Below are 54,294 nucleotides of genomic sequence, written 5' to 3' on the forward strand. Positions count from 1 at the left end.
GGATTAGCTCAGCTGGGAGAGCATCTGCCTTACAAGCAGAGGGTCGGCGGTTCGATCCCGTCATCCTCCACCATAATTTTATTATGTAAACCTATGCCGGGGTAGCTCAATTGGTAGAGCAACTGACTTGTAATCAGTAGGTTGGGGGTTCAAGTCCTCTCGCCGGCACTTTTTTTAAAAAAATTAATATGGAGGGGTAGCGAAGTGGCTAAACGCGGCGGACTGTAAATCCGCTCCCTCCGGGTTCGGCGGTTCGAATCCGTCCCCCTCCACCATTATATTTTTAAAAAAGTTGGTCATACTAGATATTATCACATCATTATTGGGCTATAGCCAAGCGGTAAGGCATCGCACTTTGACTGCGACATGCGTTGGTTCAAATCCAGCTAGCCCAGCCAGAGAGCCATTAGCTCAGTCGGTAGAGCATCTGACTTTTAATCAGAGGGTCGAAGGTTCGAGTCCTTCATGGCTCATTCTTATATTTAAACCCTAGATTTCCACTTTCTTGGGTTTTTAATTATGAAAATGCGGAAGTAGTTCAGTGGTAGAACACCACCTTGCCAAGGTGGGGGTCGCGGGTTCGAATCCCGTCTTCCGCTCCAAATTTAATGGGGTCTTAGCTCAGCTGGGAGAGCGCCTGCTTTGCACGCAGGAGGTCAGGGGTTCGATCCCCCTAGACTCCACCATCACACTACATATAAAACTTTGCCTTGAATCTTACTGATTCTAGGCTTTTTTTATGGAATAAAATATATAGCTCTATGAAGGACAAAACTCGCCAAGAAAGCTGGTGAAATGTCCTTCATCGCGTCCATGCACATCTAAATCCTACAGGAAAATAAGAAAAGTATGGTTGGTTCTGACAGTTTTCCGACTTCATCGGATTATTTGTTCTATAGAGTTCTCCTATGAGACACTTCCAATAGGATATATGCCCGTAATGTCCCATAGAGCCTTTCTATGGGACACTTTCAATAGGGATATACGTCGTAATGTCCCATAGAGCCCTTCTATGGGACACTTTCAACAGGGATATACGTCATAATGTTCCATAGAGCCCTTCTATGAGACACTTTCAAGATGAAATATGCCCGTAATGTCCCATAGAGCCTTTCTATAGGACTCTTCCTATAGGATTTTCCCTCGTAATGTCCAATAGAACTATTTAATGAGACACATCCCAAAGATTTACCCTCCTAAATGTCCCATAATGGTCTTCAATCGAGAAATTCTCTTTTTATACTTCTTCTTTTCCAGTAACAAAAAAACTAATTAAACGTTTGATTAGTTTTGGTGTTTTACGGTTGTTCAACATTCCAATTATCAACTTAATTGAAATGACGACAACCACGCATATATATACATAATTTTGTCGAGTTGAGTCATTCCACTGAAAGCGGTTAAAATAGTACATATAAAAGGGTAGGAGGAATTTTAATATGGGAAAAAAACTTTCAATTATTGGGATGCCAATGGACTTAGGACAAATGCGCCGAGGTGTAGATATGGGGCCAAGCGCAATCCGTTATGCAGGCATTAATGAAAGACTAAAGCCATTATTTGATGAAATCCACGATCTAGGAGATATTCCAATCGGGAGACCGGAAGTCGTTGTTGATAAAGAATCAAATTTGCGGAATCTCGATCTAGTCGCAGAAAAAACATCCATGCTTGCAGAAAAAGTAGATGAGGCAATCCAATCCGGTTCATTCCCACTTGTACTTGGTGGTGACCACAGCATTGCGATTGGAACCTTAGCGGGTGTTGCGAAGCACTATAATAACCTAGGGGTCATTTGGTATGATGCCCATGGTGATTTAAATACAGCAGATACAAGCCCAACAGGAAACATACATGGCATGCCTTTAGCTGCCAGCATTGGATTAGGGCATCCGAAATTAACGGAGCTAGGCGGTTACTTCCCAAAGGTTAAGCCTGAGAACGTAGTTATTATTGGGGCTAGATCCCTTGATGAAGGTGAAAGAATCCTCATAAAAGAAACTGGAATAAAAGTTTACACGATGCACGAAGTCGACCGTTTAGGTATGGCACACATCATGGAAGAAACGATTGCCTACCTGAAAGAAAGAACAGATGGCGTTCATCTTTCATTAGACCTGGATGGATTAGATCCAAGTGAATGCCCAGGTGTTGGAACACCGGTTATGGGTGGTATCAGTTACCGTGAAAGCCATTTGGCTATGGAAATGCTAGAAGAGGCAAAAATTATTACCTCCGCAGAATTTGTAGAAGTAAACCCTATTTTAGATGAAAAAAATAAAACAGCACAAATCGCGGTTGGTCTTATGGGTTCATTATTCGGAGAAAAGTTACTATAAAAAACAAAGCAGTTGCATTCCCGGCCAATGCAGCTGCTTTATTTTTTCAATAATAGAGTATATTCATTTAGTAAGGAATCAAGCCTCCTGCTCGCTTCAAGCACTTGGTGATGGGCAAACGAGTTTACAGACGCAAGTCGTACCATATCCATCCGGCAGCGTTCAATTTCCGCTAATAGTTCCTCTCCCACGTAAAACATGACCTCTTTCCTATGTATTATTACTTTTATCCCCAGCAGGAAAATCTTTAAACTTGTATTTGAGCCTTTTTGGTAAATTTTTGTTAATATTATAGGTATGGAGAAGTTTTTTCGTTTAAAACGAAACTTTTTTGCTAACGATTCGTATGAACGTATAGCGTATTGGAGCTGAGAAACGTTAATGGAAGCTATTGTTAAAAAGAGAATAAAGCAAGTAATAAAAGGCGATCAGGATGCATTTGGGGAGATCGTTGAAATCTATAAAAACAGTGTCTATCAGCTGTGTTTCCGGATGTTTGGAAATAAGCATGAGGCCGAAGATGTGGCACAGGAGGCGTTTATTCGTGCCTATGTGAATATAAAGTCGTTTAACCAAGAGTTGAAATTTTCCACCTGGCTTTTTCGGATTGCCACCAATTTATGTATCGATCGAATGCGTAAAAAGAAACCTGATTATTACTTAGATGCAGAGGTGGCCGGAACGGAAGGGTTAACGATGTATTCCCAGATTCCTTCCAATACTCCGTTGCCAGAAAAAGAGCTGGAAAGCTTAGAGTTGCAGGAAACCGTACAGAAGGAAATATTAAAACTGCCAGAAAAATATCGGTCTGCGATCGTTTTGAAATATGTAGAAGAATTATCATTAAATGAAATTAGTGAAATTCTTGATCTTCCTCTAGGGACAGTTAAAACAAGAATTCACCGAGGACGGGAAGCTTTAAGACAACAATTACGTTATGTTTGATAAGAGGTGAAACAAAAAATGTGTCCAGAACATATCATCGATCTCATGCACGAGTATTTAGACGAGGAAATTGACCAAGAAAAAGAACGTATCTTAAGAGAGCACTTTCAAAGCTGTAAAGAGTGTGAGGCTATATTTAATGAACTAAAAAAGACAGTAGCCTTCGTTAAAAGTATATCAAATATGCAGGCACCGGCAGATTTCACGGCCAATGTCCTTGCGCGTCTGCCTAAAGAGAAAAAGAAGGTTTGGATGGGGCGCTGGGTTAGAAACCACCCAATGCTCGCCGCAGCCTCACTATTCCTTATTTTAATGGTGGGAAGCTTATTTTCCACCTGGAATCAGGACCGGGAATTCTCGGTATCGAAGCAAAAAAACCTGGTGGTTAAAAATAATACTGTTATTGTCCCTAAAGGTGAGGTCGTCAAAGGCGATGTTATCGTTCGGAATGGGACTTTGAAAATTGAAGGGGAAGTCCAGGGGGACGTTACCGTCATAAATGGCGAAAAGTACCTGGCATCTGCCGGACATGTGACAGGACAAATTGATGAAGTGAACGAAGTGTTCGATTGGATTTGGTATCATATGAAAAGAACGGTCCAGGAGACCGTCGAAATCTTTGACAAGTCTGAAACCGAATAAAAAAACAAATCACTCGTTTATGAGTGATTTGTTTTTTTAAAGAGATACATATAATAAGTACAAGCTTGTTTTGTGCTATAATAATGAAGTTGTATCCAAATATATACGTTTTTAAGAAAATTACGGAGGAAAAACAATGCCGTTTGCCGATTTTACTATATGGAAGTATTTAGCTAGTATTGTTGATATTCTCCTCGTATGGTATGTCATATACAAACTGATTAACATTATAAGAGGAACCAAAGCGGTTCAGTTACTTAAAGGGATTTTTGTCATTCTTCTTGTAAAAGTAGTCAGTGATTTTTTTGGCTTATCCACTTTAAGCTGGATGATGCAGCAAGTCATAACATACGGGTTTCTTGCGATTATTATCATTTTTCAGCCGGAACTCCGCAGAGCCCTTGAGCAATTGGGAAGGGGAAAATTTTTCTCGAGAAGTTCAAGTCCTGATGATGATGATCAGGAAAAAGCTGTTCAGGCGATTATTAAAGCAACTGACTACATGGCCAAGCGCCGCATTGGGGCTTTAATCTCGATTGAAAGAGAAACAGGTATGGGTGATTACATAGAAACAGGTATTCAGTTAAATTCGAAGATTTCTTCAGAGCTCTTGATTAACATCTTCATCCCAAATACACCGCTCCACGATGGGGCCGTCATCATCCAACGAAATAATGTTGCAGCAGCGGCATGCTATCTTCCTTTATCGGAAAGCCCATTTATTTCAAAGGAGCTCGGAACGCGGCACCGGGCGGCATTAGGAATCAGTGAAGTAACTGATAGTATTACCGTCGTTGTTTCAGAAGAGACAGGTAGCATCTCACTGACGAAAAATGGTGAACTTCATCGGGACTTAAAGGGAGAAGAATTTAAGGAACTCCTCACGAGTGAATTGATGATACCGAACAAGACTAAACAAGCTTCTTCAGCTCGTTGGAACTGGAGGGGGAAAAATAATGGATAAGCTGATGGATAATCGCTGGTTTATCAAAATTCTCGCATTACTATTAGCCATTTTGCTTTATTCAACTGTTTCGAACAAAGAAAATAAATTAACGGATATTAACGTCCCAAGCAATACGACCTCTGCGACGATTAAAGATATTCCCGTAAATGTCTATTATGATACTGAGAATTTAGTGGTTTCGGGGATTCCAAACACGGTGGCTATCACAATTAAAGGGCCGATTACCCATGTCCAATCCACAAAGGCCTTAAAAAACTTTGAAGTGTATGTGGATTTGACAGACGCTAAAATAGGGAAACAAAAAGTAAAGCTTAAAGTAAAAGATTTATCAGATAAACTAAAGGCCACCATTAATCCTGTTTCTGTTACCGTGAATGTTCAAGAAAAAATCACAAAGGAATTTAAAGTGGAAGCAGAATTTAATGCAAGTCAAGTGGAGGAAGGCTATTCAGCTGGACAGCCGGTTGTCGAACCAAACAAAGTAAAAATCACCGGTGCAAAAAGCGTGATTGATCGAATTGCCTTTGTCAAAGCAACACTAGAGGAAAAATCTAAACTAAAAGAGACGATCACCAAAGAGGCCCGTGTACAGGTTCTTGACAAAGACTTGAATAAATTAGACGCAGTGGTCGCACCAGAAACCGTAAAAGTGACGATACCAATAAAAAATAATAGTAAAATTGTTCCGATTAATATTATTAAAAAAGGAACGCCTCAGGATGGTATTACGATTGATTCCATTGATTTGGATGTGAAGGAAGCAACGATTATTGGACCGGAAGATATTCTTAAAGACACCGAAAGTGTCCGCGTAGAAGTGGATGTCAGTAAAATTACTGAAAACACTACCCTTAATCTTCCAGTGATTATTTCAAATGGGATCACGAAGGTGACACCGCAAATGGTAAAAGCAACGGTCTTGGTGAAAAAGCAAGAGGAAAAAACCGTTTCGGGAATACCGTTAAAAATCCAGGGATTATCTGATTCTTACATAGCGGAGATCAATGACCCTTCCAATCAGATCATCAATCTGATCGTAAACGGACCAAGTTCGATGGTAGATGGATTAAGGCCTGAGGACTTTAATGTATATATTGATTTATCCAATTTGGATGAAGGCAGTCATGAAGTGACGATCCATGTGGATGGCCCTGCCGATGTCAACTGGAAGCCTAATAAAGCGACTGCAAAAATTACAATTACGAAAAATGCCTAATACCTAGCAATAATTGTTGAAGGAGCGATTTTTTAAAATGGGAAAATATTTTGGTACCGATGGGGTACGCGGAGTAGCAAATAGTGAATTGACACCGGAATTGGCCTTTAAATTAGGCCGATTTGGCGGATATGTTTTAACAAAGGATAAAGATCGGCCTAAGGTTTTGATTGGCCGTGATACCCGTATTTCAGGGCATATGCTCGAGGGTGCCCTTGTGGCAGGATTGCTGTCAATTGGAGCGGAGGTCATGCGTCTTGGCGTGATTTCGACTCCAGGGGTAGCTTATTTAACGAAAGCTTTAGGAGCACAAGCCGGGGTCATGATTTCGGCTTCCCATAATCCAGTAGCCGATAACGGGATTAAATTTTTCGGCCCTGATGGTTTTAAGCTTTCTGATGACCAGGAATTTGAAATCGAGGAGCTTATCGATATGCCGGAAGACCAGTTGCCTAGACCTGTAGGTGGTGATTTAGGCTTGGTCATGGATTATTTTGAAGGAGGACAAAAGTACCTTCAATATTTGAAGAATACAGTGGATGAGGATTTCTCCGGAATCCATATTGCACTGGACTGTGCGAACGGTGCGACATCTTCTTTAGCAACTCACCTGTTTGCTGATCTGGATGCAGATTTGTCTACGATGGGGGCTGCACCTAACGGATTAAATATCAATGCCGGTGTCGGTTCAACGCATCCAGAAGCACTCGCAGCCTTAGTGAAGGAAAAAGGGGCCGATGTGGGACTTTCCTTTGATGGTGATGGGGACCGCTTGATTGCGATCGATGAAAAGGGAGAAATCGTCGATGGCGACCAAATCATGTACATTTGCGGCAAATATCTAAAAGAACAAGGACGCTTAAAGCATGGAACAGTTGTATCCACCGTTATGAGTAATCTCGGCTTTTATAAAGCGCTTGAAACACATGGCATTCATAGCGTTCCGACCGCTGTTGGCGACCGTTATGTAGTTGAGGAAATGAAGAAGAGCGGCTTTAATCTTGGCGGGGAACAATCTGGCCACATTATTTTCTTGGACTATAACACAACAGGCGATGGTTTATTATCAGGGCTTCAATTAGTGAATATCATGAAAGCAACCGGGAAGCCATTGTCAGAGCTTGCTGGTGAAATGAAGAAATTCCCGCAAAAGCTTGTAAACGTAAGAGTGACTGACAAACATCATGTGACCGATAATGTAAAGGTTAAAGAGATTATTGAACAGGTTGAAGAAGAAATGGCTGGAAACGGGAGAATTCTTGTTCGGCCGTCCGGAACCGAGCCATTAGTCCGCGTTATGGCCGAGGCTCCAACAAAGGAGCTTTGTGAATCGTATGTTGATCGCATTGTCACAGTCGTAAAAGCAGAAATGGAACTAAAAGAATAGAGATATCGTCTAATATGCATAAGGGAACTTCCGACTCCCTTATGCATATTTTATTATGTAAGGCCTTATGAAAAATGGAAAAAAATATATTTTGTGTAATTAGTTGACGGGTTGCCTCCAATCATGTAGTATTAACTTGCTTTGTTTATTCAAAGTTCCTTTTTATCATTTTTAAAAAGAAAGGTGGGCAGAGGGCGAAACTGTTTTACTAAAGCGCCTGGACTAATCGAGAGACGGTTGATTAGTTGACGAGGAGGAGGTTTATCGAAACTTCGGCGGATACCTCCCGGCTGTGACGCAAGGCCGATAATTCCTACTTTAAAACACTTAGGTAACTTTGTGCACAAAGAGAAGGAAATGCGCATACTAAAAGTAATGTTTAAAAGGGTATAGACAGATACCCGACTAAAACAGAGATAAGGGGGCAAGGTGGGCCTCCAAAACGTTCTTGCCCCCTGTATCAGGGAGGATAAAAAAAATGTGTGGAATTGTTGGTTATATTGGAAATAATGACTCGAAAGAGATTTTACTAAAAGGTTTAGAAAAACTTGAATATAGAGGGTACGACTCAGCGGGTATTGCTGTGAAAAATGAGAACGGAATTCATGTTTTTAAAGAAAAGGGCCGAATTGCTGATTTGCGTGCGATTGTCGATGAGAGCATTTTGGCTAAAATCGGTATTGGACATACTCGATGGGCTACCCACGGGGTACCAAGCAAGGTGAATTCACATCCGCACCAAAGCGCATCTGGACGTTTTACGCTTGTGCATAATGGTGTAATCGAAAACTATGATCTTTTAAAGCGTGAATATCTAACAGACGTAACATTCGTTAGTGAAACAGATACAGAAGTTATTGTTCAGTTGGTTGAACGTTTTGCAAATGAAGGCTTAGAGGTTTTAGAAGCATTCCGCAAAACATTGACTCTTTTACATGGATCTTATGCTTTAGCACTTTTAGATGCTGAAGATAATGAAACCATCTATGTAGCAAAAAATAAAAGCCCATTACTAGTTGGCTTAGGTACAGACTTCAATGTTGTGGCGAGTGATGCCATGGCGATGCTGCAAGTAACGGATCAGTACGTTGAAATAATGGATAAAGAAATTGTTATCGTGACAAAGGATGATGTAACAATTCAAAACCTTAACGGTGAAGTTATTAACCGTGCACCATATAAGGCTGAACTAGATGCCAGCGACATTGAAAAAGGCACGTATCCTCATTACATGCTAAAAGAAATTGATGAGCAGCCGCTTGTGATGCGTAAAATAATTCAAACGTATCAAAATGATCAAGGGGAATTATCGATTGACCAAGAAATCGTGGATGCGTTAAATGCTGCCGACCGCCTTTACATTATTGCGGCAGGTACTTCTTATCATGCCGGACTTGTTGGGAAGCAGTTCATTGAAAAAATGGCGAAAATCCCTGTTGAAGTTCATATCTCTAGTGAATTTGGCTACAACATGCCGCTGCTTTCTGAAAAGCCATTGTTTATCTTCATTTCACAAAGCGGTGAAACAGCTGACAGCCGTGCCGTTCTTGTCAATGTCAAAGAAATGGGTTATCCTGCGTTAACAATCACCAATGTTCCTGGTTCTACGCTTTCTCGTGAGGCAGACTATACATTGCTCCTGCATGCAGGTCCTGAAATTGCGGTTGCGTCTACAAAGGCATATACAGCGCAATTGGCTGTCCTTGCGATTATGGCTGAAGTAACAGCTAAACGCCGCGGTTTAGAAATTGACTTTGACCTTGTTCATGAACTTGGCTTGGTGGCAAACGCAATGGAAGTCCTTTGTGACTCTAAAGAATTGCTTGAAGTAATCACAAGAGAATTCCTATCTGTAACACGCAATGCCTTCTTCATCGGCCGCGGCATCGACTTTTACGTCTGCTTAGAAGGTGCCTTAAAACTGAAAGAAATTTCTTATATTCAAGCAGAAGGATTTGCCGGCGGGGAATTAAAGCACGGTACGATCGCTTTAATCGAAGATGGTACTCCAGTTATTGCCCTTGCAACTCAGGCAAGTGTAAACTTAAGCATCCGCGGTAACGTGAAGGAAGTCGTAGCACGCGGTGCCAACCCATGCATCATTTCGATGAAGGGATTAAATATGGACGAAGACAGCTTCGTCATTCCAGAAGTAAATGAATTATTAACACCACTTATCTCTGTCATACCATTACAAATACTTGCCTACTACGCAGCCTTGCACCGTGATTGCGACGTCGATAAGCCGCGTAATCTTGCCAAGTCTGTAACGGTTGAGTAATTTGTTCTTAAGAATCGGGAAACGTGCTTTATGTACGTTTTCTCGGTTCTTTTTTATTTGGTTAAAACATAATAAAGGGATATGTGTATTAATGGTGAATTATGTAAATTAGGAGGTTGAACTATGACCATTAATTATAATTTTGCTTTTTTATTTCAACTTATTCCCATTATTACGCTTATTTTAGCATGGTATGTTATTGCAATACTTGCCTATCGAATGATGAAAAAACAGCAAGTGAAGCCAAAAGCCTGGAAGGTTCTTTTTTGTGTGCTAGTCGGTCTTTTTTCTTTTTCGATTAATTTTCCGTCAATGTGGAATACGCCGATTAAGATATCCATCCTGCCACTTGGTGTTTGGATTTTGTATGCATTTTTAAAAAGAAAGGAAGGGCGCTGGGAAACTTATAGGCGGTTCGCGTGGCTGGGGTTTTGGGCTAATTATATTTTTCTGGCCTCTGCACTGATGGAGATACCCGTTCAAAATGTTATATATCCTAAAAATGAGCTGTCTACTTATATGTCTAACGTTGAGAATGCATCGATCAGGAGTATCCATCCCTCTGGGAAAAAACGTGTTTTAGATACAGATACTCTGTTAAAAGAATTACATAATATGAGTCAAGAAAAAATTCAGGGTATTCAATGGTATCAAGAACAGGAAATAAGGGATGAGCAATCAACCAAAAAGAATGAACGGTTTCCCTATCAGCTTTTCGGAACAACGTCTAAATGGGGAAGCGGCCTGAAGCCGATTATTTATTTAGAAGCGGATGGAAAGGGAATATTAGTTTCAGCACCTCAAAAGCAGCTTTATTTTCGTTCCAATGAGTCATTGCTGAAAGGAGAGGAATAAACATGCTGAACAAGAGACTCGTCTCGATTGGTTTAGTAGGTGTTGTCATTGTATTGGCGGCAGCAGCCTGGTTTTATTGGTTTAATTTTTCCAAACCTTCCTCCTTTCCTGCGAATGAACAATTGATTGAGAGAATGAATAAGGTTTTTCCAACAGCAGCCGTTAAGAGCATTCAGGATACGGTTCATGTTGATAAGCGGCATGTGTTCGTTCCGTTTGTATCGGAAGAGGGCCGGTATGGGGTGAGTTATTGGGCTTGGAGGGAGCATAAATGGAAGTTGCTTTCTATTGATAATGCCGGGGAGCCGCGTCTTTGGAAGATTAATAGTAATGATCCTTCAACGTTTTACATAGCGTGGAATTCCCACCCGGATGACAAAGTGAGCTATATGAAATTCTATTTTATTCGTGACAGAGGATTTCATGGGTTTGAGGGAGTCGAAACGTATGAACCAAGGATCCAGTTAGAGAAAAAGGTAACACTCACGGATAAGTCCTATGGTGTATTACGACTGCCGGTTGAATGGTCAGCGATTATGAAATCATTGCAGCAAGCAGGAAATCCAAATATTTCCGATGTGCTTATTAATAGTGTGTTACCAAATAATAATGATTTGTTTTTCGGGTTTATTCCATTTGACAAATCAGACCAAGAAGCAGGAATCATGAACTCTGTGAATGGCAGCAGTTATATTAATAGTGATATAAATCTCGATTATATAAGTGTTTTAAGCAAATCTGAAATTGAGGAACCATTAGAACAATAAGGAATGGGTCCCGCAAAATAGGTGTTATAAAAAAACGAGCTTGTTATTTTAATCTAACAAGCTCGTTTTTGGGGATTCTAGTTATTCCTGCTAGCCGCTTTGTCCTTTTCTAATAAAACGATTAAGCCAGGTAATAAAATCCCTCTGATTAAAAAGGTATCCAGCAAAATACCCACCGCGACAATGAAGCCAAAAATAAACAGTAATTGGATGGGCTGTGTCATCAAAACAGCAAAGGTTGCAGCGAGAATAATTCCTGCAGAGGAGATGACCCCGCCTGTGTTAGCGACAGCAATTTCTACTGCTTTTTTAACAGAATGCTTGGCTCGTTCTTCTTGGAACCTTGAAATAAGCATAATATTGTAATCAATGCCGAGCGCTACCAAGAAAACAAAGGCATAAAGAGGTACGCGGTTACTGATGGTGTCAATATCAAAGAAAAGGGTGCTTAAAAACTTGCCCAATCCCAATGCAGCAAAGAACGAGATTAATATCGTTCCCATCATGTAAATCGGCATTTTAACTGATCTTGTTAAGACGATTAACATCGCAAAAATTAGAATCGTTTCCATCAAAACAATGATAATGACATCCTTATTATTAGTAGAACGGTCATCGACTTTCACAGCGGTTTCCCCTGAAAAATAAAGTTTCCCATTAAGGTGACTGTCTCTGGTGATTTGTTTATCGTGGCTTATGATTTTCTCTAAGGCATCCAAGGTTTGTGCAGAATATGGGTTTCCTTGAAACGTTAAACTATATTGAATTACCGTTTTGTCCTTAGCAGATCCAGATAATCGGACATTACTAACACTTGGCTGCCTGGCAAGTGTATTACGTAATGTTTCTTGTTCTTCGGCAGTAATTGGTTTTGATGATTCAAACACGACGGTTGTAGGGGCAAGTTCACCCCTCTCAAATTTATCAGCTAAGATTTCATAGCCCTGGCGGGAAGGCATATCCTTAGGGAACGATTTCAGCGTATCGAACTCATACTTCAAATTAAATAGATTACTAGCAGACAACAGCAGGAAAAGACCAATTACAAAAACGGAAAGTCCGGGCTTCCTTACAACGAAACGACCGATTGTGCCCCAAAGAATATGTTTCTTGGCCGATTGCCCCTCAACACGCGGAATTTTAGGCCAGAAGGATCTCCTGCCGAAAAGAGTAAACAAAGCTGGAACGAGTGTAACGGATGCAATCATGATCACAACCATGGTGGTGGCAAAGGTTGGGGCAAAGCTTTTGACATCTCCTAATTGAGCAAAAAACAATACGAGCATTGCGGCTAAAACAGTTCCCCCGGAAAAGAAGACCGGCATTCCAGTTTCTCTCATTGCCGCTCTCATGGCATCGAACTTGCTTTCATGACGGGTGAGTTCTTCTCGATAACGGGAAAACACAAATAAGGAATAATCGATCATCGCAGCAAATAACAAAATTGACATTATGGAAATGGTTTGATTGCTCAAAGCTAGGCCCGCTTTACCCATTAACCCAAGTAACTGCATTACCACTTCATAGACGAAAGCTGCTGCCAAGAGTGGAATCAAGGCCAATAACGGTGAACGATAAATCACAATCAATAAAATAAGGATTAAACCTACTGTAGATAAAATAAGGACAACATCTGCACGCGAAAAAAGATCAAGAGAATCTGCAGCAATCCCTGCAGGTCCAGTAACATACAGCTTAATATCAGTTGAATCAGCGGCAATTTTTTTTATTTGTGCTAAGGATTGCTTCATATCCTTTGCTTCTAGAGAAGAGTCAAAGGTTAAAGGGATAATGGCCGTCGTCTTGTCGTCTGAAAAGAAACTGGCGGCTGCTTGTGGAGGCAGGGATGCTAACGGGATGATTTGGGAAATCCCGTTAATATTTTCGTTTTCGATTTTAGCTAAAACCTCTGCAAGCTTTGCTGAGGTGATCTGACCGTCTCCAGATTGGAAGACTAATATGGCAGGGGTTCCTTCATTATTAGGAAAATACTGATCCATCTTTTTTTGTGCGATGGCAGATTGGACATCATCAGGAAGGGAATCGATTCTCGATACCTCGTAGTCCTTTGCATTTGGAGCAAACACAGCCAAAACAATGGTGATGACGAACCAGGCAGCAAGGGTGATCCACATTCCTTTTTTGGTCGAAACATAGTCGGTAATAGCTTGTAAGAATAACTTCATGTATTTGCTGTTACCCCTTTCCTTTTTTAGATTTAAAGTGACACATCTGTTACTTTAGTGAAAAAATAAATTGACACTAATGTCACTATTATTATCTTTCAAAGTAACATATGTGTCAATTTATCTCTTTATGAACATTCCGTGGCAAATCATTTCTTTAATGGAACGAACCCAAACAGAATGGGGGATATTAAAACGATTTGGAATAGCGACAGATTGAAAAATATATCCCAAAATGAGCGCTTCCGGTATGGACGGATTTAGTTTCTTTTCTTCCTTCCCAAGCTTAAGGAAGTTCTGTAAACATTGATACATTTCTAAATGAAGCTTGTCTAATTGTTCCTTATTTTCTTTCACTTGTTTGTTAACCATAACTGGAATCTGCTGGCCTATCTTAATCATTTTTTGAATGTCTGAATAACTGAAAATAAGATTTAAAAGAAAGTCAAACTGCGCCTCAAACCCATCTAGTAATTCTATTCCCTTTAACTTGGTAAGAAAATGTTCCATTTCATATAGCATAAAGTCGGTAATTAACTCTTCTCTATTTTCATAGTACTTATAAAGTGCTCCCCGTGATACGTCTAAATCATCAGCAAGAAGACTAAATGTAAATCCCTCATAGCCATGCTTGAGAAGCAGCTTTTCTGTTGCTTGAAATAAATCATCTTTAGAAAATTTGCGTTCACGTGCCATTTTTTCACCTCTAGCCTATTATAAACAATGAAGGAAACAATGGAAAATAACATTTTCTAAATGTGTATATTGACTGTTAATAGATTCCAAATTTATACTAGCATTGAAATATAAATATCTGAAAATTATGTATTATTGGTAAACTGAAGAATGAATGGCAGGGGGGATAATATCATGGATTTTGATGTAATAGTAGTAGGAGCAGGAATAGCTGGTTTAGTAGCAACGGCAGAAATTGCCGATGCAGGTAAAAAAGTGTTGCTTTTAGACCAAGAATCAGAAGCCTCATTGGGGGGACAAGCGTGGTGGTCTTTTGGCGGCTTATTCTTGGTTGATACGCCAGAGCAGCGCCGGATGGGAATAAAAGATTCCAAAGAATTGGCATGGCAGGACTGGTTAGGAACGGCTGGTTTCGACCGGGAAAATGACGAGGATTACTGGGCGCTAAAATGGGCAGAGGCATATGTGGATTTTGCTTCAGGGGAGAAACGATCCTGGCTTTACGACATGGGAGTGCGTTTTTTTCCTGTGGTAGGATGGGCAGAACGTGGCGGATATCTTGCAGATGGACATGGCAATTCAGTCCCACGGTTCCATGTTGTCTGGGGAACAGGCCCCGGCATTGTTGCTCCATTTGAACGAAGGGTTAGGGAACACATGAAAAATGGATTGGTGGAATTCCGCCCTCGTCATCGTGTTGATGGTCTTATTAATAGTAATGGGGCAATTGTTGGTGTGAGTGGCTCTGTTCTTGCTCCGAGCTCCGCTGCCCGCGGAGAGGATAGCAACAGAGACGTTATAGGAGGTTTTGAATATCGTGCACAATCGGTGTTAGTCTCGAGTGGCGGGATAGGCGGAAACCACGATCTTGTTCGTAAAAATTGGCCGAGTCGATTGGGAGAGCCCCCAAAACATATGATTTCTGGCGTACCGGCACACGTGGATGGCCGGATGCTCTCTATTACCGAAGAGGCAGGGGGAAGAATTGTCAATCGGGATCGCATGTGGCACTATACGGAGGGAATCCAAAATTGGAATCCAGTCTGGACCAATCATGGTATTCGAATTCTCCCAGGGCCATCCTCCATTTGGCTGGATGCTCGCGGCCGGCGCTTCTCTGCACCTAATTTCCCAGGCTTCGATACATTGGGTACACTCGATGCCATTCAAAAGACAGGTTACGATTATTCCTGGTTTATTTTGACACAAAAAATTATTGAAAAAGAATTCGCCCTCTCCGGATCAGAGCAAAATCCGGATATAACCGGAAAAAGTATTCGCAAAGTATTGGGAAGAGCTTTACCTGGTGCCCCTGGCCCGGTAAAAGCTTTTATGGACAAGGGCGAGGATTTTATTATTGCGGATAATTTGGCCGATTTGGTAACTGGTATGAATAAACTAACAGGTGATAATCTGTTGGAACTGGCAGAGATCGAGCGGCAAATAAAGGCGCGAGATCGTGAATTGGAAAATACATTTACAAAAGATCTCCAAATAACGGCCATCCGTGGTGCGCGTAATTATCTCGGGGATAAATTAATTCGTGTCGCCACACCTCATAAAATTCTGGATCCAAAGAACGGACCTTTGATTGCGGTCCGCCTGCATATCTTAAGTCGAAAAACATTAGGCGGACTACAAACCGATTTATCCGGAAGGGTCCTAAATGCTGCGGGAGAATCCATCCCGGGATTGTATGCTGCTGGGGAAGCATCAGGCTTTGGCGGTGGCGGAGTACATGGTTACCGTTCCCTGGAAGGTACCTTCGTAGGCGGCTGCTTGTTTTCAGGAAGAGTAGCCGGCCGGGCGATTGCTAAAGAATTGGGATAAAAAAATTAAAACAACTCTTTGGTTGGGTTGTCCAAGGCTTACATCTCTCATTGACATGGGAGATGTTTTGTTGTTTCCATTGTTTCCCTTATATTTGTTACAATCATGAGTATGATAGGCAAAAGGAGAATGAGGATGTTTAAGATTTTTATAATTGAAGATGACAAACAACTGGTCAGCTTGTTGAAAGAGCACTTACATAAATTTGGGTATGAAACAAAATCTGTCGATGATTTTGCAGGTGTCCGTACCCAATTTGAACAATATGATCCACATCTCGTTTTATTGGATGTCAACCTGCCAAAGTTTGATGGCTACTATTGGTGCCGGCAAATCCGCAGTATCTCCACGTGCCCGATTCTGTTTATATCGGCTCGTGAAGGAAAAATGGACCAAGTGATGGCTCTTGAAAATGGGGCGGATGATTATATCACGAAGCCTTTTGACTATGAAATCGTCACCGCCAAAATTAATAGCCAGCTCAGACGGGCATATGGTACCTATGCTAGTTCACAAAATGGACGGACCACCACTGTTGCAGGGCTGACGCTTGATGTTGAACGAATGAGACTTACTTTAGGCGGACAAGAAATTGAGCTAAGCCATACGGAGGCAAAAATTTTGGATGAATTGATGAAAAGGGCAGAGCGGGTGGTCAGCCGTGACCGGCTGTTAGAAAAAATCTGGGACGACCAGGCATTTGTTGATGATAATACTTTAAATGTATATATTACGCGGGTGAGGAAAAAGTTGACTTCTCTAGAGATTACGGAAGCACTTCAAACGATTCGCGGCCAGGGATATCGGCTTCTTCCGAACTGGGAGGATAGATAATGAGGCTTTTTTTCCGCGAGCAAATTCTTCTGATTATTTTTTATCTTCTTCAATTATTGACCATATCGTTCATTTATTGGCTGGATGGGTATCGAAATTTGAAGATAAGTTTATATGCTGCTTTCCTTAGTGGCTGCCTATTGGCAGGGTATCTCTTCATTCGCTACATGACGAATCGCTCCTTTTATCAGCGGTTGGAAAAACCGCTCACATCAATGGAGGACTTTACGGTTAATCTGCAGCCATCGCCCCTGGCTGAAGGCTTACAGCAGCTTCTAAAAAGCCAATTCCTCCATTATAAAACAGATTTACATAGTTATAAGTACAAACTCGAAGGTCATATCCAGTTTATTAATCAATGGGTTCATCAAATGAAGACACCATTGTCCGTTATCCATTTAATGATTCAGGATGAGGATGACCCACGCTTTACAGCAATTGGCGATGAACTCGATCGTCTAAAAAAAGGGCTCGAGATGGTTCTTTATACTGCCCGCCTTGATACATTCGAAAGGGATTTTTATGTTGAGACCCTTGATTTGCAAACGGTTGTCCGAACGGTCACCTCAAGCCAAAAACGATTATTTATCCGAAGCCGGGTCTTCCCATCCTTTCAATTTGAAGAGAGCTTAAGCGTGGCTACTGACGAGAAATGGCTTTCCTTTGTGTTGACACAACTGATAACAAATGCGGTTCGTTATACAGTCGAAGAGGGACGGAAAATTTATTTCCATGGGTATCGCCGTGGAATGGATGTAGTTCTAGAAGTTCGGGATGAGGGAGTGGGGATCCCGTCAAGTGATTTACCACGTATCTTTGACCCCTATTTCACAGGCCAAAATGGCCGCAACTTCCAAGAATCAACGGGAATGGGCCTCTACCTCGTTAAACAAATATGCGAAAAACTAGGCCATCGCATCGAAATAGAATCCACCGTAAAAAAAGGGACAATAGTGCGTATCATAATATAGGTGTCAGGCACCATTTGTGGACATTTGTCTCCCTGTGGTAGACAGTTGTTGTTTTCTTACTAATGTGTAAGGTAACTGTAAGTTAGGGAAATGGGAGAGGGGCGGGTTTCTCGCTACAATAGGGTTATCAATGAAACAGGGAGTGAGATCATGTCCATCTTGGAAGTGAGACATTTAGAAAAGATATATGAGGGGAAAGTTGCCCATAAGGCTTTAGATAATATCAATTTTTCGATTGAAAAAGGGGAATTTGTTGGGATTATGGGTCCTTCAGGGAGCGGGAAAACGACTCTCTTAAACTTAATTGCAACGATTGACCGGCCGACAGCGGGTGAAATATTTATCAACCGGAAAAATCCGCATGTGCTGAATCGAAAAGAAACCGCGCTATTCAGAAGACATGAGCTTGGTTTTGTTTTTCAGCATTTTAACCTGCTGGATACATTAACGGTGGAGGAAAACATTGTCCTGCCTCTAACCCTTGATGGCGTAAGCGTAAGAGAGATGGATAAAAAACTGCAATATGTGACGAAAAAACTAGGGATTGATTCCATTTTAAAAAAGAGAACCTATGAAATCTCCGGAGGGCAAATGCAGCGAACCGCAATTGCGCGCTCCATCATTCACAGCCCATCCCTCATTTTGGCCGATGAACCCACGGGGAATCTAGATTCCAAAGCCTCTAAGGATGTCATGGAGACATTTACAGCTATTAATAAAGAGGAAAAAGCAACAGCTTTAATGGTAACGCACGATCCGTTTGCTGCCAGTTATTGTCACCGCGTCATTTTTATTAAGGACGGAAAGCTCTATAACGAAATCTACCGCGGTGAGAACCGCCAAGCCTTTTTCCAAAAAATTATGGATATGCTTGCATTGTTAGGAGGGGAAAGCCGTGACCTTTCCGCAGTTCGTTTATAGAAATGTCGTCCGTAATAAACGCACCTATGCCGCTTATTTTTTAAGCAGTGCCTTTTCCGTATTGATTTTCTTTGTATACGCGCTTTTCATCTTCCATCCGGATATTAAACAGGGAGTGACGAAAACTGCGGCCATTCAATTAATGACAGCTGCGGAAGTGATTATGTATGTTTTTTCCTTCCTCTTTGTTCTCTATTCTGTCAGCACGTTTCTCAAATCACGGAAACGGGAATTCGGTATTCTCATGATGCATGGGATGACAAGGAACCAATTGAATCTTATGGTGTTTTTAGAAAATATGCTGATTGGTATTGGTGCCATTGTGGTTGGAATTGGTCTGGGGTTAATCACTGGAAAACTATTTTTAATGATTGGGGCGAAGATGATTGGCATCGGTCCGCTGCGATTCTATTTTTCTGAAAAAGCATTGATGCTGACAACCTGTGCCTTTATTATTCTCTTTTTCTGTATTTCGTTATTCACAACGGTACTTGTGAGAGTAAACAAATTAATCGATTTATTCCAAGCGGGAGAGAAGCCTAAAACAGAGCCAAAGGTATCACCGTTCCTATCATTGCTCTCAGCCGTATTGCTTATTGCCAGTTATTATTTGGCTGCCACTACTACACTGCAGACATTAATTATCCGGATGTTTCCGGTAATTGGAATGACCATTGTCGGAACGTATTTCTTTTACACCCAGCTATCCGTGTTCATTACAAAATTACTACAGAAAAACCGCGGACTGTTTTGGAGAAAAACAAATATGATCACGATTTCCTCTCTTCGGTATCGCTTGAAAGATAATGCCAGGATGTTTTTTATGGTGACCATCGTGTCGACCGTAGCTTTTTGTGCCGTTGGGACACTTGCTTCTATGAATGTGATGAATAGGCAAGTGAAACAGGACTATCCGGCAGAAATCAGTTATCTAGCTAATGATGACCAACCCGTTCACCAGCAGAATTTAGTGCAAATTGAGACGGAGCTAAAGGAAAGAAAGCTAGAATATACATCCCATCAAGTTCCGATAAAATATATTGCGGTTGCATTGTCAACCGATCGATTTACACCAAAGGAAATACCAGTTGTTTCCTTCTCTGATTATAAGAAAATAATGACTTCGGCTGGAAGTGTTGTTACGGAAAAGCCGCTTGCAGGAAAAGAAGTGCTAGGAATGCGGACGGGATCCTTTAGTAACCCGGAAGAAGTGACGTATACATTAAAACAAGATCATATTAAGCTTCGTCAAAGCAAGATGTCCAAATATGTTGTTCTTCCGATGCAGTTAATTTTTTCTGAGGGTCTTGTTATTAGTGATGAACTTTTTGAAAAAGTAACTCCGGAAAAGACTAAAATATATACTGGCTTTTACACTAATGACCTTGATAAAACATCCGGCATTGGTGATAATCTCGTCGAGCATGGCATGAAGTTTTATTCTGATAAAGTCCCTTACTCGATGACAGTCAGCGGGACTATTTATGAAAATCAAATGAGTATGTATAAGATGATGCTATTCGTTGCGTTACTGATTGGGGCTGTCTTCTTTATTGCGGCAGGAAGTTTCCTATATTTCCGCTTGTATGCGGATTTGGATTACGACAGACGCCATTATTTAACGATTACGAAGGTTGGCTTAACGGATCAGGAGCTGAACAAAATTGTAACTCGTCAGCTCTCACTGCTTTTCTTTGTTCCTATTTTAATAGCATTCATGCATAGTGTCTTTGCCTTCATGGCCCTGCAAAGCCTTTTTTCCTTATCGATTGCAAGGGAAATTGTCGTTGTCCTAGCAAGTTTCTTAATCGCGCAATTCATTTATTTCTTCTTAATTCGTTTCCGTTATTTACGAAATTTAAAGAAAACCTTGGTTTAGCAAAAACACCGTTCAGATTTCCTGAACGGTGTTTTTGTATTCATTTAATCAAAATTTATAGGTGTGATTTCATGTGGTTTGTCCGGTTGGGGATGAAGGATAAAATCGAGTGAGAAAACGAGAGAAATGTCTTTCATGAAGGGGATGAAGGACAAAACCCAGTAAGAAACAGAGGAAAATGTCTTTCATGAAGGGGATGAAGGACAAAACCCAGTAAGAAACAGAGGAAAATGTCTTTCATGAAGGGGATGAAGGACAAAACCCAGTAAGAAACAGAGGAAAATGTCTTTCATGAAGGGGATGAAGGACAAAACCCAGTAAGAAACAGAGGAAAATGTCTTTCATGAAGGGGATGAAGGACAAAGCCCAGTAAGAAACAGAGGAAAATGTCTTTCATGAAGCGGACGAAGGACAAATCTCAGTAAGAAATCATGTAATTTGTCCTTCATTCATTTTTTACTCAAAAAAAGACCATTGATGGACTCCTACAATTTTAAAGTTCTTATCTAAAATCCTATTTATCCTCTTTTTAGAATTCACCACTGCACACCAATCATAAACCAAATTAGTCGTAATTTTCATCCCCGGAAAAAGAAGCCTCAACTCCTCCACACACCTCAATACCGCAGCTTCAACCATCTCTTCGTGACCACAATCACCACACACACACTTCTGACCACGAACAATAATCGAAAAGGAATTGCACAATTCACAAGTAACACCCTTTCGCATCTGATTATAATGATAAGGTGGCAGCCTTGGATATGGGGGTTCTTCAATATGTAGAGAAATTAATTTGTCAGCTAGCTTCTCATGTTTGCCATTCAATTTTGATGGCGTCATATCCAATTTTCTCATATAGCTATTAACCTTTGTTGGTAAAATAATGGACTCGTGTCGAGGGGCTTGGTATAAGGTAAACTCGGGATTGATATGCACCACCCATGGCTCAATCGGCATATAAACACCAAAATCTTGGAGTAGTTGGCGGAGTAGGGATGAACATCGTTTCAGCTGGATCAGTGGATCCTTTCGTTCAGAGCCATTAAGAGAATAAAACTTTTCGTTTTCATAGTAATATTCACCCTCAAAATTTTTCACTTCGTTCATGAAAATCTTTGGCTGTGCAATAATCATTGAATCAATTTGGAACTTGGTATCGTTGACCTTAAGCAGCAGCCCGTTTAAAATCAAACATTCGCACTTAAGCTTTTCCGACAATGAATTGAATTTCACCTCGCCTTCATAGCCTTTTTTAAGGCTTAAATATTTTTGCTTAGCATCCATAGGTAAGTCCATTCTCGTGTTTAAAATCCCAAGAATAATTAATTCAGCAGGTTTCGTAAGAGGTTTTTTAATCATATGCCACATCCTTTCACAAACATTTTATAAAAAGGTAACAGCACAGATTGTCCAAAAATATGAATGTTTTATAACGATTTAGAAAATTCTTGACACGAGCAAGAGTCAAATGTTATTATTTTCCTCCGTGACAAAAATACAAGGGGGCGAAACCAAAGTTGATCCATTTAAAAGGCATAAGCAAGTCTTATAAAATCGCTAAGCGCCAAACGGGACTCAGGCAGGCGGCAAAAGCCCTTTTCCATCGGGAACACACCGTTGTCGAGGCACTTAAAGACGTCTCATTCACCATAAACCCAGGTGAAATCGTCGGCTATATCGGTCCAAATGGGGCAGGCAAATCAACAACCATCAAAATCATGAGCGGGATATTGGTGCCTGACACCGGGACCTGCACGATAATGGGGTACACTCCTTGGAAGGATAGAACCAAGTATGTAAAAAATATTGGCGTCGTCTTCGGTCAGCGATCACAGCTGTGGTGGGACGTCCCGGTAATAGACTCTTTTGAACTCCTTAAAGATATTTATAAAGTTCCGCAGCAAGAATATAAAACTACCACAGACCTGCTGATCGAAACGCTTGAACTGCAAGAAATCATTCATTCACCCGTCCGTCAATTAAGCCTTGGGCAGCGGATGCGCTGTGAAATTGCGGCTTCCCTCATTCACAATCCAAACATCCTATTTTTAGACGAACCGACCATAGGGCTGGATGCTGTTTCGAAAATTGCCGTCCGCCAATTCATAAAAACAATTAATCAAGAAAAAGGAGTAACCGTGATCCTCACCACCCACGATATGAATGACATTGAGGCGCTTGCAGAAAGGGTAATTCTAATCGGAAAAGGGACCCTTTTGTACGACGGCCAATTAGAAGAATTAAGAAAGAGGTTTGGCACCCAAAAAACTATCACAGCGGAATATAAACAAAGGGCAAATCCGATTCAAATACCTGGAGCATCAGTCCTTTCATGGTCACAGGAGCGCGCTGTATTAAGTGTAGACACAGCCCACTTTAAGACATCGGATATAATTACCCAATTAACCACCCAAGTGGACCTTCTAGATGTCACAATCGAAACACAGCCTATTGAAGATATCATCGTGCAGCTTTATAAGGAGTATCAAATATGAACGTATATCTATCCGTGTTGAAGCTTCGTCTCCTTAATGGCATGCAGTACCGAGCGGCTGCACTCGCCGGTGTGGCCACCCAATTTTTCTGGGGCTTCATTTCCATTATGGTATTTCAAGCATTTTACGAAAACGCCGCTGCTACTCAGCCGATTTCCTTAAAAGAACTAATCACTTACATATGGCTGCAGCAGGCATTTCTGGTTTTCGTTACAGTATGGTTTCGCGATGGTGAGCTGTTTGATTTAATCACAAGCGGCAATATCGCTTACGAGCTTTGCCGGCCATGTGAGCTATATGGCTTTTGGTTTGCCAAACTGTTGGCGCAGCGATTATCAAGCGCCATACTGCGTTGTTTCCCAATCTTAATCGTTTCTTTCTTTTTGCCCAAGCCCTACAACATGACATTTCCACCGAGTTTAACTACTTTTCTATTATTCCTAAGCGCCCTAATGCTAGGGTTACTGCTTTTAGTAGCCATCTCTATGTTCTTGTACATATCCGTTTTTGTAACCATGTCCCCTATGGGGTCGCTGTTGATCTTTGGTATCCTTGGTGAATTTTTTGCTGGTTTAATTATTCCAGTTCCGTTAATGCCATCGTGGCTGCAGAATATAGCTATTGTGCTTCCATTTCGCTGGACGGCAGATTTTCCGTTTAGAGTTTACTCGGGGCATATTCCGCAAAAAGAAGCCCTCATCGGCATCGTCATTCAACTGGTGTATTTGCTAGTCCTTGTTTGGCTGGGGAGAGTCTCCATGAATCGTGTTTTACGAAAAGTCGTTGTCCAAGGAGGGTGACCAATATGAAATTATATTTCAAGTACCTTCAAATTCTCTTTAAATCACAAATGCAATACCGCACATCCTTTTGGCTGCTCACGCTCGGCCAGTTTTTTATTCCTTTTGCCGTGTTTGCGGGGCTTTACCTCTTATTTGAACGGTTTGGGCAAATAAAAGGCTGGCAGTTTTTTGAGGTGGCGCTTTGCTTCGCTGTCATTCATATGTCCTTCAGTTTGAGTGAGTGCTTTGCCCGAGGGTATGATATGTTTTCGAGCTTTGTTGTCAGAGGGGATTTTGACCGGATTCTAGTAAGGCCGAGAAGTACGTTTATCCAAGTGCTCGGATCAAAATTTGAGTTTACGAAAGCAGGGCGGCTGCTTCAAAGTTCCCTTGTGTTAATCTGGGCCTTGAGCAATCTTTCAATTGATTGGACCCCAATTAAAGCTATTACCCTTGTGCTAATGGTCGCAAGCGGTGTTTTTATTTTTACCGGAATCTATATGCTGGCAGCTACCATGTGTTTTTGGACCGTACAGAGCCTTGAAGTGGCGAATATATTTACCGATGGCGGCCGGGAAATGGCCCAATACCCATTAAACATCTACCAAAAATGGGTGACACGCTTTTTTACCTTTGTGATTCCTTTTGGAACCGTCAACTATTTGCCGTTACTCTATATTCTTGGAAAAAATAACGGCGATGGCCTTCTGTATATATTCACACCAGTGCTAGGCAGCTTGTTTTTTCTTCCATGCTTGCTCGTCTGGCAAATTGGTGTAAGACACTATCGTTCAACCGGATCGTAATTTCAAGGGGAAAGGAAAAACCCACAGGCAAAACCATAACCGTGGGTTTAAAGACTTTTGGACTTATCCTTAATAGGTAAAAAGCGCTTTTCGATATCCTCATAAAACACTAAAAATCGGTCTATGATGTAAAGCCTTGGCATGACCCGGTGTACCAAAAGTGCAGATATTATTCCTAAAAGGGCGCCAGCAGCCACATCGACAGGGTAATGAACGCCAACCCAGATACGGGATACACCAACACAGAATGGGATGACAAGCCATAACAACCAGCCTTTTTTGCGAACAATCCAAAATGAGATAAAAATGGAAAAAAATAAGATGGTATGGTCACTGGGGAATGAATTATCAACAGTATGTTCCACTAACTTATTGACATGTGGCAGTACAGCAAAGGGCTGGTGATGCGAATAAAACTGGCCCGCAGCTTTTCCCATGATTTCAGCAAGTGTACAGGCAATAAGTGATTGGATTACCATCCTTCGATTTTTGGTCGTTCTTGAAAACCAAAATAGGACAATGGTTAAACATAAAAAATACAACATATATTCTGCCACAAAAATCACCACAGGGTTTAAGGCAGAAAATTGTGAGCCCAAATCATTGGTCGATCGAAAGACGTCAATATTTATTTTGGAAAATGACATAACAATCCTCCTTTTTTCTTGATGCATTTATTGTATAAAGTGCCGAAGTCCTGCAGCCATGGATTAAGATTACACTTACTTACAAACTTGTAAGTCTTGTAAACATGGCGAAGGGGGCATGTTTTTTTGTTTCCATTTGAATCCCAAAACGAGCTATGATATAGTGAAATTATATTGTTGACCGGAAAACTAAAATAGTCAAAAAGGTGGAGGTTCGAAAATGGCACTTGATCGGAGAAAAATGATTGTCGAAGCAGCAACGAAATCTTTTTCGTTGTTCGGTTATAAAGCCACGACCATGGACCAAGTCGCAAAGCTCGCGAATGTTGGGAAGGGAACCATTTATACGTTTTTTAAAAATAAAGAAGAGTTGTTTGAAGAGATTATTTCTTCATTAGTGAAGGAGATGATTGCGGAGGCGGAGCTTGTAATTCAACCGGATGTGCCGTTTACGGAAAATGTCCACCTGGCCCTCTATCGACTCTTAGAATTTCGCTCCCAGCACCAGCTGATGATTAAGCTTGTTCAAGAAGAGAAGGAAATGGGCACCTTAGCTGTTTCGGAAAAGCTCCAGCATGTCGAAAAGGAAATAATCGCTTATCTCAAAGGGAAAATTGATGCTGCGATAACGAAGGGAGCGATTCCGGCAGCTGACACCGAAATCACAAGCTTTCTACTTTTAAAAATGTATATCGCGCTTGTTTCAGACTGGGAAAGGAACCATGAACCGTTAAGCTCAGAACAAATCGCCGATGTGATGAAGGTTTTTTTATTAAAAGGACTATCGTGAATTTTGAAAAAATAACTAAATAGGGAAGGCCACAAAAAAAAGACTTGTGCAAGCACACAAGTCTTTTTTTTAATTATAAAAATTCCGTGAGGACACCGCAAATTGTGGTTCTTCTTTACTTTTAATCGTATATTCTTCCATTAAACTTATAAACGTACCGAAAAGGTAATTCACCACTGCGCCTAATAGGATGCCAAATCCAAGCGCAGTAAAGAAAAACGAGTTGAAACCGCTTCCAAATTGTCCGAGCAATATAAGAATAATTCCTAATCCGCTGCCAAAGATGGCAATCTTTTTGAAGGTAAATAAGCTTTTTAAATGTTTGATTTGCATCACGATCCACTCCCCTTTACTGAATATTCTACCAATTGTCACAGAATTGTCAAACTTTTTGTCACAAAATCGTCAAACTTTTTCGAAACTCTCTATTGCAATAAAACGAGGCCAGTGATAATGGCCTAGTATTTTCTTATTTTTTGCTCTTTTAAACTGTCTGTTGATTTCCGCTTCAGGCACTCGCTTTCCGCGGGCGGTCCGGGGAGCCTCCTCGGCGCTTTAGCGCCTGCGGGGTCTCCCCTGCCCCGTCTTCCCGCAGGAGTCTCGTGCCTTACGCTCCAATCAACAGAGTGCAAAATTAGAAATGTTCTTTAACTTAGCCTATTTTTTTGCTAAATTCTGTTGTGCCATTTTCACAAGTTCTCGAACCATGCTGCCGCCGAGCCTTCCGCCGACTTTTCCAGCCTGCTCAGAGGTGAGCTGGCCGTTATAGCCTTTTTGAAGCGGGACGCCAACCTCTTCTGCGGCTTCAAATTTTGCATTTTCAGGACTGCTGGCATGTGCGACCTTCGCTTTTAACTCATCTAATCCTCTTCTTGCTTCTGGAACAAGAATTTTATTTCTTCTGGCCATAAAAATCCCTCCTTATCCCTTATGATTTCCATAGTGAAAAAAATAATCAGCGGCCTATGGATAAATCCTAATTTATCCAGTATAATAACTGATAATTAATTTTGGATAAATTCTATGAAAAAGAGAGTAGTTATCTAGGAAGTGATAGCGAGTCAGGGGCGGTGGGAGCCTGATACGGAGCAGATAATGAAGCGCACTTTTGAGATGCTTGCCTGAAACTGTGTAGGGCACGCCGGAGAATTCTCCGTTACAAAAGATAAGCTGGTTCTGAACGAACAATTAGAGTGGTACCGCGGGATATTCAAACTCTCGTCTCTTTTTATAAGAGGCGGGAGTTTTTTGTATTTGTAGAAAAAAGGAGGTCAAAAAGATGAATTTTAAGAAGGAACTGGCTGAAATACTTTTTGAGGTGCTGGAGGGGGCAATAGCGCTCCAAGACCTTGAACTGCTGATTGAGAAACCGAAAAACCAAGTGCATGGCGATTTGGCTTTTCCAGCTTTTAGCCTCGCAAAATTAAAACGTAAATCACCAAATGTGATCGCACAAGAACTCAGTGAAAAGATCCAATCACCGATCTTTGAAAAAGTAGAAGTGGTCGGTGCTTATCTGAATTTATTTTTAAACAAAAAACTTGTTTCAGAAAAAGTCGTCAATAAAATCATTAACGAAAGAGACCAATTCGGTGCACAAAACATTGGCGAAGGAGGTAATGTCACGATCGACATGTCGTCTCCTAATATCGCCAAGCCATTTTCAATGGGTCATCTCCGTTCCACGGTTATAGGGAATGCCCTCGCTCACATTGTAGAAAAATGCGGCTATAAGCCGATTAAAATTAACCATCTCGGTGACTGGGGAACGCAGTTTGGCAAATTGATTACTGCCTATAAGCTATGGGGAGACGAAAAGAAGGTCAAACAAAACCCAATCAAAGAACTTTTGGCGCTTTATATCAAGTTCCATGAGGAAGCTGAATCCAACCCATCGCTTGAAGACGACGGACGCGCCTGGTTTAAAAAGCTAGAAGATGGCAATGAAGAAGCATTAACACTATGGCAATGGTTCCGCGATGAGTCATTAAAAGAGTTTTCAAAAATTTATCAGTTAATGAACGTTGAGTTTGATTCCTACGCAGGAGAAGCTTTTTATAATGATAAAATGGACCGGGTTGTCCAATTGCTTGAGGAGAAGCAATTACTGGTGGAATCCGACCAGGCACAGGTCGTTGAACTCTTAGAAGAAGAGCTGCCGCCTTGCCTGATTAAAAAATCTGACGGCGCCACGCTTTATGCGACCCGTGATTTAGCTGCCGCCATCTACCGTAAAGAGAATTATCAATTTGCCAAATCCTTTTACGTGGTGGGACATGAGCAAAGTCTTCACTTTAAACAGTTAATCTCTGTGTTAAAGAAGATGGGCTATGACTGGGCGGAAAAAATGGTCCATGTTCCGTTTGGCATGATGCTGAAGGACGGCAAGAAAATGTCCACCCGTAAAGGCAAGGTTGTTTTACTAGAAGAAGTGTTAAATGAATCGATTGCAATGGCCCGACATAATATCGAGGAGAAAAATCCAAACCTTTCTAACAAGGATGAAGTAGCGAAACAGGTGGGCGTAGGGGCCGTTATTTTCCATGATTTAAAAAATAACCGTATGAACGATATTGAATTTTCGTTGGAGGAAATGCTGCGCTTTGAAGGGGAAACAGGACCATACGTCCAGTACACCTATGCCCGTGCCTGTTCGATCTTACGAAAAGGAAAGTGGGAGGCGATTGCCATTGACCATGCCTACAATACTTCATGGGAAAAAGAATGGAAGGTTATCAGCCTGTTAATGGAATTCTCTAATGCCATTAAACGTGCAAGTGAGAACTTCGATCCTTCGCAGGTGGCGAAATATGTGGTAGATCTGGCACAAGCCTTCAACAAATACTATGCGGAGGTAAAGGTGCTAGAAGAAAGTGAAGAGCAAGAAGCACGTTTAGCACTTGTTTATTCGGTAACAGTTGTCCTTAAAGAATGCTTGAGATTATTAGGCCTTCAAGCCCCTGAGGAAATGTAAATTCATTTTACTTCAAAATTGGTTGATTATGGTATAAAATAGTGATGAAAACGTTAGGGGGGCTAAATAGGTGAGTGAATTACTTTTTAAAAGCTTTGAATTCGCAAGGAACTATTTTTTAAAAAATGTTGATGCTTTTGATGAGTCCATTGTGGATGTTCAGCCGGCAGGCTTTAACAACACAATCCACTGGCATGTGGGCCATGTGTTAACGGTGGCGGAACAATTCTTATTTGGCTTTCCAAAAAAATCAACCAACTTACCGGCAAATTATATGGAACTGTTTGCAACTGGCACAAAACCGGCTGATTGGAATGGTGATGTTCCATCCGTAAAAGAATTATCAGTACAGTTAAAAGCGCAAATCCAAAGAGTGAAAGAAATTCCTGCTGAGAGTTTTAATGAAAAGCTGAAAACACCTTTTCTCGGGTTAGAAACCTTCGGGGAAGTCGCACATTTTGGAATCTTCCACGAGGCGGCTCATTTAGGGCAAATTCAAGCGATGAAACGCGTGATTGAATCAGCTCAAGCAAAATAACAAATAATAAATGAAAGTTCGTTTCTGCCCAAATTGGTAGAAACGATTTTTCATTTTCAAGAGAGGAGGTACTTTAAGTGTATGGCTAAACAACAGATGAAAGAAAGACCAAAGGAAAGGATATGGACAAGAGATTTTGTTCTGATTGTATTGGCGAATTTTTTTGTTTTTATTGGATTTCAAATGACCCTTCCGACTATTCCCTTATTCGTTGAGGAATTAGGTGGGAACGATCAATTAATTGGGATTGTTGTAGGCATCTTTACCTTCTCAGCCTTGCTGCTGCGCCCCTATGCAGGAAAAACGCTGGAGACACGGGGAAGAGGTTTTATATTCTTAAGTGGATTAGCCATTTTTGTTATTTCAGTGGGCTCCTTTGGGTTCATGGCGAGCATTCCCTTCTTATTTATGATGCGGGTAGTACAAGGAGTGGGCTGGGGATTTTCCACTACAGCATCCGGAACCATCGCGACCGATTTAATTCCTGCTGCCAGAAGGGGCGAGGGAATGGGCTATTATGGACTTTCGGGGAATTTAGCCTTGGCTTTTGGTCCATCGCTGGGGCTTGCCCTGACTAGCATCATCTCTTTTAAGCAATTATTTCTTATTTGCGCGGGTTTAGGTTTGGTGGCTTTGCTGCTGTCCTCAAAAATCCGCTATAAAAAGGTGGAACGAGTCCAGGAACCAGCAAGGCAGAGTCTTTATGAAAAAAGTGCTTTAAAGCCTTCTATGCTAATGTTCTTTCTAACTGTAACATTTGGCGGGATTGCTACTTTTCTTCCGTTATACACAGCTGACAAACATATTGAAGGACTACAATGGTACTTCTTGCTTTATGCAGCTGCCTTAATGGTCACGCGAACCTTTTCAGGACAGCTGTATGATCGGAAAGGTCATCAAGCAGTCTATATACCGGGCACATTATTAATCATGCTGGCTATGGTCCTGCTCGCCTGGCTGCCAAATAGCCTTGTCTTATATATAGCAGCCATTCTGTATGGCCTTGGCTTTGGAACTGTGCAGCCAGCCCTGCAGGCATGGTCGATTGAAAAAACGCCTCTTAATCGCCGTGGAATGGCCAATGCCACCTTCTTTTCTTTTTTTGACTTAGGCATCGGTTTCGGGGCGATTGTATTCGGACAAATCGGGCACCTGCTTGGATACAGCAGTATTTACAAAGCCGCGGCGCTATCGGTTTTTATTTCGATGCTGCTTTATTTCTATTTTATTTATAAAGAGCGTCAAAGTCTTGCCCAGCAAGGATAAATTGTTTCAAGATTAGGAGAGGTTTTTATGAGAATTGGGTTTGCCGCTTATCAGGCCCCCTTTGGAAAAATAAGAGTCATTGCAGATGAAACAGGTATAAAACGAGTTGAGCTATTTGAAGAAGATTGGGAAAAGTTTTTAGCAGAACATCCAGACGTTCAAGAAGATATGGAGCTTTGCGGAGAAGCCATTCGTCAATTAGATGAATACTTCAGCGGCAAGCGAAAAGAGTTTGATTTGCCGCTTTCAGCAGAAGGAACCGATTTTCGGAAGAAGGTTTGGAGTGCCCTTCAAACAATTCCTTACGGTGAAGTGAGAAGCTATGCGGATGTGGCTGAAATGATTGGCAATCCAAAAGCAGTCAGAGCGGTCGGCCAGGCAAATCGGAATAATCAAATACCCATTATTATTCCTTGCCACCGTGTGATAGGGAAAAGTGGAAATTTGGTTGGGTATGCCGGAAGTCATACACCGATTCAAAAAATGCTCCTAGACGCTGAAGTCAACCCCACGAAATAAGCAGCTATTTTGGATAGAACAGGAGTGCATCGAGAATCTCTCGTCTCCATGTTGTTTATGCCTCATAATCGAGGGAGTTTCGTAAAGAATAACGATAAGAGCCTTTGTCAAAAATAAAACACTTCAAATAATCCCATATCATGTGATAAAATCAATCGGTAATTCTACTTCAAAAACGGTGGGTGAAACACTTGCTCTCTTCTGTTAAGAGATTATTAATCGGACGGCCGCTAAAATCAACGGCTTTAGGCGAACAAAAATTAAATATTTTAAAGGCGTTGGCGATCTTGTCTTCGGATGCCTTATCCTCTGTGGCATACGGTACGGAACAAATCCTTATTGTATTGGCAACGATAAGTGTGATTGCTTTTTGGTATTCGATTCCCATTGCAGTAGGGATATTGGTTCTCTTAGCAGCTTTAATTTTATCTTATCGGCAAATCATTTATTCTTATCCGCACGGCGGTGGCGCCTATGTTGTTTCAAAGGAGAATATCGGTGAGAAAGCTGGATTAATCGCAGGAGGATCTCTATTAGTTGATTACATATTGACAGTGGCCGTTAGTGTTTCAGCTGGTACAGATGCGATTACCTCCGCATTTCCATCTTTACATACACACACTGTATCTATTGCCTGTGTGTTAGTTTTTTTAATTACGATTTTGAATCTCCGCGGGCTTACAGAGTCAGCTACGATACTGGCCTATCCGGTTTATTTATTTGTTGTTGCTCTGTTTATTTTGATAGGAGTGGGGATTTTTAAGATCTTCACTGGCCAAGTATCGGCGACACATCATGTAGCCATTGGGGCTCCTGTTCAGGGAATAACGTTATTTTTGCTCCTGCGAGCGTTTGCTTCAGGATGCTCGGCATTAACGGGGGTTGAGGCTATTTCAAATGCGATACCCAATTTTAAAAACCCGGCACCAAAAAATGCAGCAAAAACGCTCATTTTAATGGGGTCACTCCTTGCTCTTTTATTTTCGGGGATTACTTTCCTCGCTTATTACTACGGAATTGCACCAAAAGCAGAGGAAACGGTTGTTTCACAAATCGCTAAAGAAACCTTCGGACGGAATTATCTTTACTTTTTTATCCAAGGAACGACCGCGCTTATTTTGGTGCTGGCGGCTAATACCGGGTATTCTGCATTTCCATTATTGGCATTCAGCCTTGCGAAGGATAAATATATGCCTAGGATGTTTACCATCAGGGGTGACCGGCTTGGCTATTCGAACGGGATTGTTTCCTTAGGTATCGCTTCAATACTGCTTATCATTGCATTTAAAGGGAAGACAGAGCACTTAATCCCTCTTTATGCGGTTGGGGTATTTATTCCGTTTACCTTGTCTCAAACAGGGATGATTATTAAGTGGCTTCGAGAAAAGCCGGCAGGATGGGTAGCAAAGCTTACTGCCAATTTAATAGGAGCCCTTATTACCTTAACGGTTTTAATTATCTTCTTTGTCACAAAATTAGGCCAAGTATGGTTTGTGTTTATTTTCCTGCCTTTAATTGTGATTGCATTCCTAAGAGTTAAAGTGCATTATGAAGCGGTTGGCGAACAATTAAGAATTGATCCAGAAAAGCCAGCACTTCAAATCGACGGAAATGTGATTATTGTTCCGGTTGCAGGAATCACCAAGGTAGTAGAAAACTCGATTAATTATGCCAAATCATTAACGGATCAAATTTTTGCGGTATATGTATCGTTTGACCGTGAGGATGAAAAACGCTTTGAGGAAAAATGGGAGAAATGGCAGCCTGATGTCCGGCTCGTCACTTTGCATTCCCATTACCGCAGTGTTCTTCAGCCACTTTCGAAATTTATTGATACTGTCGAACATAAAGCAAGCGAGAACAATTACCGGGTTACCGTGTTGATTCCGCAATTTATTACGAAGAAAAGCTGGCATAATATCCTGCACAATCAATCCAGCTTTTTAATTCGGGCGTATCTGATTTTTAAAAAGAAAGTTATTGTATCGACATTGCCATTTCATTTTAAAAAGTAAAAACTGGGAATGCCGCTTAGAGCTTTTTGTGATAGAATGGTTTTATTAATTAAATATAAAAAAGTTTTCTAGGGTTCCGTGGCTTATTAAGGTCAGTCTGGTCCGAGAGAAAACGCACACTAACTTTGAGAATCGTCTAGCTGCAGCGCCAAGGCGCTTCCGCTTTTGAGTGTGACACGGAAGGATAAAAGCCTGGGAGAATTATCGATGAACGATATTTCTTCTAGGCTTTTTATTATGAGGAGGGGGATCATTATGGATTTTTTAGTTGAAAATAAATGGGCCATATTAGTCAGTCTCGAGGTGCTTGCGTGGTCATCGACCTTTTTTCTGTTATATGCCCGATATGGATTAAAATCGGATTTCTGGTTTAAGATCGCAACTTTCTTGGTGATCATAACAGGAGTAATCCCCCAAGTGTTAATGGGAATTATAAACTTTATCTCGACGGGTAAATTAGACTTATTTACTTTGATCATTGTCCTGCTCATTATTTACGGACTAACGATCGGTAAGCAGCATGTGAAAAAGCTGGATGCCTGGGCTCAAAGGAAATTTTCTAAAAACGAAGAAAACCACCGCGCTTAGTCGGTGGTTTTCTTTGTTTTTTTGATTAAAAAGTAAATGGCTCCAATCACAAGCGCGGCAATAATAAATGGCACGACAAATGGATGGGCTTTTTCTTTAATATGGGACCAGTTGCTGCCCAAGGTTTGCCCTAAATAAAGGAACAGGATGGTCCACGGAAGGACTGCTGCCACGGTATAGAGAGTAAATTTAGCAGCTGACATTTTGGCAATACCGGCTGGAATGGAGATGGCGTGTCGGACGACTGGAATAAATCGTGCCGAAAAAATAACACCTGCACCGTATTTATTAAACCAATTTTCAGCAATATCAATATGACTCTTTTTAATTAGAACATATTTTCCGTATTTCTCTAAAAACGGTCTGCCTCCATAATATCCGGCCCAATATAAAAATAATTGAGCAATCGTGCCGCCGATCGTACCGGCAATGACGGCACCAGGAAAACCGAGATGACCTTGAGAAATCATATAACCCCCATAGCCTAAAACAATCTCACTTGGGATAATCTCTATCATCAATCCTAAGGCAATGCCGAAATAGCCTAATTGCGATAAGAACTCCAAAATAGAGTTAATATAGTGTGCCATAGTTCACCTTCACTTAAGTAAATATATGTTTTCAACATGATTTATTTTATAACAGTTTATCTAATAATGAAATATTTATGGCTTTTATGAACTCAATGATTTATCAGAAGAGAACATATAGGTTCGATGGTGATAGCGGATGCTGTACACCAGACCCATGGCAAACATGTTGCCCATCAGCGAGCTGCCGCCATAGCTGATGAACGGCAAAGGAATCCCGGTTATCGGAAGTACCTGAATCGTCATGCCAACATTTTGAAAGACATGGAAGGTTAATACACTAATAATTCCCGTACAGACATATGTATTAAATGGATCGGTAGTCTCTAAGGAAGTCTTAATTAAGTGGTAGATAAGCATAAAGAAAAGGCCGATAACAATACTGCCGCCGATAAACCCATACTCCTCGCCGATGACGGCAAAGATAAAATCGGTATGGGCCTCAGGAATATAAACCTCGCGTTGGCTAAAACCCTTTCCGGAAATGAGACCAGAACCAATGGCACTTAATGATTTTAATAAGTGGTAGCTAGAACTGGTAGAATGATTATTCGGATCAAGCCAAGCATAAATCCGGTTGAACTGATAAGTTTGCACATGAAGGTATTTTTCAAGAAATTCAGGCTTTTGCAAAACGAGATAAAAAATTAGGCCTGCAAGGGAGGCGCCAAAGCTGTATATCGGTAAAATGAGTTTCCAGGTGATCCCGGAAACTAAAATCAGCCCTGTTAGTATGGAGAGAATAACGAGTCCTGTCCCCAGGTCAGGCTGCAGCATAATTAATCCTAGCGGAACTGCCGTGGTAATCACCAATTTACATAGTAAAAGAAAATCCATTTTCAGTGATTTCTCCAAATGCTTTTCTTGATGGGTGGTAATGACACGGCTAAGCGCTAAAATTAAAAAGGTTTTAACAAATTCGGAAGGCTGAATTGAGCCTATTTTTGGAATGATGAACCAGCTTTTTGCCCCATTTCGATGGGGAGCAATGGACTCTGGGGCCAGATAAACAGCAAGCAGCAATAAAAGACCCAATCCATATAAATACCAGGAGAGCCGCTTATATTGATAGTCTTCGATAAAGATGGATACTAAGACAATTCCTGCTCCAACTGCATACCAGAAAATTTGTTTGATTAAAAAATTTTCATCGTATTGGGCAGAGGTTTGTGCACTATAGATAGCCGCACAACTTATCAGGAAAAAAAGAAACAATAATAATGTTAACGTCCAATCAAATCGGTCTGATTTTTTTACGTATCTTTCCATTCGCCACACCCTTAAGGAAATATATTACATTCCTATAACATATATAACGATTATGGGGATGAAAGGTTTCATTTTTCACATTAAATGCTTTAAAAACATTGTAGCGATCCCAAAATAGGTGAGGAGCGAAAAAATATCATTTAAGGTCGTGATGAGCGGCCCTGAGGCAACAGCCGGGTCAATTTTAAAACGATACAAAATGAGCGGGATGATGGTGCCCGCAAGTGTCCCGATAATCAAGGTGAAAAATAGCGAGCATCCGACCACTGCTCCTAGAATAAGATTCCCTTGCCAAATATAAGCAATAATCGAAATCAGGACGGCACAGGTGATCCCAATCGTGATACCCACCCCAAGCTCACGGATGACCAAGCGGGCAACCACTCCTTTATCGATATCATAAGAGATGAGACCTCTTACGACCACTGCGAGGGATTGTGTACCGGTGTTCCCGGTCATGCCGGCAATCATCGGCATAAAAAAGGCGAGTGCCACAACCTGCTTTAGGGTATCCTCAAAACTGCTGATGATCCTTCCTGAAATAAGACCGATAAATAAAAGAAGAATAAGCCATGGCAGCCTTCTGGCTGCGGCTACGAATGTTTTAGTTTCAAAGTCAATCGATTTCCCCGTTGCCGATAATTTTTCAATGTCTTCATTGGCCTCTTTGATGACAACATCGATAATATCATCGACGGTGACAATCCCAACAAGGACATTTTCCTCATCGACTACAGGAACTGCTAAGAAGTCATAACGCTCGGCTGTTTGTGCAACTTTTTCCTGATCGGTCATTACTGATACAGAAATCACCCGCTCGTACATGATGGCTTCGATTTTTTCCTCCAGCCCAGCTAACAGTAAGTCCCGGTAAGATACGACACCGACCAGTTTTCGGTCCTCATCGGTGACATATAGATAATTCATCGATTCAGCAAACTCTGCAAAGCTTTTAAACTTATCGACTGCTTCCCGAACTGTATAATAGCTGCGAATCCAGATAAAACGGTTCGTCATGATTCTCCCCGCAGTTTCCGGAGGATACTTCATGATATCCTTAACAGCTTCGTACTCCGCTCTGTTCATCCCCGATAAAAGGGAATCCTTTTTCTCGGGAGACAAATCATGCAACAATAAAGCCAAGTCATCATTGTCCATTAAATCAAGGACTTTACTGGATTTCTCAATGCCGAGCTTATTCAACAAATCGAGCTGCTCTGTCGTCTCAAGCTCCTCCATGAGGTCGACAAGGAAGTCAAATTTTAAAAAGACCAGAAAGCGGCCTTTATGCTTCTCCGGTAAATCCTCATAGATTTTCGCAATATCGTAGGGCTGAAGCTCATCTAAAATCGCCTCAAAATCACCTTTTTTATTATCTTTTAACGTCTTAATTACATATAAACTTAACTCATCCTGTGACATATCTTTAATCATGCTGTTTAACCTCACTTTTAAAACCAATAATAACTTATACATAGTATATGTATTTTTTCGGGTGTCAGGCACCAATAATAAAATTGCCATGATGTAAACAGTGTTAATCAAAAATATTTTTTGTAAAAGAATTGAAATAAGCTATTTGGCCTATTATTTGATAAAATGAGGAAGTATGGAAAAGAGTGATTGGAAGTTTATTGGGAATGGGAAGTTAATATAAATATATTGTGTTTGAACGGAGGAGTTTGGCTTTGAAGAAGCATCATCAAGACATACGGGATCTCATTTATGTCCATTTAAATCAAACAGACCAGTATGTAATGTCCTACGGTTTTGAATTCGATGAATTTACGGCTGCTTTTTCAGGTTCATTAAACCATTTGCTGCTACTAGCGCACCGTTTTGATGATGCTGATTTTAATATGCACACACTGCTCGAATATTGTCCGGAAGATAGAATTAACAAATTGGCAGCTGAAGATGTCTATAGTTACGGAAATTTTTGCTGGATTGATTTTATTGAGGAAGATGGGCTAAATGAGCTAACAGGGCAGGAAATGGCTGAGCTTTTATATTTAGGACACCATAAGCAGCATTTAAAATTACCCTTTTATAATAAACTGGGTAACCGTTTTGTTTATTTGGCGCAGGATGACGGCTGGTATAACAAGATCTATTACCGCAGCTTTAAGGACTTTTTTCATTTATTAAGTGTCGCCCTGTCGGCGAAGCTCGGGGAGCTTAAACCGGAAAAATCCCTTCTTGGTCTTAGAAAAAAACGGACGTATCCTCCGGTTGCGAAAGAAATCCTCCTTTCGTTAACCCCCTTCATAAAAGAAGGAATTTGTATATCGTTGAGAGATGCAGACCATCAGCGCACGAAGATAGAAATTCCAATCTGGGTCATTGGCGATTTTGCCAATATGGATGATATGTATGAGGAATATCAGGACATTTCGAATAAGCCATTCCATGCCAAACTCATCTTTGACAAAAAAACGAAGGAATGGAAGCTGAATGTCGTATAAAAAATAGTTAGATAGCCTATTGTTAATTTTTTTACGCTGTTGATTGGAGCGGAAGGTGCGAGACTCCTGCGGGAGGACGGGGCAGGGGAGACCCCGCAGGCGCATAATCGCCGAGGAGGCTCCCCGGACCGCTCGCGCCTGGAGCGGAAATCAACAGCCAAATTTAACATAGCTAAAAATATAGTCCCGCCATGGGACTATTTTTCATGATGATTTGTTTTTAAGCAAGCAGTATCGTTCATAAACTAAGCAATAGAGAAAAACATATAAAATGGGATATTACACATTTCCTTTATTAATTAATAAAGTGTTAAAATAATACGTGAATGAGAATATGGAGGTTTGTTTCGTATGAAAACAAAACTAGGTTTGTTATATGGGGGAAAATCCGCTGAACATCAGGTATCCCTGCAGACGGCATTAGCGGTAATCAAAGCATTAGACCTTGAAAAATTTGATATTCATCCAATTTACATAAACACAAGCGGACAGTGGATTAAAGGACCGCAGTTAAGTGAGCCGCCAGCAAATGTCAAAGCACTTGAATTCTCCCAAGGAAATCAATTGTCGCCATTATCCTTGGCACCGTCCCTTTTCCAAGAGGAGAAACAAGAAAGAGAACCGTTGGATGTCATTTTTCCATTGCTGCATGGACCTAACGGTGAAGATGGAACAGTGCAAGGCTTGTTGGAACTATTAAACTTGCCGTACGTCGGAAATGGGGTTCTTGCTTCATCCGCTGGAATGGATAAGGTGATGATGAAGAATGTGTTTGCGCAAGCTGGGCTCTCACAAGTAAACTATGTTGCTTTTGTTAAAAGTGAATGGGCGAAGGCGAAGGATGAGTCTTATGCGAAGGTGGAGTCAGAGCTTGGCTATCCTTGCTTTGTGAAGCCAGCGAATCTTGGCTCGAGTGTCGGCATCAGTAAATGTCGAAACCGCACTGAGTTAGAGGCTGCGTTCGTTGAGGCCTTCCAATTTGACCGCAAAGTTATTATTGAAGAGGGTGTTATTGCCCGTGAGATTGAGGTGGGCGTTCTCGGCAATGACGAGCCGGAAGTCTCGGTTGCCGGTGAAATTGTGCCAAAAACGGACTTTTATGATTATAAGGCAAAGTATGAGGATGGCGATACAGCCCTAATTATTCCTGCCGATATTACTGATGAGGAATACGCTGAGATTAAGGAAATGGCTATCGGATCCTTTAAAGCATTGGATTGTTCCGGTCTTGTACGCGCCGATTTCTTTTTAACGAAAGAAGGCAAGGTTCTAATTAATGAGGTAAATACAATGCCAGGTTTCACGCCATTCAGTATGTTCCCGTTATTGTGGAAGCACACCGGGGTCGAGTATCCGCAGTTAATCGAACGACTCGTTAATCTTGCAGAAGAAAGACATGCTGAGAAACAAAATATTAAATACACGTTCTAATCAAAACAACAGGTGACACGGCGGAACTGCCGTGTCCATTTACATTTAAAAATGGCTGTGTTAAAAGGAATTGTTGATTTTTAACACTGTTGATTGGAGCGGAAGGCACGAAGACTCCTGCGGGAGTACGGGGCCGAGGAGGCTCCCCGGCACGCCCTAAGGTGCGCGAAGTGCCTGGAGCGCAAATCAACAACTAAGTTTAACAGAACTTAAAAATAAAGGAGGGTATCAACAATGATAAAACGTTCTTTACAGCAAGTTGCTGAAATGGTTTCTGCTAAAAATGATATCACCTCGTTTGCTAATACCATGATTTCTGGTGTTTCAATTGATTCCCGTAAAATAGGAGCAGGGAACCTGTTCGTTCCGTTTAAAGGAGAACATGCTGATGGACATAAATATGTGGAGGATGCTATCCGTATGGGAGCGGCTGCTGCCCTTTGGCAGAGTGATGTTCCGAATCCGCCGGTCCATTTGCCAATCTTGATTGTCGAGGACTGCCTGATAGCCTTACAGGAATTGGCGCGTAAGTACCGAAAAGAGCTAGCCGTGAAAGTCGTCGGGATCACGGGAAGTAACGGAAAAACGACCACAAAGGATATGACGGCGGGAATTTTATCAACCCAATATAAAGTTCAAAAAACGGAAGGGAATTATAATAACCATATTGGCCTGCCGTTAACCGTATTAGGTTTGGATGAGGACACGGAAATTGCTGTCTTGGAAATGGGGATGAGCGGCCGAGGAGAAATTGAATTTTTGACGAAGCTCGCCTGTCCTGATGCTGTCGTGATTACAAACATTGGGGAATCACATCTTTTGGACCTTGGCTCCCGTGAAGGAATTGCCGAAGCAAAGCTTGAAATCCTCCAAGGATTGCAAGATGGCGGCATCGCCGTCCTGCATGGTGACGAGCCGCTGCTCATGGAACGGATTCAACAATATAAAGAAAATATCCAGGTTCAAACGTTTGGCAGAACGGATGGAAATGATTTCTATCCAACCGAAATTATTCAACTGGAGCAGGGAAACCGCTTTGCCATTAATGCCGCAAATGGATGGTTTGAACTGCCCGTGTTAGGAACTCATAATATTTTAAATGCCTTGGCATCGATGCTAATTGCCCGTTATTTTTCAATCTCTTTTGAAAAAATAAATGAAGGTCTAAAAGGGATTAAACTGACAAATATGCGTATGGAGCTAGTCGAAGGCAGTCACGGAGAAAAAATTATCAATGATGCTTACAATGCCAGTCCAACCTCAATGTTCGCAGCGATTGAGCTGGTGGCAAACCTTCAAGGTTATGAGCGGAAAGTCCTTGTTCTTGGCGACATGCTAGAGCTTGGGCCTGAAGAGGAGCAGTATCATTTTCAAATTGGAGAACGCTTAAGCAGCGATAAAATTGATTTTCTATTTACCTATGGAAACTTAGGCAGACATATTGCCAAAGGGGCCAGCCAAAAGCTTGGCGAAGAAAGAGTTTTTGCCTATTCTGAAAAACGCGAGCTCCTTCAAGAATTAGAGCGATATGTAAACGAAAAAACATTGGTGCTCATTAAGGCATCAAGAGGGATGAGATTAGAAGAAATCGTCACAGCTCTGCAAGGTAAATAATGGTATTAACGGCAGGTGAGCAATTATGATTGGCTGTTTATGTATTCATGGTTTTACGGGCGCACCTTATGAAGTTGAACCGCTTGTAGAGTACTTGAAAGAGCGAACGGATTGGATATTCAGTGTTCCGACCCTGCCTGGTCATGGTGAGTCTGGGTCGTTAAAAGGGATCCACTTTGATGAGTGGATTCATCATGCTGAGGAAGAATTGAAAAGTCTAATCGAAGTTTGTGATACCGTGTATGTGATTGGCTTTTCCATGGGAGGCATGATTGCCAGCTTTCTGGCAGCCCAATATCATGTGGACAAGCTTGTTTTATTAAGTGCGGCTGCCTTTTATGTGAATCCTAAACAATTGGCTGCAGATATTTTCTCTGTCCTGAAGGATTCAGTAAATGGAAACTTACAGAAGAATGAATTATTTCAGCGCTATAAAAGAAAAATAACAGAAACCCCACTTGCGGCCACCTTGCAATTCCGTCGTCTTGTTTCCTTTATCAAACCTATGCTGCATCAGGTACAGACGCCAACTTTAATCGCACAAGGAGAGTGTGACGGGATTGTGCCGCCGAAAAGTGCTGAATACTTATATCAGACGATTGGTGCGAATCAAAAAAAACTCACGTATATTAAACAGTCGAAACATCATATTTGTCATTGCGAGGAAAAAGAGGCCCTATTTTCCCAAGTATTGGATTTTTTGATGAGCAGTAAGGATGTATAGAAATTGTCTTTATTGCATTATACTAATGAAAATGGTATGATTATCATCAACGTGTCTAAAGAACGATGAAAATAGGGCATACTCCTTTGGAGAATGTCTTTTTTTTGGTAAAATAATGATGTAACTGATGCGTATCGGAAAAAATATTCAGCACGATATAAAATATTTTCATATAGATGAAGGAGATTGAAAACATTGACGAAGTTTCAAGACTTAGGCCTAAGTCAGGCCACTTTAAAAGCTGTCCTCAAAATGGGTTTTGAGGAAGCGACCCCAATCCAAGCAGAAACGATTCCATTGAGCCTAGAAAATAAAGACTTGATCGGCCAAGCTCAAACAGGAACTGGTAAAACCGCTGCATTTGGAATTCCATTGGTTGAAAAAATTGATACGACTGCTGATGCGATCCAAGGGATTATTATTGCACCAACTCGGGAATTAGCGATTCAAGTATCAGAGGAACTTTATAAAATCGGAGCGGGTAAAAGAGTTCGTGTGCTTCCAATTTATGGAGGACAGGATATTGGACGCCAAATCCGATCATTAAAGAAAGCCCCTCACATTATTGTTGGTACTCCTGGACGTGTGTTAGACCATATCAACAGAAAGACAATGCGCTTAGATACTGTTAACACAGTTATTCTTGATGAAGCAGATGAAATGTTAAATATGGGATTCATTGAAGATATTGAGTCTATTCTTGCATCTACACCTGCTGAGCGTCAAACATTACTTTTCTCAGCTACAATGCCGGGACCAATTCAAAGAATGGCTGAGAAATTCATGAAGGACCCTCAGATTGTTCGTGTGAAAACGAAAGAAATGACGGTTCCATTAATTGAACAGTACTATCTTGAAACACAAGAGAAAAACAAATTTGATGTGTTAACAAGACTATTGGATATTCAATCACCGGAGCTGGCGATTGTTTTTGGACGTACTAAACGCCGTGTCGATGAATTATCTGAGGCATTGAACCTAAGAGGTTATACGGCAGAAGGTATTCATGGCGACCTAAGCCAGGCAAAGCGTCTGCAGGTTCTTCGTAAATTTAAAGAAGGAACCATTGATGTTCTTGTCGCAACAGACGTAGCAGCACGTGGTCTTGATATCTCTGGCGTTACCCATGTATACAATTTCGATATTCCGCAGGATCCAGAAAGCTATGTTCACCGTATTGGACGTACTGGCCGTGCCGGAAAAACAGGCGTAGCAATGACATTCATTACACCACGTGAAAAGTCTTACCTTTCTGTGGTTGAAAAAACAACGAAACGCAAAATGGAAAGAATGAAGGCACCAACTCTTGATGAAGCGTTAGAAGGTCAACAACGTGCAGTTGTTGACAAGATCACGCAAACAATTGAGTCCAACAATCTTCATTATTACAAAGCGGCTGCAGATGAATTGTTAGAAGCAAATGATGCAACAACAGTTGTTGCTGCAGTACTGAAGATGTTAACAAAAGAACCGGATACAACTCCAGTTAAATTAACAGATGAAGCACCTCTTCCACAAAAACGGGAAAGAAAGCCGTATAATGATCGTGACCGCCGCCGCAAGGACGATTCACGCGGCTATAGCTCGGATCGCCGAAAAAAAGCACCGGTAAAGCCAAGAACTGGTGAAAAAAGAACTGGCGGTAAATCATCAAAGCCAAGAAGCTTTAACCATTAAGACAAAAAGCATGGATATTATATCCATGCTTTTTTAAGTATACTAATTGGGATGTTAGGAGGAAGGTTCTATGTTCTCTGAACCGCAAAAACGAATTTCTGCAAAAGCCCTAAAGGTGTGGCGCATCTCAGGTATCATTAAATCAGCAATTGGCTGGTCGATCACCGCTTTATTCCTTTTCCTCATACATATTTTCGACTGGCCTTTTTGGATTTCCGTCCTCTTAATCGTGCTTGGAGTGATTTTTCCCTTTTTACATATTATTCTATTTCCAGCTTTAAGATGGAAGCGCTGGCGATATGAGGTGCGCGAAGAGGAAATTGAATTGCAGGAAGGAATTTTTATCATCAGCCGCACGCTTGTCCCGATGGTTCGGGTCCAGCATGTGGATACCGTGCAGGGGCCAATTTTACGAAAATATAAGCTTGCCTCTGTGGTTGTTCATACGGCCGCTACTGCCCATGAGATTCCTGCCCTGGAAGAGAGTGAAGCAGAGGAATTGCGATTCTTTATTTCAAAATTGGCAAGGGTGGCGGAAGAAGATGTCTAAACCAAAACGGCTTCATCCAATCGCAAGTGTGATACAAACTGGTAAGAGATTAAAAGGTCTCGCCCTGCCTGGGATTGCCTTTATCATCTCTGTTGGCCGGCATGGCAAGGAAGGTTTAGTGGGTTCTTTGGTCATTTCTTTAGTCGTTGTATTGATTATTTTATTAACAGGGATACTATCCTGGTTAAGGTTTACTTTTCGTTTCGAAAACAATGAACTTCGGATTGAACATGGAGTCTTTATCCGCAAGAAACGTTATATTCCATTTGAACGGATTCAAAGCATCGATTTGACTGAAGGGATTTTGCAGCGAATATTTGGATTAGTGAAGGTGCAAATCGAAACTGCTGGCGGCGGTGGCGGTGAAGAGGCCGAAGCGGTCCTTTCGGCCATTTCCAAAGAAGAAGCCAGGCTGATTCAAGAGTATGTAGCCGCCGCAAAAAATGGTGGAGCGGGAGAGACACAGTTTGTTCAAGAAGGACAGCCCGTTTTTAAAATTTCTTTCGGCCAATTAATGATTCTTTCATTAACATCAGGCGGCATTGGAGTTGTGATATCTGCCGTACTTGCTTTGCTTTCGCAATTAGACGACCTCATTCCGTATCAACGATTATTTGGCGGTTTTGAAAAATGGGCGGTACATAATTTATTTATCATCGCCATCATCGTGTTTCTTGGGTTTTTCCTTGCATGGCTGATCGCACTGGTCATGACGATGCTGAAATATGCGAATTTTACCGTGATGAAAACAGAAAAGGATTTCATCATTTCACAGGGATTGTTAGAAAAAAGGCAAATTACTATTCCTTTGAACCGCATACAGGCCATCCGCGTTAGTGAAACTCTTGTCAGGCACTTTCTTGGCTGCGGTACGGTCACTATTGAAAGTGCAGGCGGCTCCACAGCGAATCTCGAAGGTGCAAATGTCACTCTTTTGCCGATTGTAAAAGTGAAGCAAATTCAATCAATTATCGAGCCTCATTTACCTGATTATATCTTTGCGAATTCTTTCAACCCTGCCCCTAAACGGGCGAAGTGGCGGTATATTTTACGCACCTGGTACTTCGTAATTCCCATTGTCCTTATTTCACTTATCTTTTTAAAAGTATGGGGTATGCTTTCTTTCGTTTTATTAGCGCTTGTAACCATTTGGGCAATACAAAAATACAAGGCTGCTGGATGGGCTCTCAATGAGCAGCAGCTAAGCCTGAGGTTTCAGTTTATAAAACGGACAACCGTTTTTATGAAGAAAAATAAAATTCAGAGCTTAAAAACGAGAGAAAGCCACTTTCAACGGAAACGAAACCTAGGAACCATCGAAGCCAATGTAAAATCGGGAGTCGGTGCTGGAGGCGGATCTGTCCTTGATTTAGAAAAAAGGGATATTGAGGAAATCTTTGAATGGTATTCAAGAAATAAAAAAGGGGACTGCACCGAGGTCTAGCTTCGTTTGCAATCTCTTTTACCTTTGCGCTAAAAAACCAATAATGGCGATAATAATAATCGCTCCCCAAATAATAATCTTTATGGGAGATTGAAAAGAGAAATTTTTTCTTTGGCTTCCAGCCCAGCTTGCCGTTACATGAATGGAATCGGCCAAATCTTTTTTATTAAAATAAGGAATGGCGCCAAGTAAAAATCCGCCAAGCAGCCCAAACAAATGGGCAGTGATGTTTATATTTGGCTGTAAAAAGGTCATGATCACACTGACAACAGAAATGGTAATAATAATTTGAGAATTTTGTTTTGTAAGCATATGTTTCCGAAAAATAATAATCGCAATGTAATATCCAAACAGTCCAAATATTGCACCGCTTGAGCCAACATGCATGTACGATTTCGGCTCAAGAAGCAGCGTTGCTAGATTGGCGATGAATCCGCTGACGAGATACACGAACATAAATCTTCCGGACCCTAGCATACGCTCAAGGGCCGGCCCAAATAACACAAGCGAAAAACTATTAAACAGCATATGTGGAAAATTGCCGTGCATGAATGTCGGTGTAATCAGTCTCCAAATTTCCCCTTGCCTAATATTAAGATTGACGCCGGAAAGGTGTTCGTAGAACCAATCGTTTGGAAAGATTGGTAAAATAGTTAAAAGATATAATCCTACATGAATGGCAATAATAATAGAAACAATCGGATAAAAGCGGATAAATTCACGAAAGCTTTCGGTTCTGGTAAACATTATTGACCTCCTCTCATTACCATCATAAACAGAATTGCCATCTTGTACACTAATATGCTAGTAAGAATTTAAATAGAAGGAAGATAAACGATGATTAAAGGGATTGGCATTGATATTATTGAACTCTCCAGGATTCAGGAATTGCTAAATAGACAGGGTAAATTTGCAGAGAGGATTTTAACTGCCCGTGAAAAGGATTCACTAGAAACTCTTTCCGAACGCCGTAAAGTTGAATTTCTAGCAGGAAGATTTGCAGCAAAAGAGGCTTTTTCAAAAGCCTGTGGTACTGGAATCGGCAAGGAGTTATCTTTTTTAGATATTGAAATTGCTTCCGATTCATTTGGTAAGCCTATGATCGTTAAACCTGAGGTTAGAGCACATTTATCTATTTCACACAGTCGTGATTATGCAGTTGCTCAAGTGGTGATTGAAGAATAAGGATATATTTTTTTAAACAGCTTGGCAATCTCCTTATCATAAACCCAAAGGTTGTCTCATATATTCATAGGGAGATAGGAGAGACAAGGTCAACTATGGGCATTCCCTGCCTTTCTCTTCTTATAATCATATGAAATGAGACAAGAAGGGGTTGAAGGAATGAGGAAAAAGTTGTTGCTGCTCATGACGGGACTGATGGTCATCTTCATGCTTGCTGCCTGTGGCTCTAAATCGCAAGAGGATGTGGTAAAGGAGCTAAATAGTAAACTGGGAGATCTGTCCGGGTATAAAGTCAATGCTAAAATGACATTAAAAATGGGCTCCGATTCTCAAGTTTATAACGTTGAAATCTGGCATAAAGATCCTACCTTTTATCGAGTGAATTTGAAAAATGCCGAAAAGGATCAAAGCCAAATGATCTTGCGTAATGAACAAGGGGTATTTGTCTTAACACCTGCGCTAAATAAAAGCTTCCGCTTCCAAAGTGATTGGCCGCAAAACAGCAGCCAAGCTTACCTGTATGAATCGTTGATCAAGGATATTGTCGCTGATAAAAGCGCCAAATTCTCGACAACAAAGGATTACTATGTATTTGAAACGAAAACCCGTTATCAAAACAATAGTATGCTTCCATTCCAGGAAATTAAACTGAATAAAAAAGATTTATCACCAGCTGTTGTCAAAGTGATGGATCCTGATCGAAATGCTTTGGTAACAGTGGAGTTCTCCAAGGTGAAATTTAACGCCAGCTTCGACAAGGACGCTTTCGATATGAAGAAGAACATGACTCGCGCTCAGCTTCATTTACCGGCCATGGCGGACGGCGGCGACAAGGCCTTCACGGTGAAGTATCCAACGGCTGAGCTTAAAGGAACGAAGTTAATCGGGGAAAAAGAAGTGAAGATCAAAAATGGAAAAAGGGTCGTCCTCACCTATGATGGCAAAAAATCATTTACACTCGTCCAAGAAAAAGTAACGGTAAAAGAAGCAACGGCTCCTACCTATGTTGAAGGAGATATCGTTGATTTAGGATTAACTATCGGAGCAGTAACCGATCATTCCATCTCCTGGTCACATGATGGCGTCGATTACATGATTGCTTCGAAAAACCTATCCAAGGAAGAATTGATTGATGTTGCACAATCTGTTCAAGGTGATGCGGTAAAATAAACACTTACGTTACAGGCTCTATCCTAGAGCCTGTTTTTTTATGGTAATATATAATAATGTGATAACTCATTTTAGGAAGTGGAATTATGGAAAGTCTTGATCATTTTTATCGCGATACTTGGGCTGAAGTGGATTTAGATTGTATAGAATCAAATGTTACCTCCATTAAAAATCATCTCCCTAAAGAGGTTGATATCATCGCGGTTGTGAAAGCTAATGCTTACGGCCATGGAGATGCTAAGGTGGCTGAAACCGCTTTGGCCGCAGGGGCTGCATATCTAGCAGTTGCGTTTATGGATGAAGCCATCGCATTACGGAAAAAAGGCATTCGAGCTCCCATTCTCGTATTAGGTGCTTCTCGTCCACAAGATGTGCAAATGGCTGCGAAAAATCAGATCACTCTCACCGTTTTCCAAAAAGAATGGCTTGAGGAAGCAAAAAAACATTTGCAACCCGATGAGAAGCTAACCGTTCATATAAAGGTTGATACGGGCATGGGGAGACTTGGCATTCGCAGCAGCGAAGAGTTAAAAGAATTGGAGCACATGATGTCGAATGAGTCAGGGTTTCTTTTGGAAGGAATCTATACTCATTTTGCGACTGCTGATGAACTGGATCAAACCTATTTTCAGCAGCAATTATCTGCGTTTGAAAATCTGCTGACGGCGTTAACGAAGCGGCCGAAATATGTTCACTCCAGCAATAGTGCCGCTGCCATTCGTTTTCCGAAAGCTTACTTTAATGCAGTGCGTCTTGGGATTGCGATGTACGGCTTAACACCATCGCTTGAGATGGAAAAAGAAATTCCTTTTTCTTTAAAAGAGGCCTTTTCATTAAAAGCCCGGCTTGTCCATGTGAAAAAGCTTCAAAAAGGCGATAAAGTGAGTTATGGGGCAACGTATGAAGCAGGTAAAGAGGAATGGATTGGAACGATTCCCATCGGTTATGCTGACGGATGGATTCGTAAGTTGTCCAGCCAAGAAGTTCTGGTGGATGGGAAACGGGTGCCGATTGTTGGCAGAATATGTATGGATCAATGCATGATTCGCCTTCCTTATGAGGTTCCGGTTGGAACAAATGTAACGTTAATCGGGTCAGACGGTAATCAAACGATATCAATCAATGAGATTGCTGCCAAATTGGAAACGATTAATTACGAAATCCCTTGTATGGTAGCAGGGCGTGTTCCACGGCTTTACAAAAAAGGCGGTAAAATTGTCGAGATAAAAAATTACTTGCTCGATGAATAACTGGGTTAAAAAATGAAATTTTAACATATTTATGATATTGCGGTTGTTTGTGCATAAAAAAGGCTTTTATTGGCTTATAATACAGTAGAATTATATTTAATCTATGAATTGGGCTCGTTTAGTGTTATTATAAAATATGGTACAGATAAAAAATGGTGTGTAGTGATGGTGGAGGTGTATGTTTGTGTCTGAAATTGGCGCAACTACGGAAATCTTAGTGAAGTTACCGCAACACTTATTAACTGAGTTAGATGGTTTCGTAAAGCAAGAAAATGTAAACCGAAGCGAGTTTATCTACCAGGCAACAAAAATGTATTTACGCGAACGTAAAAAGAGACAAATTCGCGAGTCCATGAGACGAGGATACATGGAAATGGCCAAGATTAATCTTCGAATTGCATCTGAAGCATTTCAAGCAGAATATGAGGCAGAACACACAGTTGAACGTCTTGTAAGCGGAGGATAAACCTTTGATTGTCAAGCGTGGTGACGTTTATTTCGCGGACCTATCCCCAGTTGTTGGTTCTGAACAAGGCGGCGTCCGTCCTGTACTTGTCATCCAAAACGACATCGGGAATCGGTTTAGTCCCACAGTGATTGTTGCAGCGATTACAGCTCAAATACAAAAAGCGAAGCTCCCAACTCATGTAGAAATTGATGCGAAGCGCTACGGATTTGAACGGGATTCGGTCATTCTGTTAGAGCAGATTCGTACAATTGATAAGCAACGGTTAACCGATAAAATTACCCATCTCGATGACGAAATGATGGAGAAAGTGGATGAAGCCTTGCAAGTCAGCTTAGGTCTCATTGAATTTTAGTTAAATTAACGCTCTTTTTTAAAGGGCGTTTTTTCATACATATTCTGCCCTTATACTTAATACTGCTTAGAAGCAAGCTTTCGTGGCTTGCTTTTTTTTATAAAAATTTAAGTGGGACTAATTGTGCCCGTGAAGGGGAAAAAAGGAGTGTCGCGGTCACTCTGAGCGGTTCATAAAGCCCGTGGGCAAGAAAAAAGAGGAGTGACGGTCGATAAGAACGGTTCATAAAGCTCGTAGTCAAGAAAAAAGAGGAGAGTTGGTCGATAAGAGCACTTCAAAATATCCGCGACCATGAAAAAGTCGGTCATGAAAAAAGTGGGCAACACTCGTTTAATGAAACGACCCTGCTAATTTGATACAATAAGAAAAAAGATTGGAGGATTATTCTTGTGACTGAAACAATGGTAAAAGAAGATCAGTTGTTAGGGAAAATTGCCACCGAACTTGCTATTCCCTACAAGCAAGTTAAAAATGTTATCTCTCTATTAAATGAAGGAAATACAGTACCATTTATTGCACGCTACCGTAAAGAAATGACCGGCGCTCTCGATGAAGTACAAATCCGCAATATCCTGGAACGCTGGCAATACATACAAAACCTTGAACAAAGAAAAGAAGAAGTTATCCGCATCATCACCGAACAGGGTAAATTAACCGATGAACTCCAGCAGAATATAACGAAGGCTGAAAAACTTCAAGAGATAGAAGACTTATATCGTCCATACAAACAGAAAAGACGAACCAAGGCCACCATCGCAAAAGAAAAAGGTCTCGAGCCATTGGCCGAGTGGCTCCTAACTTTTTCGAACGAAAACATCGAAGAGAAAGCAAGGGAATTTTTATCCGAGGAAAAAGAAGTCCTAACGATTGAAGAGGCTATCGCGGGTGCGAAAGACATCATCGCTGAAATGGTATCTGATGATGCTGAAGGCCGTAAATGGATTCGTAAAGAAACAACTAAATCCGGTACAGTTGCTTCTACGGTAAAAGAGGCAGAAAAGGACGAGAAAAACGTTTATGAAATGTACTATGAGTACGAAGAGCCTGTAAACAAAATCGTTCCTCACCGAATATTAGCTTTAAATCGTGGCGAAAAAGAAGACATTCTACGAGTCTCCGTAAAAATAAATCCCGACTTAATCCTGTCTTATTTATCAAAAAAATGGATCCATAAGACAAACTCATCTGCAGCGCCAATCGTGTTAGAAGCAATAGAAGACAGCTATAAACGCTTGATTCAACCATCAATTGAGCGTGAAATCCGCTCTGAGTTAACAGATAAAGCAGAGGAACAAGCGATTCATATTTTTTCCGAGAACCTGCGTAATTTATTATTGCAGCCGCCATTGAAGGGAAAAGTCGTCATTGGTGTCGATCCGGCTTACCGGACAGGCTGTAAATTAGCCGTCGTGGATGAAACGGGAAAAGTGCTGAAAATTGATGTGATCTATCCACATCTTTCTGATTTCAAAGCAAAAGAGGCGCGAGAAAAGTTTATTAACATCTTGCGTGAATATAAGGTAGAAATGGCGGCAATCGGGAACGGTACTGCATCAAGGGAAACAGAGCAGTTCGTCGCTGATATTTTAAAAGAAATGGATGAAGAAATCTTCTATTTGATTGTCAATGAAGCTGGCGCCAGTGTGTACTCCGCCTCTGACTTGGCAAGGGAAGAATTCCCGAATTTCCAGGTTGAAGAAAGAAGCGCGGTATCTATTGCAAGACGGTTGCAGGATCCATTAGCTGAATTGGTAAAAATCGACCCGAAATCAGTCGGTGTAGGACAATACCAGCATGATGTTTCACAAAAAAGACTTTCAGGATCGTTGCATTTTGTCGTAGAAACAGCAGTTAACCGTGTAGGTGTAAACGTGAATACCGCATCATCCTCTCTTTTACAATATGTTGCGGGTTTAAACAAAACAGCTGCAAACAATATTGTTAAAATGCGAGAAGAGACAGGTAAATTCACAAGCAGGGTCCAGTTGAAGAAAGTGCCACGCCTTGGTGCGAAAACCTATGAACAGGCTATTGGCTTTTTACGAGTAATAGATGGTAAACAGCCGCTAGACCGGACAGGAATTCATCCGGAAAACTATGACGAGGTAAAGAAACTACTAGCTAAACTGGGCTTTACTACGGATGATTTAGGTTCCGAAGAGTTAAAAATTGCATTAAGCGGTTTTGACTTAAAGTCTGTTTCTGAAGAATTGGCGATTGGCGAATTAACGTTAAAAGATATCGTTGATGCTTTGGTGAGACCTGAGAGAGACCCGCGCGATGACTTACCTCGTCCACTCTTGAAAAAAGATGTATTAAAACTAGAAGATCTAAAATCCGGTATGGAGCTCCAAGGTACTGTTCGTAATGTTGTGGATTTCGGTGCATTTGTTGATATTGGTGTTAAACAAGACGGTCTTGTTCATATTTCAAAACTGAGCAACCGATTTGTAAAACATCCATTAGATATCGTATCTGTTGGTGATGTAGTTACTGTTTGGGTAGATTCCGTTGATATGAAAAAAGGCAGGGTTGCCCTAACCATGCTCCAGCCATCTTAATTAAAGAGAAAACACTGCTTTTACGAGCAGTGTTTTTTTCTGTAAAAAAACCAGCACTGGTTTAACATCTTGATCTGGTAGCGGTTCTTTTCATAGAAAGCTCTTTTCATTTGGTTTTGAAACCAAGTCGGCATAATAAAAACCTCCCGAAAAGCAATCTTCAATAAGGGTATAAACAATATATGCTATAATAGGTTGTCACGTTCGAAGAGAAAGGGAGGGGAGTTTAAGTGGATGATTCAAGTCTTCAGTTATTGGTAGAAAAAATCTCAATTAACTCATTTGGAAAATCATTTAAGCACCGTGCTTCCTTTAATCCAAGGTTAAAATCAACTGGCGGGAGATATCTTTTAAGCACACATAATATTGAAATCAACAAAAAGTATTTAGAACAGCTTGGAGAAAATGAATTAATTGGGATTATTAAACACGAACTATGCCATTACCATCTTCACCTTGAAGAAAAAGGATATCAGCACCGTGATCAAGACTTTAAAACCCTTTTAAAAATAGTGGGGGCTCCTCGTTATTGCAATCAGCTCCCAGAACGGAAAGTAAAACGTTCTCTGAAAAAAATTCTTGTCTATCAATGTACGAAATGCAAGCAATCCTATCAAAGAAAAAGAAGCATTAATACCAGTAGATACGTGTGCGGAAAATGCAAAGGGAAATTGGCGAAGATACAAGAGTTGATATTAGAGTAACGTAAGATTTTGGTCTTTATTGAAAAATCATATTGACTTTATATTAGTTCGTCATTATAATGTAAAGAGTCGACAGGGCAATTGCCTAACGGTGTCGGCAAAATAAATATTATTCCGCAGTAGCTCAGTGGTAGAGCTATCGGCTGTTAACCGATCGGTCGTAGGTTCGAGTCCTACCTGCGGAGCCATATTGGGGAAGTACTCAAGAGGCTGAAGAGGCGCCCCTGCTAAGGGTGTAGGTCGGGTAACCGGCGCGAGGGTTCAAATCCCTCCTTCTCCGCCATAAAGTTTTTGGCCCCTTGGTCAAGCGGTTAAGACACCGCCCTTTCACGGCGGTAACACGGGTTCGAATCCCGTAGGGGTCATCAGAAATGGGGAATGAGCAAAAGGCTCATTTTCTATTTCTTAATTAAATTGGTCTGGTAGTTCAGTTGGTTAGAATGCCTGCCTGTCACGCAGGAGGTCGCGGGTTCGAGTCCCGTCCAGACCGTCACTTAATTTTTTTTTTGTTATTGGGCTATAGCCAAGCGGTAAGGCATCGCACTTTGACTGCGACATGCGTTGGTTCAAATCCAGCTAGCCCAGCCATTTCTTTTGTTGAGCCATTAGCTCATGAACATGAAATGAGCCATTAGCTCAGTCGGTAGAGCATCTGACTTTTAATCAGAGGGTCGAAGGTTCGAGTCCTTCATGGCTCACC

Annotated in this window: 50 protein-coding genes, 12 tRNA genes, 1 riboswitch and 1 other annotated feature; of the genes, 50 read left to right on the plus strand and 12 right to left on the minus strand. The window is 41.2% G+C overall.

The features are described 5' to 3' along the window. The first annotated feature begins 95 nt into the window (after positions 1–95). The 7 genes from AC59HZ_RS29335 (at position 96) to rocF (ending at position 2,339) form a co-directional block, all read left to right on the plus strand. Positions 96–168 (plus strand) — tRNA-Thr (locus tag AC59HZ_RS29335). A gap of 22 nt (positions 169–190) precedes the next feature. Continuing rightward, positions 191–275, plus strand: a tRNA-Tyr gene (locus AC59HZ_RS29340). A gap of 48 nt (positions 276–323) precedes the next feature. Beyond that, positions 324–398: transfer RNA gene (locus AC59HZ_RS29345), tRNA-Gln, on the plus strand. A gap of 2 nt (positions 399–400) precedes the next feature. Further along, positions 401–473: transfer RNA gene (locus AC59HZ_RS29350), tRNA-Lys, on the plus strand. A gap of 54 nt (positions 474–527) precedes the next feature. Beyond that, positions 528–602: transfer RNA gene (locus AC59HZ_RS29355), tRNA-Gly, on the plus strand. 8 nt (positions 603–610) lie between these two features. Continuing rightward, positions 611–686: transfer RNA gene (locus AC59HZ_RS29360), tRNA-Ala, on the plus strand. A 753-nt stretch (positions 687–1,439) separates the two neighbouring features. After that, complete coding sequence (gene rocF, locus AC59HZ_RS29365; protein ID WP_496549272.1) at positions 1,440–2,339, plus strand: arginase; 900 nt, start codon at positions 1,440–1,442, stop codon at positions 2,337–2,339. 38 nt (positions 2,340–2,377) lie between these two features. Here rocF and AC59HZ_RS29370 read toward each other — a convergent pair whose 3' ends face one another. Next, on the minus strand, positions 2,378–2,539 hold the full coding sequence (locus AC59HZ_RS29370; protein ID WP_496549273.1) for an aspartyl-phosphate phosphatase Spo0E family protein: 162 nt from the start codon (positions 2,537–2,539) through the stop codon (positions 2,378–2,380). 181 nt (positions 2,540–2,720) lie between these two features. On the opposite strand from AC59HZ_RS29370, the gene sigW reads away from it, so the two are divergent. From sigW to AC59HZ_RS29410, 8 genes are all read left to right on the plus strand, one after another. After that, positions 2,721–3,284 (plus strand): RNA polymerase sigma factor SigW, encoded by a 564-nt coding sequence (gene sigW / locus AC59HZ_RS29375; protein ID WP_496549274.1) that lies wholly within the window; start codon positions 2,721–2,723, stop codon positions 3,282–3,284. Between the two features lie 18 nt (positions 3,285–3,302). Beyond that, a complete protein-coding gene (locus AC59HZ_RS29380; RefSeq protein ID WP_496549275.1) occupies positions 3,303–3,926 on the plus strand; it encodes a zf-HC2 domain-containing protein in 624 nt (207 codons plus the stop codon). A gap of 136 nt (positions 3,927–4,062) precedes the next feature. Further along, the gene (gene cdaA, locus AC59HZ_RS29385; RefSeq protein WP_496549276.1) at positions 4,063–4,890 is read left to right on the plus strand and encodes a diadenylate cyclase CdaA; all 828 of its coding nucleotides are present in this window, start codon (positions 4,063–4,065) and stop codon (positions 4,888–4,890) included. Further along, positions 4,883–6,109, plus strand: a complete 1,227-nt coding sequence (locus tag AC59HZ_RS29390; RefSeq protein ID WP_496549277.1) for a CdaR family protein — start codon at positions 4,883–4,885, stop codon at positions 6,107–6,109. The genes cdaA and AC59HZ_RS29390 overlap by 8 nt, the downstream gene beginning before the upstream one ends. A gap of 37 nt (positions 6,110–6,146) precedes the next feature. Continuing rightward, a complete protein-coding gene (glmM, locus tag AC59HZ_RS29395; RefSeq protein WP_496549278.1) occupies positions 6,147–7,496 on the plus strand; it encodes a phosphoglucosamine mutase in 1,350 nt (449 codons plus the stop codon). Positions 7,497–7,974: 478 nt separating this feature from the next. Beyond that, entirely contained in the window at positions 7,975–9,777 is a 1,803-nt protein-coding gene (gene glmS / locus AC59HZ_RS29400) for a glutamine--fructose-6-phosphate transaminase (isomerizing) (protein WP_496549279.1), read from the plus strand. 123 nt (positions 9,778–9,900) lie between these two features. Continuing rightward, the gene (locus tag AC59HZ_RS29405; protein WP_496549280.1) at positions 9,901–10,632 is read left to right on the plus strand and encodes a hypothetical protein; all 732 of its coding nucleotides are present in this window, start codon (positions 9,901–9,903) and stop codon (positions 10,630–10,632) included. Positions 10,633–10,634: 2 nt separating this feature from the next. Next, positions 10,635–11,399: a hypothetical protein gene (locus AC59HZ_RS29410; RefSeq protein ID WP_496549281.1), complete on the plus strand. Its 765-nt coding sequence runs from the start codon at positions 10,635–10,637 to the stop codon at positions 11,397–11,399. Positions 11,400–11,476: 77 nt separating this feature from the next. Here the strand turns inward: AC59HZ_RS29410 and AC59HZ_RS29415 are convergent, their stop codons facing one another. After that, positions 11,477–13,585 (minus strand): MMPL family transporter, encoded by a 2,109-nt coding sequence (locus AC59HZ_RS29415; protein WP_496549282.1) that lies wholly within the window; start codon positions 13,583–13,585, stop codon positions 11,477–11,479. A 120-nt stretch (positions 13,586–13,705) separates the two neighbouring features. After that, the gene (locus AC59HZ_RS29420; protein ID WP_496549283.1) at positions 13,706–14,281 is read right to left on the minus strand and encodes a TetR/AcrR family transcriptional regulator; all 576 of its coding nucleotides are present in this window, start codon (positions 14,279–14,281) and stop codon (positions 13,706–13,708) included. Positions 14,282–14,455: 174 nt separating this feature from the next. On the opposite strand from AC59HZ_RS29420, the gene AC59HZ_RS29425 reads away from it, so the two are divergent. The 5 genes from AC59HZ_RS29425 (at position 14,456) to AC59HZ_RS29445 (ending at position 20,716) form a co-directional block, all read left to right on the plus strand. Continuing rightward, a complete protein-coding gene (locus AC59HZ_RS29425; protein WP_496549284.1) occupies positions 14,456–16,111 on the plus strand; it encodes an FAD-binding dehydrogenase in 1,656 nt (551 codons plus the stop codon). 135 nt (positions 16,112–16,246) lie between these two features. After that, positions 16,247–16,945 carry a response regulator transcription factor gene (locus AC59HZ_RS29430; RefSeq protein ID WP_496549285.1) on the plus strand — a complete coding sequence of 233 codons (699 nt, stop codon included), beginning with the start codon at positions 16,247–16,249 and terminating at the stop codon, positions 16,943–16,945. Beyond that, on the plus strand, positions 16,945–17,916 hold the full coding sequence (locus tag AC59HZ_RS29435) for an ATP-binding protein (RefSeq protein WP_496549286.1): 972 nt from the start codon (positions 16,945–16,947) through the stop codon (positions 17,914–17,916). The genes AC59HZ_RS29430 and AC59HZ_RS29435 overlap by 1 nt, the downstream gene beginning before the upstream one ends. Before the next feature lie 150 nt (positions 17,917–18,066). After that, positions 18,067–18,837 (plus strand): ABC transporter ATP-binding protein, encoded by a 771-nt coding sequence (locus AC59HZ_RS29440; protein ID WP_496549287.1) that lies wholly within the window; start codon positions 18,067–18,069, stop codon positions 18,835–18,837. Next, positions 18,812–20,716 carry an FtsX-like permease family protein gene (locus tag AC59HZ_RS29445; protein ID WP_496549288.1) on the plus strand — a complete coding sequence of 635 codons (1,905 nt, stop codon included), beginning with the start codon at positions 18,812–18,814 and terminating at the stop codon, positions 20,714–20,716. The genes AC59HZ_RS29440 and AC59HZ_RS29445 overlap by 26 nt, the downstream gene beginning before the upstream one ends. A 456-nt stretch (positions 20,717–21,172) precedes the next feature. Here the strand turns inward: AC59HZ_RS29445 and AC59HZ_RS29450 are convergent, their stop codons facing one another. Next, positions 21,173–22,078, minus strand: a complete 906-nt coding sequence (locus tag AC59HZ_RS29450) for a nuclease-related domain-containing protein (protein ID WP_496549289.1) — start codon at positions 22,076–22,078, stop codon at positions 21,173–21,175. A gap of 158 nt (positions 22,079–22,236) precedes the next feature. On the opposite strand from AC59HZ_RS29450, the gene AC59HZ_RS29455 reads away from it, so the two are divergent. The 3 genes from AC59HZ_RS29455 to AC59HZ_RS29465 are packed head-to-tail and all read left to right on the plus strand — an operon-like array spanning position 22,237 to position 24,802. After that, positions 22,237–23,214, plus strand: a complete 978-nt coding sequence (locus AC59HZ_RS29455; protein WP_496549290.1) for an ABC transporter ATP-binding protein — start codon at positions 22,237–22,239, stop codon at positions 23,212–23,214. Beyond that, positions 23,211–24,014: an ABC transporter permease gene (locus tag AC59HZ_RS29460; RefSeq protein WP_496549291.1), complete on the plus strand. Its 804-nt coding sequence runs from the start codon at positions 23,211–23,213 to the stop codon at positions 24,012–24,014. The genes AC59HZ_RS29455 and AC59HZ_RS29460 overlap by 4 nt, the downstream gene beginning before the upstream one ends. 5 nt (positions 24,015–24,019) lie before the next feature. Next, positions 24,020–24,802 (plus strand): ABC transporter permease, encoded by a 783-nt coding sequence (locus tag AC59HZ_RS29465; RefSeq protein WP_496549292.1) that lies wholly within the window; start codon positions 24,020–24,022, stop codon positions 24,800–24,802. A gap of 47 nt (positions 24,803–24,849) precedes the next feature. Here the strand turns inward: AC59HZ_RS29465 and AC59HZ_RS29470 are convergent, their stop codons facing one another. Beyond that, positions 24,850–25,449, minus strand: a complete 600-nt coding sequence (locus AC59HZ_RS29470) for an undecaprenyl-diphosphatase (protein ID WP_496549293.1) — start codon at positions 25,447–25,449, stop codon at positions 24,850–24,852. Between the two features lie 220 nt (positions 25,450–25,669). On the opposite strand from AC59HZ_RS29470, the gene AC59HZ_RS29475 reads away from it, so the two are divergent. Next, a complete protein-coding gene (locus AC59HZ_RS29475; RefSeq protein ID WP_496549294.1) occupies positions 25,670–26,239 on the plus strand; it encodes a TetR/AcrR family transcriptional regulator in 570 nt (189 codons plus the stop codon). A gap of 69 nt (positions 26,240–26,308) precedes the next feature. On the opposite strand, the gene AC59HZ_RS29480 is transcribed toward AC59HZ_RS29475, so the two are convergent. Both AC59HZ_RS29480 and AC59HZ_RS29485 read right to left on the minus strand, forming a co-directional pair. Continuing rightward, on the minus strand, positions 26,309–26,575 hold the full coding sequence (locus tag AC59HZ_RS29480) for a hypothetical protein (protein WP_496549295.1): 267 nt from the start codon (positions 26,573–26,575) through the stop codon (positions 26,309–26,311). Positions 26,576–26,896: 321 nt separating this feature from the next. After that, a complete protein-coding gene (locus AC59HZ_RS29485; RefSeq protein WP_430063602.1) occupies positions 26,897–27,148 on the minus strand; it encodes an alpha/beta-type small acid-soluble spore protein in 252 nt (83 codons plus the stop codon). A gap of 105 nt (positions 27,149–27,253) precedes the next feature. After that, positions 27,254–27,468 (plus strand) — a binding site (T-box leader). 50 nt (positions 27,469–27,518) lie between these two features. Here AC59HZ_RS29485 and argS point away from each other — a divergent pair. The 6 genes from argS (at position 27,519) to AC59HZ_RS29515 (ending at position 34,139) form a co-directional block, all read left to right on the plus strand. After that, positions 27,519–29,213, plus strand: a complete 1,695-nt coding sequence (argS, locus tag AC59HZ_RS29490; RefSeq protein ID WP_496549296.1) for an arginine--tRNA ligase — start codon at positions 27,519–27,521, stop codon at positions 29,211–29,213. 70 nt (positions 29,214–29,283) lie between these two features. Then, a complete protein-coding gene (locus AC59HZ_RS29495; protein WP_496549297.1) occupies positions 29,284–29,751 on the plus strand; it encodes a DinB family protein in 468 nt (155 codons plus the stop codon). 81 nt (positions 29,752–29,832) lie between these two features. Continuing rightward, on the plus strand, positions 29,833–31,017 hold the full coding sequence (locus AC59HZ_RS29500) for an MFS transporter (RefSeq protein ID WP_496549298.1): 1,185 nt from the start codon (positions 29,833–29,835) through the stop codon (positions 31,015–31,017). Between the two features lie 27 nt (positions 31,018–31,044). Then, the gene (locus AC59HZ_RS29505; RefSeq protein ID WP_496549299.1) at positions 31,045–31,536 is read left to right on the plus strand and encodes a methylated-DNA--[protein]-cysteine S-methyltransferase; all 492 of its coding nucleotides are present in this window, start codon (positions 31,045–31,047) and stop codon (positions 31,534–31,536) included. Positions 31,537–31,727: 191 nt separating this feature from the next. After that, the gene (locus AC59HZ_RS29510) at positions 31,728–33,551 is read left to right on the plus strand and encodes an APC family permease (protein ID WP_496549314.1); all 1,824 of its coding nucleotides are present in this window, start codon (positions 31,728–31,730) and stop codon (positions 33,549–33,551) included. Between the two features lie 57 nt (positions 33,552–33,608). Next, a riboswitch (guanidine-I (ykkC/yxkD leader) is annotated at positions 33,609–33,752 on the plus strand. A 54-nt stretch (positions 33,753–33,806) separates the two neighbouring features. Next, the gene (locus AC59HZ_RS29515) at positions 33,807–34,139 is read left to right on the plus strand and encodes a hypothetical protein (RefSeq protein WP_496549300.1); all 333 of its coding nucleotides are present in this window, start codon (positions 33,807–33,809) and stop codon (positions 34,137–34,139) included. Here the strand turns inward: AC59HZ_RS29515 and uptA are convergent. The 3 genes from uptA to mgtE form a co-directional block, all read right to left on the minus strand. Then, the gene (gene uptA, locus AC59HZ_RS29520) at positions 34,136–34,729 is read right to left on the minus strand and encodes an undecaprenyl phosphate transporter UptA (protein WP_223596312.1); all 594 of its coding nucleotides are present in this window, start codon (positions 34,727–34,729) and stop codon (positions 34,136–34,138) included. The two genes, AC59HZ_RS29515 and uptA, sit on opposite strands and share 4 nt — an antisense overlap. Before the next feature lie 84 nt (positions 34,730–34,813). Beyond that, on the minus strand, positions 34,814–35,998 hold the full coding sequence (locus AC59HZ_RS29525; RefSeq protein ID WP_496549301.1) for an FtsW/RodA/SpoVE family cell cycle protein: 1,185 nt from the start codon (positions 35,996–35,998) through the stop codon (positions 34,814–34,816). A 75-nt stretch (positions 35,999–36,073) separates the two neighbouring features. Further along, positions 36,074–37,432 carry a magnesium transporter gene (mgtE, locus tag AC59HZ_RS29530; protein ID WP_496549302.1) on the minus strand — a complete coding sequence of 453 codons (1,359 nt, stop codon included), beginning with the start codon at positions 37,430–37,432 and terminating at the stop codon, positions 36,074–36,076. A gap of 254 nt (positions 37,433–37,686) precedes the next feature. On the opposite strand from mgtE, the gene AC59HZ_RS29535 reads away from it, so the two are divergent. The 7 genes from AC59HZ_RS29535 to AC59HZ_RS29565 all read left to right on the plus strand — a co-directional run bounded on the left by AC59HZ_RS29535 (position 37,687) and on the right by AC59HZ_RS29565 (position 45,903). Further along, positions 37,687–38,463, plus strand: a complete 777-nt coding sequence (locus AC59HZ_RS29535) for a hypothetical protein (protein ID WP_496549303.1) — start codon at positions 37,687–37,689, stop codon at positions 38,461–38,463. 351 nt (positions 38,464–38,814) lie between these two features. Further along, entirely contained in the window at positions 38,815–39,894 is a 1,080-nt protein-coding gene (locus AC59HZ_RS29540; protein ID WP_496549304.1) for a D-alanine--D-alanine ligase, read from the plus strand. 234 nt (positions 39,895–40,128) lie between these two features. Further along, the gene (locus AC59HZ_RS29545) at positions 40,129–41,508 is read left to right on the plus strand and encodes a UDP-N-acetylmuramoyl-tripeptide--D-alanyl-D-alanine ligase (RefSeq protein WP_496549305.1); all 1,380 of its coding nucleotides are present in this window, start codon (positions 40,129–40,131) and stop codon (positions 41,506–41,508) included. Positions 41,509–41,533: 25 nt separating this feature from the next. Continuing rightward, the gene (locus AC59HZ_RS29550; RefSeq protein WP_496549306.1) at positions 41,534–42,232 is read left to right on the plus strand and encodes an alpha/beta hydrolase; all 699 of its coding nucleotides are present in this window, start codon (positions 41,534–41,536) and stop codon (positions 42,230–42,232) included. 252 nt (positions 42,233–42,484) lie between these two features. After that, positions 42,485–43,909 carry a degradosome RNA helicase CshA gene (gene cshA, locus AC59HZ_RS29555; RefSeq protein ID WP_430072817.1) on the plus strand — a complete coding sequence of 475 codons (1,425 nt, stop codon included), beginning with the start codon at positions 42,485–42,487 and terminating at the stop codon, positions 43,907–43,909. A 70-nt stretch (positions 43,910–43,979) separates the two neighbouring features. Further along, positions 43,980–44,459 (plus strand): PH domain-containing protein, encoded by a 480-nt coding sequence (locus AC59HZ_RS29560; RefSeq protein WP_430072803.1) that lies wholly within the window; start codon positions 43,980–43,982, stop codon positions 44,457–44,459. Further along, the gene (locus AC59HZ_RS29565) at positions 44,452–45,903 is read left to right on the plus strand and encodes a PH domain-containing protein (protein WP_496549307.1); all 1,452 of its coding nucleotides are present in this window, start codon (positions 44,452–44,454) and stop codon (positions 45,901–45,903) included. Before AC59HZ_RS29560 ends, AC59HZ_RS29565 begins: the two co-directional genes overlap by 8 nt. Positions 45,904–45,921: 18 nt before the next feature. On the opposite strand, the gene AC59HZ_RS29570 is transcribed toward AC59HZ_RS29565, so the two are convergent. After that, positions 45,922–46,650: a rhomboid family intramembrane serine protease gene (locus AC59HZ_RS29570; protein ID WP_496549308.1), complete on the minus strand. Its 729-nt coding sequence runs from the start codon at positions 46,648–46,650 to the stop codon at positions 45,922–45,924. Positions 46,651–46,740: 90 nt separating this feature from the next. Between AC59HZ_RS29570 and acpS the strand changes: the two genes are divergently transcribed. The 6 genes from acpS (at position 46,741) to AC59HZ_RS29600 (ending at position 52,890) form a co-directional block, all read left to right on the plus strand. Beyond that, positions 46,741–47,088 (plus strand): holo-ACP synthase, encoded by a 348-nt coding sequence (acpS, locus tag AC59HZ_RS29575; protein WP_496549309.1) that lies wholly within the window; start codon positions 46,741–46,743, stop codon positions 47,086–47,088. 159 nt (positions 47,089–47,247) lie between these two features. After that, positions 47,248–48,258 carry a LolA family protein gene (locus AC59HZ_RS29580; protein ID WP_496549310.1) on the plus strand — a complete coding sequence of 337 codons (1,011 nt, stop codon included), beginning with the start codon at positions 47,248–47,250 and terminating at the stop codon, positions 48,256–48,258. An 86-nt stretch (positions 48,259–48,344) separates the two neighbouring features. Further along, positions 48,345–49,508: an alanine racemase gene (alr, locus tag AC59HZ_RS29585; RefSeq protein ID WP_496549311.1), complete on the plus strand. Its 1,164-nt coding sequence runs from the start codon at positions 48,345–48,347 to the stop codon at positions 49,506–49,508. Between the two features lie 184 nt (positions 49,509–49,692). Continuing rightward, on the plus strand, positions 49,693–49,974 hold the full coding sequence (locus tag AC59HZ_RS29590; RefSeq protein ID WP_496549312.1) for a CopG family ribbon-helix-helix protein: 282 nt from the start codon (positions 49,693–49,695) through the stop codon (positions 49,972–49,974). Positions 49,975–49,978: 4 nt separating this feature from the next. Further along, on the plus strand, positions 49,979–50,329 hold the full coding sequence (gene ndoA, locus AC59HZ_RS29595) for a type II toxin-antitoxin system endoribonuclease NdoA (protein WP_007083556.1): 351 nt from the start codon (positions 49,979–49,981) through the stop codon (positions 50,327–50,329). A gap of 401 nt (positions 50,330–50,730) precedes the next feature. Continuing rightward, entirely contained in the window at positions 50,731–52,890 is a 2,160-nt protein-coding gene (locus AC59HZ_RS29600; RefSeq protein WP_496549315.1) for a Tex family protein, read from the plus strand. Between the two features lie 20 nt (positions 52,891–52,910). On the opposite strand, the gene cmpA is transcribed toward AC59HZ_RS29600, so the two are convergent. Continuing rightward, on the minus strand, positions 52,911–53,024 hold the full coding sequence (cmpA, locus tag AC59HZ_RS29605; protein WP_223596335.1) for a cortex morphogenetic protein CmpA: 114 nt from the start codon (positions 53,022–53,024) through the stop codon (positions 52,911–52,913). Positions 53,025–53,120: 96 nt separating this feature from the next. Between cmpA and AC59HZ_RS29610 the strand changes: the two genes are divergently transcribed. The 7 genes from AC59HZ_RS29610 to AC59HZ_RS29640 all read left to right on the plus strand — a co-directional run bounded on the left by AC59HZ_RS29610 (position 53,121) and on the right by AC59HZ_RS29640 (position 54,292). Next, positions 53,121–53,594, plus strand: a complete 474-nt coding sequence (locus tag AC59HZ_RS29610) for a SprT family protein (RefSeq protein ID WP_496549313.1) — start codon at positions 53,121–53,123, stop codon at positions 53,592–53,594. 113 nt (positions 53,595–53,707) lie between these two features. Further along, a tRNA-Asn gene (locus tag AC59HZ_RS29615) sits at positions 53,708–53,782 on the plus strand. A 4-nt stretch (positions 53,783–53,786) separates the two neighbouring features. Then, positions 53,787–53,877: transfer RNA gene (locus tag AC59HZ_RS29620), tRNA-Ser, on the plus strand. A gap of 10 nt (positions 53,878–53,887) precedes the next feature. After that, positions 53,888–53,959: transfer RNA gene (locus AC59HZ_RS29625), tRNA-Glu, on the plus strand. A gap of 51 nt (positions 53,960–54,010) precedes the next feature. Then, a tRNA-Asp gene (locus AC59HZ_RS29630) sits at positions 54,011–54,084 on the plus strand. Between the two features lie 23 nt (positions 54,085–54,107). Beyond that, positions 54,108–54,182 (plus strand) — tRNA-Gln (locus AC59HZ_RS29635). Between the two features lie 37 nt (positions 54,183–54,219). Then, positions 54,220–54,292: transfer RNA gene (locus tag AC59HZ_RS29640), tRNA-Lys, on the plus strand. Positions 54,293–54,294: the final 2 nt, after the last annotated feature.

It is taken from the genome of Neobacillus sp. DZ-9 (assembly GCF_059587065.1).

What these genes read in the sequence shown, in the direction of transcription:
- rocF (WP_496549272.1), top strand. Translation starts at nt 1,440, where the DNA reads ATGGGAAAAAAACTTTCAATTATTGGGATGCCAATGGACTTAGGACAA.
- AC59HZ_RS29370 (WP_496549273.1), bottom strand. Translation starts at nt 2,539, where the DNA reads ATGTTTTACGTGGGAGAGGAACTATTAGCGGAAATTGAACGCTGCCGG.
- sigW (WP_496549274.1), top strand. Translation starts at nt 2,721, where the DNA reads ATGGAAGCTATTGTTAAAAAGAGAATAAAGCAAGTAATAAAAGGCGAT.
- AC59HZ_RS29380 (WP_496549275.1), top strand. Translation starts at nt 3,303, where the DNA reads ATGTGTCCAGAACATATCATCGATCTCATGCACGAGTATTTAGACGAG.
- cdaA (WP_496549276.1), top strand. Translation starts at nt 4,063, where the DNA reads ATGCCGTTTGCCGATTTTACTATATGGAAGTATTTAGCTAGTATTGTT.
- AC59HZ_RS29390 (WP_496549277.1), top strand. Translation starts at nt 4,883, where the DNA reads ATGGATAAGCTGATGGATAATCGCTGGTTTATCAAAATTCTCGCATTA.
- glmM (WP_496549278.1), top strand. Translation starts at nt 6,147, where the DNA reads ATGGGAAAATATTTTGGTACCGATGGGGTACGCGGAGTAGCAAATAGT.
- glmS (WP_496549279.1), top strand. Translation starts at nt 7,975, where the DNA reads ATGTGTGGAATTGTTGGTTATATTGGAAATAATGACTCGAAAGAGATT.
- AC59HZ_RS29405 (WP_496549280.1), top strand. Translation starts at nt 9,901, where the DNA reads ATGACCATTAATTATAATTTTGCTTTTTTATTTCAACTTATTCCCATT.
- AC59HZ_RS29410 (WP_496549281.1), top strand. Translation starts at nt 10,635, where the DNA reads ATGCTGAACAAGAGACTCGTCTCGATTGGTTTAGTAGGTGTTGTCATT.
- AC59HZ_RS29415 (WP_496549282.1), bottom strand. Translation starts at nt 13,585, where the DNA reads ATGAAGTTATTCTTACAAGCTATTACCGACTATGTTTCGACCAAAAAA.
- AC59HZ_RS29420 (WP_496549283.1), bottom strand. Translation starts at nt 14,281, where the DNA reads ATGGCACGTGAACGCAAATTTTCTAAAGATGATTTATTTCAAGCAACA.
- AC59HZ_RS29425 (WP_496549284.1), top strand. Translation starts at nt 14,456, where the DNA reads ATGGATTTTGATGTAATAGTAGTAGGAGCAGGAATAGCTGGTTTAGTA.
- AC59HZ_RS29430 (WP_496549285.1), top strand. Translation starts at nt 16,247, where the DNA reads ATGTTTAAGATTTTTATAATTGAAGATGACAAACAACTGGTCAGCTTG.
- AC59HZ_RS29435 (WP_496549286.1), top strand. Translation starts at nt 16,945, where the DNA reads ATGAGGCTTTTTTTCCGCGAGCAAATTCTTCTGATTATTTTTTATCTT.
- AC59HZ_RS29440 (WP_496549287.1), top strand. Translation starts at nt 18,067, where the DNA reads ATGTCCATCTTGGAAGTGAGACATTTAGAAAAGATATATGAGGGGAAA.
- AC59HZ_RS29450 (WP_496549289.1), bottom strand. Translation starts at nt 22,078, where the DNA reads ATGATTAAAAAACCTCTTACGAAACCTGCTGAATTAATTATTCTTGGG.
- AC59HZ_RS29460 (WP_496549291.1), top strand. Translation starts at nt 23,211, where the DNA reads ATGAACGTATATCTATCCGTGTTGAAGCTTCGTCTCCTTAATGGCATG.
- AC59HZ_RS29465 (WP_496549292.1), top strand. Translation starts at nt 24,020, where the DNA reads ATGAAATTATATTTCAAGTACCTTCAAATTCTCTTTAAATCACAAATG.
- AC59HZ_RS29470 (WP_496549293.1), bottom strand. Translation starts at nt 25,449, where the DNA reads ATGTCATTTTCCAAAATAAATATTGACGTCTTTCGATCGACCAATGAT.
- AC59HZ_RS29475 (WP_496549294.1), top strand. Translation starts at nt 25,670, where the DNA reads ATGGCACTTGATCGGAGAAAAATGATTGTCGAAGCAGCAACGAAATCT.
- AC59HZ_RS29485 (WP_430063602.1), bottom strand. Translation starts at nt 27,148, where the DNA reads ATGGCCAGAAGAAATAAAATTCTTGTTCCAGAAGCAAGAAGAGGATTA.
- argS (WP_496549296.1), top strand. Translation starts at nt 27,519, where the DNA reads ATGAATTTTAAGAAGGAACTGGCTGAAATACTTTTTGAGGTGCTGGAG.
- AC59HZ_RS29500 (WP_496549298.1), top strand. Translation starts at nt 29,833, where the DNA reads ATGGCTAAACAACAGATGAAAGAAAGACCAAAGGAAAGGATATGGACA.
- AC59HZ_RS29505 (WP_496549299.1), top strand. Translation starts at nt 31,045, where the DNA reads ATGAGAATTGGGTTTGCCGCTTATCAGGCCCCCTTTGGAAAAATAAGA.
- AC59HZ_RS29515 (WP_496549300.1), top strand. Translation starts at nt 33,807, where the DNA reads ATGGATTTTTTAGTTGAAAATAAATGGGCCATATTAGTCAGTCTCGAG.
- uptA (WP_223596312.1), bottom strand. Translation starts at nt 34,729, where the DNA reads ATGGCACACTATATTAACTCTATTTTGGAGTTCTTATCGCAATTAGGC.
- AC59HZ_RS29525 (WP_496549301.1), bottom strand. Translation starts at nt 35,998, where the DNA reads ATGGAAAGATACGTAAAAAAATCAGACCGATTTGATTGGACGTTAACA.
- mgtE (WP_496549302.1), bottom strand. Translation starts at nt 37,432, where the DNA reads ATGATTAAAGATATGTCACAGGATGAGTTAAGTTTATATGTAATTAAG.
- AC59HZ_RS29540 (WP_496549304.1), top strand. Translation starts at nt 38,815, where the DNA reads ATGAAAACAAAACTAGGTTTGTTATATGGGGGAAAATCCGCTGAACAT.
- AC59HZ_RS29545 (WP_496549305.1), top strand. Translation starts at nt 40,129, where the DNA reads ATGATAAAACGTTCTTTACAGCAAGTTGCTGAAATGGTTTCTGCTAAA.
- AC59HZ_RS29550 (WP_496549306.1), top strand. Translation starts at nt 41,534, where the DNA reads ATGATTGGCTGTTTATGTATTCATGGTTTTACGGGCGCACCTTATGAA.
- cshA (WP_430072817.1), top strand. Translation starts at nt 42,485, where the DNA reads ATGGGTTTTGAGGAAGCGACCCCAATCCAAGCAGAAACGATTCCATTG.
- AC59HZ_RS29560 (WP_430072803.1), top strand. Translation starts at nt 43,980, where the DNA reads ATGTTCTCTGAACCGCAAAAACGAATTTCTGCAAAAGCCCTAAAGGTG.
- AC59HZ_RS29565 (WP_496549307.1), top strand. Translation starts at nt 44,452, where the DNA reads ATGTCTAAACCAAAACGGCTTCATCCAATCGCAAGTGTGATACAAACT.
- AC59HZ_RS29570 (WP_496549308.1), bottom strand. Translation starts at nt 46,650, where the DNA reads ATGTTTACCAGAACCGAAAGCTTTCGTGAATTTATCCGCTTTTATCCG.
- acpS (WP_496549309.1), top strand. Translation starts at nt 46,741, where the DNA reads ATGATTAAAGGGATTGGCATTGATATTATTGAACTCTCCAGGATTCAG.
- AC59HZ_RS29580 (WP_496549310.1), top strand. Translation starts at nt 47,248, where the DNA reads ATGAGGAAAAAGTTGTTGCTGCTCATGACGGGACTGATGGTCATCTTC.
- alr (WP_496549311.1), top strand. Translation starts at nt 48,345, where the DNA reads ATGGAAAGTCTTGATCATTTTTATCGCGATACTTGGGCTGAAGTGGAT.
- AC59HZ_RS29600 (WP_496549315.1), top strand. Translation starts at nt 50,731, where the DNA reads ATGGTAAAAGAAGATCAGTTGTTAGGGAAAATTGCCACCGAACTTGCT.
- cmpA (WP_223596335.1), bottom strand. Translation starts at nt 53,024, where the DNA reads ATGCCGACTTGGTTTCAAAACCAAATGAAAAGAGCTTTCTATGAAAAG.